The sequence below is a fragment of the Cellvibrio polysaccharolyticus genome (assembly GCF_015182315.1).
Taxonomy (GTDB): Bacteria; Pseudomonadota; Gammaproteobacteria; order Pseudomonadales; family Cellvibrionaceae; genus Cellvibrio; species Cellvibrio polysaccharolyticus.
In genome coordinates, this window is sequence record NZ_PRDL01000001.1 from 977803 (window position 1) to 1035473 (window position 57671).

Sequence of the window (57671 nt, forward strand, 5' to 3'; positions counted from 1 at the left end):
TTGACGTATGGGCGGTGATTCGTGAAGAGGCTGTGCAATCGGCTGCCGAAGAACCGGTGCTGGCCAGTTTTTATCACGCGGCTATTTTAAACCACAGCAGTTTTGCTGCCGCGATCAGTTTTCATCTTGCCAATAAACTGGATACGCCGGCGATGCCAGCGCTGGTGATTCGCGATGTTTTTGCGATGGCGCTGGCCGCTGATGACAGTATTGAAACGGCCATGCGCCGCGATATTCAAGCTCACCGCGAACGCGACCCGGCGTGCGACCGTTATTTGCTGCCGTTGTTATTTTTCAAGGGCTACCATGCGTTGCAATCCTGGCGGGTTGCGCACTGGTTGTGGCAGCAGCAGCGCTATCCGCTGGCGCTCTTTTTGCAAAATCTTATCTCCCAGGTGTTTGATGTGGATATTCACCCGGCGGCGCATATCGGTAGCGGTATTATGCTCGACCATGCCACCGGGATTGTTATCGGTGAAACGGCGGTTATTGAAGATAATGTGTCGATGTTGCACAGCGTTACGCTGGGCGGCAACGGTTTATCCAAGGGTGATCGCCATCCCAAAGTTCGTCGCGGCGTATTGATTGGCGTGGGCGCAAAAATTCTTGGCAATATAGAAATTGGCGAAGGCGCCAAAATCGGTGCGGGCAGCGTGGTGTTGCACTCGGTCGATGCGCACACCACCGTCGCCGGTGTTCCTGCCCGGTTGGTCGGGCGGCCACGTGTTGATGAGCCGGCTCTGGATATGGACCATCAACTGGGTGATGATGCCTGAACCGACCAATATTTATTAATAAACAAAACATCCGGGTAGAAATTGCATGAGCGATACGGAATTCGACATTATTTTTCGCGGCGACATTGTTATCGGCCAGCAATTGGCTGATGTAAAAGCCCGCTTGCAACAATTATTCAAAGCTGACGCGGCACGCATTGAACAACTTTTTTCTGGCAGGCCGGTGCCTGTCAAACGCAAAGTCAGTGCCGCAGAAGCGGAAAAGTACCGCGCAGTTTTATTAAAAGCGGGAGCTCGTGTTGATGTTCGCCCCACCGCAGCGCAACCCTCGCCCGGCAGCAGTTTAACGCTCGCGCCAGTGGGCGTTTTGCTGTTGCGGCCGTCTGAACGTCAGGCGGTTGAAGCGATTGCTATTGATACCGGTGCGATCAGTTTACGCCCGCAAGAAGGCGATTTACTGGATGATGCCGAGAAAAAAACACAGCCTGAATTATTGCTGGATATTCCGGATTTTGGTCTGGCGCCGGTAGGGGAGAGTTTGTTGCGACATAGCGAGCGTCCGCCGGTTGCAGAAACCGTGGTCGCTATTGCAGATTGGGACGTGATTGTGCCAGAGCCAACGGCGTTAACTTCACAAATTACTGAAAATTGACCTGACAGATGGTCAGGGTGCGAACACCCTGACATCCGCAATCAGATTACTTGCTGCTCTGATAACGTTCTGCAGCTTCCTGAATTTCTTTACGCGCTGCTTCCAGACCTTCCCAGCCTTGTACTTTTACCCACTTGCCTTTTTCCAGATCTTTGTAGTGTTCAAAGAAGTGTTCGATCTGGGACAGGATAATTTCCGGCAGATCAGAAGTGGATTGCACTTTGCTGTAAATGGAAGTCAGCTTGTCGTGCGGTACGGCGAGAATTTTCGCATCGTCACCGGATTCGTCAGTCATTTTCAGCACGCCAATCGGGCGGCAGCGCACTACAGCACCGGCCTGAATCGGTTGCGGGAAAACCACCAGCACGTCAGCCGCATCGCCATCACCACACAGGGTGTTGGGGATGTAGCCGTAGTTGCACGGGTAGTGCATGGATGTGGCTACCAGACGGTCAACAAACAAAGCACTGCTGTCTTTGTCGATTTCGTATTTGATGGAGCTGTTGGCAGGAATTTCGATAACAACGTTAAAGTCATCAGGCAAGCTTTTGCCTGCAGGTACCAGTTCAAGGCTCATATTGTTCTACCGGATTCAAGGGGTGATTTAATTAAAGGTCGCGAATTCTACCACACTGCCAGAGCGGCTCAATCCTCGGTAGGTAGGAAGTTTGGCCGCGCGTCAGGTTATTTGGCCGGGCCTTTGTGGTGAGCGCCGATCAGCGGCCAAACCATAAGATAACAAGCGCTGCAACCAGCACCGCCAGCGCGGCAATGGCAGCCCATTTAATCGCAATAGCAGGGCGACCGGGCAGCGGCGTCTCGACCCGATTGCCGGGCGAGGTGGGGCGGGTTTTCCAGCGTTTGGGGTTGGTGTCGGCTTGCTTGCGCTCTACCGGTTTGGCCAGCGATTGAATGGTGGCTCGCAAACGCGCCCGACTGATAGCGTCCGGGTCAGGCGCCACCAGGCGAAAGGTATAAATATCCACCCGCAACCGGTCACCGGCACTGGCCAGGTAGGAATCTACCGGTTGTTCATTAATGAAGGTGCCGTTGGCAGAGGACAAATCGGTCACTTTCACTTTGTCACCCGCCACTTCAAGCCGGGTGTGCTGACGGGACAGGTAGGTGGCGGCCAGTACGATATCGCATTGATTATCCCGCCCGACAATCACCGGTCGGTCATTGGGCAGGGTGAATGAGGTGTTGGCAAGCAGGCTGTTGTCGCTCACCAGTTGCCACTGCAAATTCTCATCTTCGCCGGAAATATCCGCACCGGGCTCCAGTACTTGTATTTGAATCGTCCCCAGCCGGATTCGGTCGCCGGGCACAATTTCCTTGTGAGTAACCCGCTGCTCATTCACAAAGCAACCGCTTTTGCTGTTGTTGTCTTTGAGATAAAAGCGATTATTTTCCTGAATCAGCCGGGCATGTACCGGCTCTACCGAGGGGTGAGTCAGTACCAGGTGGTTGCCGGGTTGGCTGCCAATGGTAAACAGCTTCTCAACAACCCAGACAGGTTCGCGATGGTTATCACTGAATTGAAGTTTCAGCATGGGGATTTTCCGCAGAAGGCGTGAGATGGCAGGCTGCCGCTTTGCTCCTCACCGATTCGTTACAGCATAGCGGGCCAGCCATGGGCGGCAAGGCACGTTATAATCGTCACTATAGCCTTGAGGAAACTCTGAAAAACCCTCAGCCGTGGCGGTGTTTTTTCAGACTTTCATGGTTCGTCATAACAGGGTTTGCAATAAAGCGTTTCGTAGTGGGTCAGAAACAGCCGCGAGCTTAACATGTATGCCCATGTGGATTTTGATACCTGTTCGATAAAATTGATTTCTATCAAGGAGTAATCTGTGCCTTTTGACGATTTTTCGGCTCCGCCGGTGGCGAAAACCAAAGTGATCATTCACTACTGCAACCTCTGCCGCTGGATGTTGCGAGCGGCCTGGCTGGCGCAGGAGCTGCTGGGCAGTTTTCCCGACGAGCTGGACGAGGTAGCCCTGCATCCTGGCAGCGGTGGTGTTTTTGCTATCTGGGTGAATGATATGCTGGTGTGGGAGCGGCAGCGCGATGGCGGGTTTCCCGAGGCCAAAGTGCTCAAACAGCGCGTGCGGGATATCGTCAGCCCGGATCGTGACCTGGGACACAGCGATACCAAAGCGAACCCGCCACCGCTATAAGCGGTCGGGTTTTATTTGCATTCACAGGTGAGTCATCCATAATGGCGAACCTTCACTTGACCGATCATTACGCCTGTCTGATTGTTTATTGAACATCTTGCCGGATTGGACTCCCCGGCGAAAATTATCGCTGGCAGCCTGAGTGATCGCGTTCATCCCGATTGTTTTTCCCGCTTAATGGAGCCAGGGTAAACACATGCTGCAACGATTGTCTGCTTTATACCGCTCGTTAATCATCGCCCATCCTGTCGCAACGCTGATTGCTATTTTGCTGATCACCATCGTCGCGGTTATCGGTCTGCCCAACTTCAAACTGGATGCCTCTGCCGATTCGTTAACCCTCGAAAACGATACCGACATTGATTACTTCCGGGAGATCAACCAGCGCTATCAATATGGCGATGTGTTGGTGGTTACTTACACACCTAACGGCGACCTGTTTTCAGACCATTCCATTGAAGTTATGCAACGCCTGCGTGATGAACTGATCCAGGTGCAGGGCGTGGAAAATGTTGTCTCCATGATTGATGTGCCGCTGCTTTACAGCCCGCGTCGCAGCCTTGCCGAGCAAAAAGAATCTACCCGTACACTGCTCACCGAAGGTGTTGATCGTGACATGGTGCGGCAGGAATTTCTCACCAGCCCCATTTACCGCAGCCTGATTCTCGGGCCGGATGGTCGTACCACGGCGCTGCTGCTCAATCTGAAAGTCGACAACCATTACATTGACCTGGTCAGACACCGCGATGCGCTGCGTTTGAAGAGTAAAAAAGAAGGGCTGGACAGTGCCGAAGCCGCAGAGCTTGAAAAAGTCAGCCAGGAATTTTTGGATTACCGCACACAGCTGACCGCCAAAGACCACGCGCGGGTTGAGCAAGTGCGCAACATTGTTGCCGGTTACCAGAGCGAAGCACGTTTGTTTGTCGGCGGCGTCAGTATGATTACCGCCGATATGATTGCTTACATCAAAAGTGATCTGGTGATTTTTGGTTCCGCCATTTTGTTATTCATTGTGCTGATTCTCGCTGTTATTTTCCGACAGCTGCGCTTTGTCTTGCTGCCGTTATTCATCTGCGTCGCTACGGTATTAATGATGCTGGGCTGGCTGGCCTGGATTGACTGGCGCCTCACCGTTATCTCGTCCAATTTTGTCGCCTTGTTATTGATCATGACGCTGGCGATCACCATCCATCTGGTGGTGCGCTACCGGGAGTTTCATGCCGAAAACCCCGGCTGGGACAAACAACAACTGGTGTGGGAAACCGTAAAGTTTATGGCGCTGCCATGCTTTTACACAGTGATTACCTCAATCGTGGCTTTTGTTTCGCTGGTGGTCAGCGATATTCGTCCGGTGATGGATTTCGGTTGGATGATGAGTATCGGCCTGAGCCTCGCGATGTTGCTGGCTTTCCTTATTTTGCCGGCGACGCTGATGCTTTTGCCCAAAGGCGAGGCGAAAGATAAGAAAGACAACAGTGCAGCCTTTACTCTGCGCTTTTCCCGCATTGCTGAAAATCACGGTAGTAAAGTCGTTGCCGTCAGTGTGGTTGCGGCCATTGTCAGTATTTACGGGATGAGCAAACTGGAAGTCGAAAATCGCTTTATTGATTACTTCCACAAACACACTGAAATTTATCAGGGCATGTCGGTTATCGACCAACAGCTGGGCGGCACGGTTTCGTTGGAAATTTTGCTGGATGTCAATCCGGTCGTCACCAGCGCGCAAACCGCCAGCACCGATAACACCACAACCGAAGACGATGATCCGTTTGCGGACGACGGTGCCGCTGCAGAAGATGCTTTTGCAGAAGGCGCCTTTGACGAAGATGATCCCTTTGGTGATGATCCTTTCTCGGATGATGCCTTCGCCAGCGAAGGTAGCAGTGCCCCGGAAAGCTACTGGTTTTCGCTCGCCGGTCTGGATGAAATTCGCAAACTGCATCTTTACCTGGAATCCTTGCCGGAAGTGGGCAAGGTGAACTCGCTGGCAACCTTTTATGAGATTGCAGAAGACATCAACGGCGGCCGTCTCAATAATTTTGAGTTGGGTGTTGTGCGTAACATGCTGTCTGAAGAGATTAGTAATTTTCTGGTAAAACCCTATCTTAGCGATGAGCACAATCAGGCCAGAATTACCCTGCGGGTAATGGAAACCAGCCCGGAATTGAAACGGGTTGAGCTGGTAGAAAAAATTCGCAACTACGCGGTTAATGAAGTGGGCTTCCAGCCGGAACAAGTGCATTTCACCGGCATGCTGGTGCTCTATAACAACATGCTGCAAAGTCTGTTTCAATCACAAATCGCCACCATGGGTGCGGTATTTGTGGGCATTATGTTGATGTTTATCGTGCTGTTCCGCTCGGTCAGTTTGTCGTTGATTGCGATTTTGCCGAACATGTTGGCCGCGAGTGTGGTACTGGGCGGTATGGGCCTGGCGGGTGTACCGCTGGATATGATGACCATCACCATTGCGGCTATTACGGTCGGTATCGGTGTGGATCACGCGATTCACTACATCTACCGTTTCCGCAAAGAGTTTGCCGCAACGGGTAATTATGTGGAGGCGATGCACAACTCCCATGCGTCGATTGGTCGTGCGCTCTATTACACCGCCATTACCATTGTGGTTGGCTTCTCGATTCTGGCGCTGTCACAATTTATCCCGTCAATTTACTTCGGGGTATTTACCGCTATCGCGATGATCGCGGCGTTGCTGGGTTCGCTCACGCTCTTGCCCAAGCTGATTCTGATCGTCAAGCCGCTGGGTAAAGAGCAGTGATGGTTTCTCTGCGTCGGTGATCTTTTCAAACCCCGTGTATTTCAGGATGCACGGGGTTTTTTATCATCAGGACTTGCCGGTTTTTTATAAATAGTCCCGAGGTTTGTTATAGGTAGGCCCGAGGTTTTCTATAAATAGTCCCGAGGTTTTTCATACATAAAACAGGAGTAAAAAGCATGCGACATCTTGTTTCCATTTCAACCCAAGTGCAACGCCACGGATTAATCGGCAAAGGGATTCTCACCGCGCTGGTCATCGGTTTTTCTTCCGGGCTTGCGGCGGCACAACCGTCAGACGCTCTGGCCGCCGCGGTGAAAGCCGAACACCGTTCCGAAACGAACAAGGCGCGGGATGTGTATCGTCACCCGGTCGAAATCCTGCAATTTTTTGACGTACAGCCGAGTATGACTGTGGTAGAAGTGTGGCCCGGTGCGGGTGGCTGGTATACAGAAATTCTTGCGCCGCTGTTGCGTAAGGACGGCAAGTTGATCGCTGCGCATTTCCCGGCAGATTCCGAGGTCGGTTTTTTTCAAAAAGCCCGCGCCACCTTTGATTCAAAAATTGCTGCTGCGCCGGCACTGTATGATCAGGTGTCGGTAATCGCCTTTGCACCACCGGCACAGTTAAAAATTGCAGACGCAGGCAGCGTTGATCGAATTTTGACCTTCCGCAACGTGCATAACTGGTATATGAATGGCGGCGAAGAAAATGTCCTGGCGGTATTTCGCGAGTTTCATAAAACGCTGAAAAGTGGCGGCATTCTCGGGGTGGTAGATCATCGCCTTCCGGCTGCTGACAGTGAAGACAAGCAGGCATCCAGTGGCTATATGCACGAAAGCTTTATTGTACGGCTGGCAGAGCAAGCCGGTTTTCGTTTGGAGGCGCGTTCTGAGGTGAATGCCAATGCGCGAGATACCGCTGACTATACGTCCGGTGTCTGGACCTTGCCACCGACTTTGCGGCAGGGTGATCAGGATCGCGAAAAGTATCTGGCAATTGGCGAAAGTGACCGTATGACCCTGAAATTCGTCAAACCCTGAGTTTTTCGAGGCTGGAAAGAAAAAAATCCCGACAAGCGTCGGGATTTTTTAAAAGAAATCAGTCTGAATCGGGCGTGTTTCAGATGACTCTGGTGCCTAGGGTACCACAATCTCGATTGTCGAATCATAAAATCGCTATTTACAATCATTTCCACCCATGCAATTAAATCCGCTGTGGCACATCAGCAACACACCGCCAGTGCCTGCAATACTACCAGCTCATTAATTCACGCAGCACGGGTGCAAGATCATTCGCCATAGCGGCGTGCTGTGCTTTGGTGGGGTGGGCATCGCAGTCGTCACCCGGGTACCAGGTCGCCGGTATTACCTGCACAGGCACGTCACTGCGTTGTGCAATTTGCTGCAGATAACCTTGCAAGGCTGTTTTTTTCTCACCATTTAAAATAGCGCCCTCGGTGACTGCAATGGTCGCGTTGGGGTGCAGGCTATGAAGCCGCTCAATCAGTGTCAGGTAGGTTTCAATATAATGCTCGGCTTCAGGAATACCTTCACTGAAATCATTGGTTCCTATCGCGCTGAGAATCAGATCCGGTGTGTAACGGTTGTGATCCCAGCGGATCGGGTTTTCGGCGCTGGCGATAGCCAGCTCGGCGTAATCCGGCAAGTTCAATTCGTCGGTGCGGCCATTCCAGCTTCTTACCAGACCGCGGCCGCCGTAACATACCAGATTCACCTGCGCGTTCAGCGCTTCACCGATTAACATGCCGTAAGACAAGCGGGCATTCCACCAGCTACTGTCTTTTTTACAGGACGCCTGCCGCTCGATAGCCTCGCCACAAGTTACCGAATCGCCCAGTACCAGCATTTTGCGCTCCGGCAATGATGGTGCTGCTAACAATTCGCCGTCTTTCAATGTCAGGCCGCTCACCGACAAAAGTCCGTGCCAGGTTTCGCCACGGTGCGTCACGCGAATAGTCTGTGCCTCGCCCGTATTGCCCGTGCGAATAACAACACCGCTTTGGTCTGCCGGTACGCGGACTATTTGCGAAGGTTGCCCTGACACGTCTACATCAATAAAGCTGTCTTCGGAGCTGCTCTGAATGTGCAAGGTTAATTCGGAGGCGGTGGTTGCCAGGTTCAGGCTCACACCCGGGTAAGCAAAATGAATGCTGTTATCGTCATGGGTGGCGCTTCTGCCAACAACGGCGATACGTGCATCGGTTGCGGGAATAAAGATCACGGATTTTTCCTCAATGGCTGTAGCGCCGTCCGCTTTTTTTTCCGAAGAGCAGCCAGCCAGAGCTAAAAGGGCGCTCACAAAGAACGCAACAAAAGGAATGTTGATAGGGGTTAATCGGGTCATGTTAGTTCGCGACAAAAAGAGAGGGGAAAACTGCACCGGCAATAAAAATGATGTGCCGGTGCTTTATCGTGGGTGGGCGAGAGCGGTTTATTCTTCCATCCAGACCTGAATTTGCGGCAGCATGGCATCTGCCCAAATTACGTAACCCGGCTCTGCGGGGTGCAGCGAGTCCGGCATCAGCTCCTTGGGAATCGAGCCATCTTCTGCCAAAAACAATGAGCCATAATCACGATAGTAAATATGGGTGTGATCACCCAATGTCAGAATTTTTTGATTGGTTTCAATAATCATCTGACGCATCGGGTCATCGGCATTTTCCTTGTGCGGTAAAATGCCGTTTAACAGAATTTTTGCATCCGGAAATTCAATGCGCAGTAAATCCACGACCGCTTTAACGCCCTGAAATACATCTTCCGGCTGGTCGTTGTTATGGAAAAAATTATTAACACCAATCAGCAGTACGATCACTTTCGGGTGCAGGTTGCTGAGATCAGTATTTTGCAAACGCCACAGCACGTTGCCGGTGTGATCGCCACCAATGCCGAAGTTGGCCGGGTTATACGCACCAAAGGAATTTTCCCACAGTGGTGACGGCCAGCCCTGAGTGATGGAGTCGCCTACAAAGAGCAAGCCCACATTACCTTCTTTGGCAATTTTTACGTCATCCTGAAAACGTTCGTGCCACTCTGCAACCGACATCCACTCGTATTCCTGATCGCGCGGTTTGGGGGTGGTGGCCTTGGGGCCGTTGTTTGCAGCGGCTTCGGTTGCAGGGGTTGTTGTGGCTGACGTATCCGATGCGTCTTTGCTGCAACCGGCCAGCATTAAGGCTGCCAGTAAACCGCAAACAACGGGTAAGGATTTCAGAGAAAGTATTGACCGATATGTCATGTTTTTTGCTCCGGATAAATTGCGTTTTTGTTGTTCCGATTTTCAAATCGGTATTGTTTAAATTCTTAATGTCAGGCGATCATTGGCCGGGTGCAAACTGTTAACCCCGGCGATATTCAGCAACAGATCCAACAGTTCATCCCAGGGTTCGGCGTTGCGCATGCCTTTGATGGCTTTATCAATGGCATTGGCTTTGCGCAGCAGCATTTGCAATTGTGCCGGTTTCAAACGCTGCAAGGCGGCGCGAATCAAGGGTAAGCGCTTGTCGCGAATGCCAGCCTGTTTGGCTGCCATCTCAATATTTTTCCCCTGCGCGGTTGCCATTGAAATTTGCACCAGGGCGCGAATGTCCCGGGTAAGTGCCCAGAGAATCGTGATAGGTTCGGTGCCTTCGGTTTTCAGGCCGTGCAAGGTTTTCACGGCGGCACGGGCATCGCCATATAAGGCTTTGTCGGTGAGGCCAAAAATATCATAACGGGCGCTGTCGGCAACGGCACTGGCCATTAATTCATGGCTGATGGTTTTATCCGTGGTCAGCAGGGTCAGCTTTTCAATTTCCTGTGCGGCAGCCAGCAGGTTGCCTTCCACCCGTGACGCCAGCAAGTCAATCGCGCTGCTGTCTGCGTGCAACCCGACTTGTTGTAAGCGGGTACCAATCCAGCGAGGCAGCTGTGCTGGCGTAATCGGCCAAATTTGTACGTGAATGCCGCGATCTTCAATGGCTTTTAACCATTTGCTTTTTTGCGCTGCGGCATCAAGTTTTGGCGTGACGATTAATAATAAATTATCGTCAGACGGCATCGCCGCGTATTCGCTGATCACTTTACTGCCTTTGTCACCGGGTTTACCGGAGGCAATGCGCAATTCAATAATTTTTTTATCGGCGAATAAAGACAGGCTGTTGGCGGACGACAATACCTGGTTCCAATCAAAGTTGGCATCGCCGTGGTAGAGCTCGCGTTCATTGAATTGCCGGTCGCGTGCGGCGCGGCGTATTTGATCGCAGGCTTCCTGAACCAGTAAAGGCTCGTCGCCACTAATCAGGTAAATGGGAGCCAGGCCTTTGCTGAGGGCGGCGCCCAATTGTTCAGGGCGCAGTTTTGGCATCGGTTTCCGATTGGGCGTTTGGCGTTTGCTTCAGGCTATCGCTGTAGAGTGCGTTGACTCTGCGAATCAATTGCCCTGCCAGGTCCTGGCGCATCTCACGCACCAGCAAGGTTTCTTCGCGGGCGCTACTGGCGGCGTCGTTGGGGTTGTAATTGTAGATACGCGTAATGCTTGCGGTGGCGGGCTGCGCTAACAACTCACCTTGCTTGTCACGCACTTCATAACCGACGGTCATGTAAAGTTCAAAGGCGCTGGTCAGCGCATCGGCGCCTACGGCTGCAGTGCGGCGATCAATGTTTTCTTCCAGAACACGCAAGCTTAGCGGTGCGTCACTGGAGTTTTCGGTGATGACCACTTTGTTGGTCAGTAACACCTGACGAACGTCAGTGGTTAATGGGCTGTGCTCATCGGAAGAGGTTAAATAAATACGTTCCAACGCTTGCGGAATACTGGACGAGCCGCGCAATTGCCAGCCGCACGCGGTGGTAAGAAGGGCGAGAAAAAGACAGAGCGTGAGTCGCATCATAAAGCATCCACAAGTGAAGGCTGACCGGCAGCGGTCAGTGACGCCCGGGTTGCCCCGGGCCGACGATTAATTGGCAACAATATTGACCAACTTGTTCGGGATAACAATCACCTTACGCACGGTGATGCCGTCGAGAAACTTCTGCACGTTATCCTGAGCCAGTGCCATCGCTTCCAGGGTTTCTTTGGGGGCATCGACCGGTGCATCCAGTTTGCTGCGCACTTTGCCGTTAACCTGCACCACCACTTCAATGCTGGAGCGAACCAGTGCATTGTCATCGACCTTGGGCCAGGGGGCATCCAGCGGAATGGTGTCCTGATGACCCAGTGCTTGCCACAGTGCGTGGGACGCATGCGGAATGATCGGCGCTAACAACAAAATCGCCGCTTCCAGCGCTTCGCGCTCAACCGCCAGCCCCTGCGGGTTGGCACGGTCAGAGAGTTTGCTGATTTCGTTCAGCAATTCCATAACCGCGGCAATCGCGGTGTTAAAGGTTTGGCGGCGGCCGTAATCGTCGCTGACCTTGGCGATGGTTTCGTGGGTTTTGCGGCGCAGGTCTTTTTGCGCATCCGGCAGGGTGGCGGCATCGAGTTTGCCCGGTGTGCCTGCGGCGACGTGACCATCGACCGATTTCCACAAACGACGGATAAAGCGGTTGGCACCTTCAACGCCGGAATCGCTCCACTCCATGCTTTGTTCCGGCGGCGCCGCGAACATGGAGAACAGGCGAACCGTGTCGGCGCCGTAGAGGTTGATCAATTCTTCCGGGTCAACGGTGTTCCCTTTGGATTTGCTCATCTTGGTACCGTCTTTCAGTACCATGCCCTGGCAGAGCAAGCGCTCGAAGGGCTCGTCGCAACTGACCAGACCTTCGTCACGCATCAGCTTGTGGAAGAAGCGGGAGTAGAGCAGGTGCAAGATGGCGTGTTCGATACCGCCAACATACTGATCAACCGGCAGCCAGTAATCAGCCGCGGCCTTGTCGAGCATGCCGCCTTCAAAGTTCGGGCAGGTGTAGCGGGCGTAATACCAGCTGGATTCCATAAAGGTATCGAAGGTATCGGTTTCGCGCTCCACCGGTTGGCCGTCCAGTTCGGCTTTACGCCATTCCGGATCGGCTTTGATCGGCGAATGAACACCGTTCATTACCACGTCTTCCGGCAGCAACACCGGCAGCTTGTGCGCAGGCACCGGAATTTCACCGCCGTCCGGCAGGTTGAACATGGGGATTGGCGCGCCCCAGTAACGCTGACGGGAAACACCCCAGTCGCGCAGGCGGTAGTTAACTTTGACCTGGCCTTTTTTCGCCGCTTGCAGGGTTTCGGCAATGGCATCGAAGGCGGCATTGAAATCAAGGCCGTCGTATTCGCCGGAATTGACCAGCACGCCTTTTTCAGTGAAAGCCACGTTGTCCAGATCAATGGCTTCGCCGTTTTGCGGCGCAACCACTTGCTGGATGGGCAGGTTATATTTTTTGGCAAATTCGTAATCGCGCTGGTCGTGTGCTGGCACCGCCATTACCGCGCCTGAACCGTAGTCCATCAGCACATAGTTGGCCACCCACACAGAAACCGGTTCGCCGGTAATCGGATGCAGGGCTTTGATGCCGGTATCCATACCGCGTTTTTCCATGGTCGCCATATCGGCTTCGGCTACTGATTGCACTTTACAGTCGGCAATAAATGCAGCCAGTTCGCTGTTGTCTTCAGCCAGCAAACGGGAAATCGGGTGCTCGGCGGCGAGGCTGACATAGGTCACGCCCATCAGGGTATCCGGACGGGTGGTGTAAATTTCAAAACCTTCGTAATCGCCTGCCGGGCTTTCCAGGTCAAAGCGCATTTCCAGACCACGGCTTTTGCCGATCCAGTTGCGCTGCATGGTTTTAACCTGCTCCGGCCAGTGCGGCAGTTTGTCGAGGTCATCCAGCAATTCTTCCGCGTAATCGGTGATTTTGATAAACCACTGCGGAATTTCCTTGCGCTCTACCAGCGCGTCGGAGCGCCAGCCGCGACCGTCAATAACCTGCTCGTTGGCCAATACCGTTTGGTCAACCGGATCCCAGTTTACGGTGGCCATTTTTTTGTACACCAGGCCTTTTTCGTACAGGCGAGTAAAGAACCATTGCTCCCATTTGTAGTAATCGGGCTTACAGGTGGTTACTTCGCGCGACCAGTCAAAACCGAAACCGAGGCGCTTCAGTTGTTCGCGCATATGGTCGGAGTTGGCATAAGTCCAGGTTGCTGGCGCGGTCTGGTTTTTAAGTGCGGCATTTTCTGCCGGCAAGCCAAAGGCGTCCCATCCCATCGGGTGCAGCACGTTTTTGCCGAGCATGCGGTTGTAGCGGGCAATAACGTCGGTAATGGTGTAGTTGCGAACGTGCCCCATGTGTAGCTTGCCGCTGGGATAAGGAAACATCGCCAGGCAGTAAAACTTTTCTTTGGATGGGTCTTCGTGAACTTCAAAACTGCGGTTGGCATCCCAATATTGCTGGGCATCCGCTTCTACACGCGAGGGGAGGTATTGCTCTTCCATTGGAATAAATGGCCTTGTGGCTAATGAATTGTGGAAAAGCCATCGATTATAGGGGTTTGGTTTACAGAAGCGAAGGGGTCTGTGCGGTGGCTGGCGGGAATGGTGACGTCAGCCCGTCTCTGTGCCCATGGCATGGCGCAGAGACGGGTATTTTTCATCACTTACTGGCAATCACTTATTGGCATTGATTATTCACCGCACAGGCTTTCACGCTGTTCGAGAAGTAATAGTTCACCAGACGGTCTTCCTGAACGGACCAGCTCATCAAACCGCGTAAATCCGGGTAGGTTTTTGCCGGTTTATAACCGCTGCCACAATTACCGGTGCGCAGGCATCGCACGGCTGCTTTAACCACGGTGGGGTCGGTATAACCACTGCCTGCGGCACTGGGCGCGTTGGATGCTGGCAAACCGATCACCACCTTATTGGCTGGCAAACCCTGGTATTGCACGCCGGTGCTGGCAATCGGGAAGCCTTCAATCAGCGCTTCTGTCCAGGCGACCAGCCCGTCCTGAGTGGCGGCGTTATAGAAGTTGCCATTGCGGCCGGGCATGCTGCCGCTGTTGTAATACTGCATTTGCACCCAGGAAATTTCATTGCGCAGCGCATTCATCAATGGCAAGTACACGCCCCAGTTGTATTGACCCAGCCAATTACCGGGCAACTGGGCGCCGATGGTATGGGCGGTCTCCGGTGCCATGGTGACGAGGAAAGAGGTGCCGTAATGGGCTTTAAGGCGTTTGATGGCGCGCACCAGATGATCCGCCGAGTATTGCGGATTGGTTTCATTGATTTGTGCATTCGGCGCGGTGTACAGCCCTTTTTCGGTATCAATATCAATGCCGTCCAGCCCCAGTGAGTTTTTAATCGCCATAAAGGAATTTACAAAATTATCCTCATGCGCCTGGGTGGCCAGCACCAGCGGCGTAGTGGCACCGCCAATGGACAGCAGGACTTTCTTGCCCTGCGCCTTGGCGGCTGCAACCTGGGCTGCGGTAGGGTTGTTCTGGGTGAAGTCGGCGTTGGTCAGCGTCAGTGAGCCATCATTATTAATACGGGGGAAGGAGATGTTCAGCACGGTGTAGTTGGGAACATCCGCCGGTGCGAGAATCGGCCAGTGCCAGTTTTCCCAATATCCCACCAGTTCGAAATTGCCGCTGGCGGCACTGGAGCTGCTTGAACTGACCGGCGGCGTACTGGAAACCGAAGACGCACTGCTCGAACCCGGAGTGCCGCCGCAAGAACCGCCCGCACTCCAGGCTTCCGTCCAATGAGCGCCGGTACCGGGCGCGTAAGCCCATGCTGCAGGTGATGAGCACCAGCCGGGAACCGTGCAGGTGTAATTGCCGCCCGCGTTGGAGACTACAGTGCCGGCGTTATAGCTGCTGCCGGCAGCATAGGCAGGACAGTTGCCGCTGCTAACAAGGCTGGATTGCACTGAAGAGGCTGCACTGGTTGAGCTTGCGCTGCTGGCTGCGCTGGAGGTTACCCCGCCATCACAGGCGCCGTTGTTGGTCCAATGTTGCCAGTTGCCGGAAAAGCTCGCCGGGTCATTACCTTGCGTCCAGTAATTGGCCGTGTAGCCATAGCCAAGGTGTTTGACCTGGTTGCCTGTGGTGTAGGTTTGGTTGCCACTCCAGGTTGGCAGGTTATTACAATTAACCGCATAGGCCGTATGACTGATGCCAATGCCAAGAAGTAACGTTGAAATCCACTTTATTATTACTATTTTCATGATTGCCAATACCTTTATGGTTATTTGAAGGTGAGGCTGTCATGCAATCCATCATGGTGTTTTTTTAGCAGACATGATTAACCGGCTAATCTGCTTTTATTGGTTAAATCCGGTACGTGGGATTCCCGCCGGTGATGTCAATCCCGCAAAAAATCATAGTAAGGGTGATCCAATCTTTCAATGGTGAGTGATGGGGGCCGGGGCAGAAATGTCGATGTTACCGAATTCATTGCCGCAAAATTATTTTTCTGATGGTCGGACTTTGTAGTGCCGTCGTTAAATGTGTTTTTTGTGGCCTGGTAATCAGCATTTTTTTGCCAAACCCCGATTTTGGAGCCATGCTTGAAACAAGGTACTTTCACGAGCGCAGTCATGCGGAGGTTGTTTGTATGATGTCTACAGAACGTTATCAAAATCCTTATCACGAAGAGACTCAAAACTCATCAATCCATGTCACCCTGCAGCAGGGAATTGAGCACGATGTGGGGCAATTGGTATCACTTGAATTAACGGCTGAATCCATGTTTCAGGAAGAGGCTGCCTTGCTGGGCGCTTACGTGCGTGAAGACCTTGCCGAAGCGCGCACTTTCTGGGGAGAGCTGAAAGAAGACTTTCACACCTGGGAGATAAGCGCCGGTGAAATGCTGCTGTCGGTAGCCGACCCCAGCCGCACCGAATGGCATCGCAGTGGTTTATGGAAGAGTCACGAAGACGAAGAGTTTACCGATAAAGAATTCCATAACCGCGAATTGCCGGATAGAGATCTTCATTGATTGCATCGCGGGATGATGTTCACTACGAAATTTAGCCGCACGAGAATCAATATATTGAAATGATCTTGTCTTTAAATGGCGCCGATGCTGGCAAGGCATCGGCGTTTTATTTGCGGTCAAATTAAACTATCCAAAAAACTGGCGCGTTGCGTTTCATCTGCACCGTTGCAGTGAGCATTGATGTGCTTGCGAGTGCTTATCGAAACCACTATCTGCAAATATTAACTAACGGTTGCTGCTGTCCGCTATTTTCTCCTGCATAGAGCTGTTCGTAATTTTTTAAATCCTGCCACTGTATTTCCCCGGTTTTTTCTCGGCCTCTGTACTCTTTGCATTCTTCCGATTTAAAAATTGCCTCCTCTATCCTTGGTATCGGGCGTTTATCCCCGGGATAGTGAATGCTATGCTTGCCCGCAATCGCAAGGAAGTCCGGTTTTTGCAAGGAACGGCCGTTGATAATAACCACTCTTGTCGGGAGCGTGCCGGTGGCTGCCTGCCAATAAAATGTGAGAGCGCTTTTCATGAAATATCCCCGTTTATCTGTTGTTCGGCAGGGCCTGTTTTTTTTCTTTATGACTTTTGCTGTATCAGGAGCTGTTGCTGAGATGACATCATTACCCCAGGATCCGTTAACACTCTGGTCCGAACAAAAGCCGGTAACACCGGATCGTGAAAAAACGGAAAACGGCCGGGTATTCGGCGTAGACAATCCCTCCATCACCCCCTTCTGGCCAGAAAACCGCAGCGCGGACGCTCCGCTGCCAGCAGTGGTGATTTTTCCTGGTGGCGGTTATGTGCGCCTTGCCATCGAACATGAAGGTTACGATATCGCCCGCTGGTTCAACAGTCTGGGGGTGGCGGCCTTTGTGGTGAAATACCGTATGCAGGAATACGGTTTTCCTGCGCCGTTGCTGGATGGTTTGCGGGCGGTGCGCGTGGTTCGTGCCAATGCAGAGGCCTGGGGGCTGGATGCCAGCAAAATTGGTGTCATCGGCTTTTCTGCCGGTGGTCATCTCGCGGCCAGTGTGACGACCCGTTACGACTTCCGGGAAAGTGGCGCAACTGATCCGCTGGAAGCGGTGTCGGCTCGCCCGGACTTTTCCATTCTGGGCTATCCCGTTATTACCTTGCAGGGTGAGGATGCCCACGCCGGTTCGCGCCAGGCGTTGCTGGGAGATCAGCCTTCCGCGCAGTTGTTGCAGGAAAACTCCCTGGAAAATCAGGTAAAAGCCGGTATTCCGCCGGTCTTTATTGTGCATGGCATTGGCGATAAAGCGGTGCCTGTGGGCAATAGCCTGGTGTTCTTTAATCAGGTTCAAAAGCACAATCCCGATTCGGAGCTTCATGTATACCAGACCAACGTTCATGGTTTTGGTATGCGCAAGGATCAGGGCACCGTAACGGCCTGGCCCGAGGTGTTGAAAAACTGGCTGCAACACAATGGCGTTATTGCGGCACAGTAAATGTTGGGTGTTATTGCCGGGTGTTCGCCCGGCTGCCTCGCTCGCTTCAGGGCTTCGGCTCGCCATCTTTAACGCTACCGGCGGCATGGGTAAAAATTGAACAATGCCTTGCGGTAAGCTGGCATCTGGCATACAATCGCCGCCCCTGAAAACAGGTATACGACTCTAGTCCCAAACGCAGAGCATGTCGCTCGGCTACTTCGTGTCGTCCAAGTGTTCATTGGAGCAAGTATGAGTACTTATGCAATTTTCGAAAGCGGTGGCAAACAGCATCGTGTAGTGGTTGGTGAAACCCTCAAACTGGAAAAAATCGAATTCGCTACAGGCGGCACGGTTGAGTTCAACAAGGTATACCTGGTTGCTAACGGTGCAGACATCAAAATTGGTGCTCCGGTTGTGGAAGGTGCTCTGGTAACTGCAGAAGTGGTTGCTCATGGTCGCGGCGAGAAAGTGAAAATCATCAAATTCCGTCGTCGTAAGCACCACATGAAGCGTCAAGGTCATCGTCAGTGGTTCACCGAAGTGAAAATCACTGGTATCACAGGTTAATAGGAGTTTAGAAAATGGCTCACAAGAAAGCTGGTGGTAGTACTCGTAACGGTCGCGATTCGAACGCGAAACGTCTGGGCGTTAAAGCTTTTGGCGGCGAACTGATTCCTGCAGGTAGCATCATTGTTCGTCAACGTGGTACCAAATTCCACGCTGGCGTTAACGTAGGTCTTGGTAAGGATCACACCCTGTTTGCAAAAGCAGACGGTCATGTGAAATTTGAAACCAAAGGCGCTTTCAACCGTAAGTACGTCAGCATTGTTGCTGTGTAATTACGACTGATTGCCCGATGTCAGCCGCGTTGGCTGACATCACTGTGTTTCCAAAAGCCCTGTCGCCGAAGTTGTCGCCAGGGCTTTTTGCTATTTTAAATGGCAGTTTTTTGTACCCTATGAACCGGTCTGGCCGGTATCATGGTTTTTATCCCGTTATGATTACCTTCGGAGTTCACCGTGAAATTTGTTGATGAAGCGCCAATCCAGGTTGAAGCAGGAAAAGGCGGAAATGGCATGATGAGCTTTCGCCGCGAAAAGTTTGTTGCCAAAGGCGGCCCCGATGGTGGTGATGGCGGCGATGGCGGCAGTGTTTATCTGGTTGCCGACGAAAACCTGAACACCCTGATCGACTACCGTTTCCAGCCACGCTACAAGGCAGAAGATGGTCAAAAGGGTGCCAGTAAAGACTGTACCGGTAAAAAAGGTGATGATCTGGTGTTGCCGGTGCCGGTGGGTACCACTGTGCTGGATACCGATACCGAAGAAATTTTTGGCGATTTGACCGAACACGGTCAGCGCCTGAAAGTGGCGCAGGGCGGCTTTCATGGTTTGGGTAATACCCGCTTTAAAACCAGTACCAACCGTGCCCCGCGTAAAACGACCTGGGGCACCGAAGGTGAATTGCGTAACCTCAAGCTGGAAATGAAAGTGCTTGCCGATGTGGGCATGCTCGGTTTGCCTAATGCCGGTAAATCCAGTTTCATTCGTGCAGTCAGCTCAGCCAAGCCGAAAGTGGCAGATTACCCGTTCACCACCCTGATCCCAAATTTGGGTGTGGTCAAGGTGCAGCAATACCGCAGCTTTGTGATTGCCGACATTCCCGGTGTTATCGAGGGCGCATCTGAAGGTGCCGGCCTGGGGATTCGTTTCCTAAAGCATTTAACGCGTTGTCGCTTGCTGATGCATATGGTGGATGTTGCGCCTATTGATGGCTCGGACCCGGTAGAAAACGTGCGCACGATTGTCGCAGAGTTGGGTAAATTCAGCCCGACACTGGCCACCCGCGAGCGTTGGTTGCTGCTGAACAAGGTTGATTTGCTGTCGCCGGAAGAAGCTGAAGAGCGTTGTGCCGCGATCATCAAAGAACTGGATTGGAAAGGCCCGGTATTCCGTATATCGGCATTGCACCGTGATGGCACTGCGCCATTGGCCGGTAAGATTATGGATCACCTTGAAGGTATCTGGGCTGAAGAAGGCGAGAGCCGCGATGCGCGTGATCGCGAATCGCAGCTGCAGTTGCAGATGGCACAGGAAGCGCGTGACCGCATCGAAGCCTTGCGTGAAGCACAGCGCGAAGCACGTCGTGCGGCAGGTATGGACGATGATGACTTCAACGAAGACGATTATGATGTTGAAGTGGAGTATGTGCGTTAATATATTTTCTGTAATAGATTAAAAAAACGAGCAGGCAGTGGCACAATCACTGCCTGTTTTTATATGGATTAACTGTTTTAATAACAGTTTGCATCTTTCCTGCTGGGCAGCCCCGAAAGGTTGCCAGCGTCGTTTTGAGCCTGAATATTCTATTCATGAGTAAACGTGCAATTATTCCCCAGGCGAAGCGCTGGGTTATCAAAATTGGTAGTGCCTTGCTGACTAACGATGGTCAGGGGCTGGATGCGGTTGCCATTGCTGGCTGGGTGGCGCAAATGGCGGCCTTGCGTGAGCAGGGTATCGAGGTGGTGCTGGTATCTTCCGGTGCCGTTGCTGCCGGTATGCGTCGCCTTGGCTGGAATTCCCGCCCTACAGAAATTCATCAATTGCAGGCAGCGGCGGCCGTCGGGCAAATGAGTCTGGTACAAACCTACGAAGCAGAATTTCAGCGTTATGGTTTGCTAACCGCGCAGGTGTTGCTGGATCACGATGACAACTCGTCCCGTCAGCGTTATTTGAATGCGCGTTCCACCTTGAAAACCCTGGTTAATTTCGGGGTGATTCCCGTGATCAACGAAAACGACACGGTGGTTACCGATGAAATCCGCTTTGGCGATAACGACACGCTGGGCGCTTTGGTGGCCAATGTTATCGAGGCGGATTTGCTGGTGATTCTTACCGATCAGCTGGGCATGTATGACAGCGATCCGCGTAATAACCCCGATGCAAAATTACTGACAGAAATTGCTGCCGATGACGAGCGCCTTGAGCGCATGGCCGGTGGCGGTGGTTTGTTGGGGCGCGGCGGCATGATCACCAAAGTGCGTGCAGCGCGTATGGCGGCGCGCTCCGGTGCCGACACAGTCATCGTTGGCGGGCGCATTGAAAACGTGCTGGGCAAGCTGGTAGCGGGCGAGGAGATAGGTACTTTCCTGTGGGCGCACCAGCAGCCGCAAACCGCGCGCAAGCTGTGGCTTTCCGGCCACCTGCAAACTCGCGGTACGCTGGTTATTGATGAGGGCGCGGTGCGTGTTTTGCGTGAGCAGGGTAAAAGCTTGTTGCCGGTGGGTGTGAAAGAAGTGCGCGGCAATTTTATGCGCGGCGACATGGTGGTTTGTGTCTCGCCCGATGGTCGCGAAGTGGCTCGTGGTCTGGTGAATTACCCGGCCAACGAAGCCCGCAAAATCATCGGTCACCCCAGCAGTCAGATTGAATCACTGCTCGGCTACCAAGACAACGAAGAGCTGATCCACCGGGATAATCTGGTGTTGGCTTGAAATTAAGTTGATACGGCAACACAGCTCGTTTGAGATGACCTGGGCGGGAGCTTATTCGGCTCAGGTCATCAGCAGTTCCTCTAAAGAAATGTCCACGGAGCGGGCGTAAAAATAGCCCGGGTTACAGGGCTGTTACAGACATTCGCTGCTCTGAATAGCCCCCCGGTTGGCTTCCGTTGGTAAACGCAGGGTTTTCTGTCATGTCGATGCTTCAATTATTTGCATCACCTTCAAAATCACCATCTGATCAACATCGTTACCGCGCTTGTTACATAGCAGGCTTCATCGCCATTGCAGTCGGTTTATTGGTTTGGTTTCCCGCACTTTTTACCCCCTTCTGGGGTGATGATTATTTTTTTCTGCAAAATGCCAAGGAAGCGCGATTTGCGGATACCTCCTGGTTCGCTCCGTTTTTCAGTGATTCCAATACCGCATTTTGGCGGCCGCTCAGTATGGATTTACCCTGGCGTTTTATTGAAGATGTATTAAAGGGAGATCCAATCCTTGCACACCTGCTGAGTGCGGTGTGTTGGCTAATGTCAGTGTTGGCGGTTGCCTGTTTGGGGTACCGTTTTGCGCTGGCTATGCAATGGCGGCCCGCTACGTTAATTGCACTTATCACAGGTTTTTTATACGGATTTCACGGCGTCCATATCCTGGTGCTGCATTGGGTTTCTGCCATCAACAGTGCCATTCTGGTGACCTTTGTCTCCTGTGCACTGACAGCCTGGATTACCACACTTGAGGCGGAGGGCATCAAACAAAAGGTTTTTTCAGCGCTTACGCTTGTCTTCTTATGGATGGCTCTTTTTTCCAAAGAGATTGCCATAGTAACGCCGGTATTAATGTTGCTGCTGAGCTTTTTTATTTTCGGCTTCAAGCGTCCTGGCGCAACGGTAATCGTTACCTTTATTTTGTGCCTCGCTTCCTGTTTATGCTGGTTTTACTTCTTTCAGCAATTCACACCGATCCGCTACAGCGCTTATGAAATTCTTCTTGGTTCCCACATTGCAAAAAATGTTCTGACTTTATTGGCCTGGTTGCTCAACGTTCCTCGTGAGGCGCTTCGGTTGTTATCGCTTGGAGAGACTATTCATACTTTGCTATGGATTGGCGCTTGTTTGGTTCCTATGCTGCTTTTTATTGCGCTGGTTTTTAAAAAAATAATAACATTTTTGACCTTGTTTCAATTGTTGATAATCGGGACATTTTGCGCGGTTGCCTATGCTCCTTACTTTCTACTGCGCGAACAAAGTTATGAGTACTATGCGGCAATTGCACTTATTCTTCCGGCAATTATATTGGCAAGAGGTGTTATAGAGTCCCGGTATATGTATCTGGCGTTGGTGTGCTTTATCGCTTCCAGTAGTATCTCTATTATCGGTAATAGAATGCTTGATTATCCTTCCCTCCTTGGCCGTGCAATGTGGGCAGAGCGCCAGTTCGAATATTTATCCAGTCATACGCCTTCCCCGGTATTACCCGATCCCATGCTGGTTAGGTGGGAAAATTATCACCAATTTGCCGCGATTGAGGTGTCAGGCTTGGCCTGGCGTCTTGGTATTCCCCGGGAGCAGGTAGTTTTAACCAGCAGCTGCTCGGCGTTTGCTGCTTACATATTGGTGCAAAATAATGAAGGCGACTTTCGTTGGAAAAATTGCCCCTGAGGTCGGGTTGGAATGCTGGTATTGCGGAGGGCGCGGTGAGCAAGGGAGTTTGCAATTCTGGCTATCAATATGTTGATCAGCACCTTGCTGATGAATGTTTATTCGTTATTTGCCCGCCTCTTTCTTTTTTTAGAACGATAAAAATCAGGATTCTCTTGTGCGTTACTGTGAGTGGTTTGCTGCAGAAACCGGCGCTGAGCTTGTTGTTGAAATCCGTGACTTGCTTGCCAATTTATCCTGTGCTGTTGGTCGGGCAGGGTGGGTAAACGGTAATCCTGACGGCTGGCGCTATGAGTATTCTTATGAAGCGTTTCATGCGGATCTGACGCTTCTGTTGGAAGAACTTTCCAGCTTTGTAAGGTAAAGAAAGCAAAGGGCTTCGCTCAGCAGAAGATGACTTTTGAGTGTGCCTTCCGGGATATTCCAAATTTCGCAGAGAAAGGTAACGTGCTTTTTTACCGGGGGTTTGAGGTTATTGCTGAAGGCTTTTATGTCGAAAATCGACTGGATAACATTGGCAATATTTAACCAGTCGGTCTAATGCATGGTTCCTAATGCTTTCACTGTAAAAATGGGCGGTTTATGCTGCCTGTTGCGGTGGATTGCTAAAATTCCCCATCCCGCGCCATCCGCTCGCGCTCCTTACGATCCTCTTCTTCTGATTTTGCATCTTCGATAATGCGCATCATGGTGGCGATATCGGCATCGATGTTGCTCTCGGCAAATTCGCCGGTGAGCTTCACGTTCGGGTGCAGGTTGCCATGTTCAAATAAATGCCAAATCTCTTCGGCGTAATGGGTGATTAACAAATCCGGGGCATATTTGCCAAAATACTCACTCATATTATTAACATCGCGAGTGAGCATCATTTTGGCGTTGTTGTTACCGGCAGCGTTAACCGCTTGCGGCAGGTCGATAACCACGGGGCCGCTGTGGTCAATCAGTACGTTAAATTCCGACAGGTCGCCGTGAACCAGGCCGGCGCAGAGCATGCGCACAATCTCCATCATCATACGCGCGTGATAATCACGCGCGGTGTCCGGATCAAAGGCCACATCATCCAGCCGCGGGGCGGGGTCGCCCTCTTTATCGACGATCAATTCCATCACCAGCACGCCTTCCAGAAACCAGTAGGGCGTGGGGACTCGCACCCCGGCTTCGGCGAGGCGATAAAGTGCGTCTACCTCGGCGCTCAGCCAGGCTTGTTCAGCCTCTTTTTGGCCGTAGCGGGTGCCTTTGGCCATGGCGCGCGCACGGCGCGAGTTGCGCACGGTGCGGCCTTCCTGGTATTGCACGGCTTGTTTAAAGCTGCGCTTATCGGCTTCTTTATAGACTTTCGCACAGCGAATTTCATCGTTGGCGCGTACCACGAACACTTGCGCTTCTTTACCGCTCATCAACTGGTAATAAACCTCGTCGATCAGGCCATCGTTGACCAGCGGCTGTAAACGTTTTGGTATCTTCATTAAAACTCGGGGTCAGGTAGAATTTGTCGGCATAATACCACTCCTCCCCCGGAACAGGAAAATCCAGGCATTCATGCTCATCCATAGAAATTTTGAAGGATAGGAATCAACCCGTCTGCGGGATTGCCCCGGTGATGATTTGCCTGCCGCTGAGTCGGGCGTATTTTCCATGGCGCGAAGGGGGGCGATTGGTGGTATCAGGCGACTTTTGGCTGATCGGGTTTGCTATGCTGTTGTATGTTGGTTTTCGGTATTTGCAGGAGTGTTTATGCGTCCCCGTACGATGCGTCGTTTGATTAATCTCTGGCCCCCATTATTGTTCTCCGGTATCCATGCCACCTCCATCAGTGATGATTTTCGTGAGGTGGATGTCGCCTTGCAACTCCGCTGGTACAACCGCAATTACGTAGGCACGCAATTTGGTGGCAGTTTGTTCGCGATGACCGATCCATGGTACATGATGATGTTACTGCACAATCTGGGTAAGGATTATTTTGTCTGGGACAAGCACGCTACCATTGACTACATTGCCCCCGGGCGCGGCAAAGTAACCGCGCGGTTTCGTTTATACGACGACGTGCTGCATGAAATTCGTCAGCGCACCGCCTTTGGCGAAAAATACCTACCGGAATTTGTTGTGGAAATTGTCGATGAAGAACACAAACTGGTCGCGCGCGTAAATCGCACTTTGTATGTGCGCCGTAAGCCGGCTGTGAGAGTTGCTGTTACAACCGATTGAAAATCTTATGGATGAAATGTAGTAGGTTGTAGTTAATTATTTCTCTAGGGCAATTTTTGTTGGGCTAGTGATGGGCGGTTACTAGGAAATTTACAAAGAAATTTTTATGTAACATAAACGCCCACCTCTTTTTAGTCTTGGAGCATAAACCCAATATAATTCTTTGTCCCTTGAGTCTAAGCCTAGTTTGTATTCAATTGATAAATCGGGGTTTTCCAAAAGAATAGAAATATATTTTGTTGGTCTTGATCCACTGTTTTTTAAAGAAGTCCTATTTTCAAAGGCAACAGATAGTTTTTGATGTATATCAGTTTTTTTTCCGTCAACCCAAATTTTTGTTGATGGGTCTTTTGTTATGTGTTTTGTTTTGTTTAGGATGGTGTGCACAATGAGATTGTCAGAAATATATAAAAACAAAGAAAGTGTTGCTATGCCAGCTCCCAAGGTTAGTCTTTTCTTGCTTATGCTGCCTTTATGAAAGCTGTAAATTAAAAATCCGATGTATAGTAAGGCTGCTAAAAGTGAAATAATAAATAAGCCTTGTATTCGGCCAGATATAGCAAGAAATATTTCCAAAACGTTCATTGCGAGTAGTCCAATATCAAGATGCTACAAAAGGGTTTTACAAAAATCAATATCGAATAATGGTCATTTAAGCTGACTGCTAAGGATGTGGCTGAAAAAGATATGCGCTCATAGGCTGAGTGCATATCTTTCTTTTCATAAAATATGGCTTAACTACAGTTATTTTGATATTGCTGTTCGCATGGCGGTGGAGGGGGTGGTGTCTGCTCAGTAACATTTGCTACGTATGTACCGGTTACGTGAGCTGATGCACTTATGGGTGGTCCTGCTCCTACCCCGACTGACGTTGTTACACCAGTATAGTTGGCACCTGCAACTGTGCTCACCGATGCTACTACACCGGCTCCGCCACCTACTGACGTTGTACCACTTGCACCCGATAGATCATCAACAGATTCCGCATTTGTCGTTGTCACTCCTGCTTCTACTGCAATACCCGGTGTTCCTCCACCAATTCCGCCTGTAACTGTTACTGCAGCCCCTCCTTTACTATCCACGGCTACTCCAACAGACGCGGTCACGGAGCCGCCCCATGAGGCGGTTCCCCCTATGTGCACTTGTCTAGTGCCGTCGCGAGGGAAAGGATTTGGAGCTGTTGCTGTAAAGCTGGGGGGGCGCAGGCCTCCAACCTCCATAGGCGTTAAATGCACTTGAACTAAAAGTGGACGCAAACATTCCTGTTGGGTCAACCTTGTTAATAGGATAATTTCTCACATAGATATATAAGTTAATCTGATCCTCGTAGCCCACTGGATCGGTTTGCCCCAGGTATCATAGCGAGGCTGAAAAAGTTTGGTGGAAGAGCTGTTGGTGACCAGAGTTATGCTGCCCTGATGATTGGCTCGCAAATGGCACCGACTGGCTGCATTAACTGCTGCGCCTTGAAACCAGACCGCTGGGTCATCAATTTCCGCGCCGTGAATGTAGCGGTCTTTTACTGTGGTGCTGGTTCCGGTAAATTCTGCTGCCAGTTCTTCTTTATCATAAAGGAAGTAGGTTGTGGATGATGGACTTGCATTTTATAAAGTCGACCTGTGGGCATGCCTCTGTTCAGTCTTGAACGTGCTGGTTGTGGCTTCACTTAATGATTTCTGACACAACCAATCTGGATGGATAGAATGTGGATTCTCCATTCACATTCTTAATCTCGTGATCAACATAAATACCTTTAATTCTGATCATGGTGTTTGCGTTCACGTTCAATTCATTAATAGTTTTTTTCGTAATCTCCAGGTCCAAACAGTCTTCTGGTGCGTTTTTTCACAAATAGCGATTGTTTGAGGTGTGATCATAAGGGCTCCAGAAACAATAATTTCTTTGTCATGATATTGCTCTTTATTGTTCAGCACCTGCGTCACGCTTCTTTGCTCAAAAAGGGGGCACCCCGGCAGAGAATATATTATTAAAATTAAAACGGTCCATTTTTTTAGGTTTTTCATCTTCCACGCTCCCGGAATTTATTGATACGTAATTGAGTGCTTCGTTTTCTTCGGAGGTTGGATTTCTGTCAATTTTGGCCGCCCAATGGTTGGGTTGGATGGGGCACCCAATTTCTATTGGGTTTACTACTTTTTTATCCCGCATCGCCATGAGATGGCAACCAGGTGTTTTTTCATTTTTCTGGAGTTTCTTACTTTTAGAAAAATAAGAAACTTACCTTCGGGATAGGTGATTCTATATCCGGATGACATGATGTTTTCCAGAAAATCCTTATCCTCTCTATTGTTGCGGGATGGGAATTCTTCAATAGACGTTATGTTGTCCGGGGTTAGCCTGATCTCCCTTCCTTCTTTTGTGAAGATTAACTCGCTGTCGGATAGGAAAAATTTTTTATGGTTGGGTTTTATTTTGAAGTCCCAGAAAATGTGGGAAATAAAGAATAAGCTCCATATGCAGGCTGCAATAAAAAGACCATCCATGGAGTAATAAGAGTCTGAGTTAAATATCCATGATAGAAAAATAAGCACGCCTAAAAATGTTACGGTTAAAACAAGCCCTCTGTTGAGGGATATAAATGAATAACTATATTTTTCTCCGGGAGATTCCATGATGGCTCACTTATTGAAAATTATTTTTATTTTAAGGGTTTAAAGCGGTTCTCTACAGGTTAAGTGGTGAGAGCGTGGCTCTCTTTTTTATCCGTAATGATAGTTGAGGCTGCTCTTTCGGAGTAAATGCTACTGTTTATTTTTTGGTGTTGGGGTTTTGTAAAGAAAAAGGGCAGCGGTTGCTGCCCTTTTTCTATCGTAACGGTCGACGCTTACTTCTCTACGAAAGCACGCTCAATTACGTAGTCACCGGCGGTGCCTATGCGCGGGGAAATTTGGAAGCCGCGGGCATTCAGCAGGTTGGTGGTGTCTTCCAGCATGGCCGGGCTGCCACAAAGCATGGCGCGGTCAGTTTCCGGGTTCAGCGGTGGCAGGCCTATATCTTCAAACAGTTTGCCACTTTCAATCAGGTCGGTCAGGCGGCCCTGGTTGCGGAATTCTTCGCGCGTTACTGTGGGGTAGTAAATCAGTTTTTCGCGGATGTCGTCGCCCAGATATTCGTGCTCTGGCAGTTCTTTGGTGATCAGGTCAGCGTAAGCCAGTTCGCTTACAGTGCGCACGCCGTGGATCAGAATGACTTTGTCATAATTAACATAGGTTTCCGGATCGCGGATCAAGCTCATGAAAGGCGCCAGACCGGTACCGGTGCTGAGGAAGTACAAGTGCTTGCCTGGTTTCAGGTCAGTCAGCAGCAATGAACCGGTTGGCTTTTTGCCGACCAGAATTTCGTCGCCTACTTTCAGGTGCTGCAAGCGTGAGGTCAACGGGCCGTTAGGTACCTTGATGCTGAAGAATTCCAGGTGCTCTTCATAAGAAGCGCTGGCGATACTGTAAGCGCGCAGCAGCGGACGACCGTCTACTTCGAGGCCGATCATTACAAACTCACCACTGACAAAGCGCAGGGAGTCATTACGAGTAGTGGTGAAACTGAATAGTGAATCGTTCCAGTGGTGAACGCTGAGAACTTTTTGGGGTTCAACGGCTGCCATGATGTAAGGCTTTTCCTTTCGGTAAAAATAAATGAATGTACGAAACTGTATTTCGTACCTGGATGTTTGTGCGACTCTGTGGTCAGGTAACCTGGCCGATTATGCCCGGCAAAAAAGCCGGGCAATGTTGCGCAATATTAATTCAGTGCTTGTTCAAGTTCCTTGACCGATTCGAACAGATCCGCCACCAGACCATAATCGGCCCATTGGAAAATCAGTGCGTCCGGATCATGGTTGATGGCAACAATGACGCGACTGTCTTTTATACCTGCAATATGTTGGGTCGCGCCGGATACACCCACTGCAATATACAGCTCGGGTGCTACCACGGTTCCTGTTTGGCCGACCTGAAATTCGTTAGGGGCAAAACCGGCATCAACAGCGGCACGGGTTGCGCCCATGGCGGCATTCAGTTTGTTGGCCAGCGGGGCGATAACTTCCTGGAATTTTTCAGCGCTGCCCAGTGAGCGGCCACCGCTGACCACTACGCGAGCGGTGCTCAATTCCGGGCGATCGCTTTTTTGAATTTCGGTGCTGATCCAGCGAGCCAGGCCAGCTGACGCTTGTGCCGCCAGAGTTTCAATGGGCGATACCGTGTCACGATCCGGCGTGGCTTCAAACGCAGTCGGGCGCACCGTCAGCAGTTTGATCGCTGAGTCGTTACGCACTTTGGCGTTGAGGTTGCCGGCATAAATAGGGCGTAAATAGGTGGATGCGTCGATGATGCCGGTAACGTCGGACACCATATCGAGATCCAGCAATGCGGCAACCCGTGGCAACAGGTTTTTACCAAAGCTGGTCGCTGCGGTAACAACAGCGCGGTACTCGCTGGCGATGCCGGCAATCAGCGGTGCCAGATCTTCTGCAACCGGATTGGCGTAAAGTGCATCGTCAATAACACGAACGCGGGTTACGCCATTCAGGCGCGCGCCCTGTTCGGCCAGCGCACTGACGTTATGACCGATAATCAGCAGATCAACCGACTCACTGAACTGGTCAGCCGCGGTGATTGCCGAGCGGGTCGCGGCGCGCAGGGTTTGATGATCGTGTTCAGCAATAATCAAGGTAGACATCAGATAACCCTCGCTTCGTTACGCAATTTATCCACCAGCTCCTGGATGCTGGCAACCTTGATGCCGGGCGCACGGGCAGGCGGTTCTTCTACGGCCAGCAGGTGCAATTTGGTGGCGGTGTTCACGCCGAAGTCCGCCAGTGCCACGGTTTCCAATGGCTTTTTCTTGGCTTGCATCAGATTGGGGAGCTTGAGGTAACGTGGTTCATTCAAGCGCAGATCGGCAGTGACTACCGCTGGCAGGTTCAATTCAACGGTTTCCTGACCACCATCAATTTCGCGAGTGACCTGAACGCTGTTGCCGTTGAAAACCAGTTTCGAGGCAAACGTGCCCTGGCCGACATTCCACAGCGTAGCCAGCATCTGGCCAATTTCGGCTGCGTCTTCATCAATCGCTTGTTTGCCAACCATCACCAGTTGCGGTTGTTCGCGCTCAACGACTGCACGCAACACCTTGGCGGTCGCCAGCGATGAAAGTACGTCGGAGGTTTCAATCAGGATGGCACGGTCAGCACCCATGGCCAGCGCGTGGCGCAGGATGTCCTGATGTTGTGCGGTGCCGATAGCCACAGCAACCACTTCTGTTGCCGTGCCGGCTTCCTTCAGGCGAACCGCTTCTTCTACCGCGTGCTCATCAAAAGGGTTAATGCTCATTTTTACACTGGATGTGTCGACATCCGAGCCGTCCGCTTTGGGACGAACACGGATATTGTGGTCAACCACCCGTTTGATACCCACAACAACCTTCATTTCCTATCCTCGATAGCGCTACCCGCAGGCAGTAAATGTCAGGAGGCAATTTTGCCCGGCCAAATGTGGAGCATTATATGAAAATGATTATTATCTGTTAAGTTGATTATCTTTATATGCTTAGTCAATAATGGTTATATGCGATATTCAATCCGCCAACTGGAAGTCTTCGTTGCCATAGGCCGTCAGGAGAGTGTTTCCCGGGCCGCCGAAGCGCTTTCTCTCACCCAGTCCGCCACCAGCATGGCGCTCGCCGAGCTTGAGCGTCAATTCAATACCCGCCTGTTTGATCGCCATGGCAAACGCTTGCAGTTAAGTGAGCGCGGCCGCGAAATTTTGCCCCACGCCATGGAGTTACTCGACCGCGCTTCGCAACTGGAAGAAATGCTGGACGGGGACGTGGCTGCCGGCTCGCTGCGCCTGGGCGCGACACTCACCATCGGTAATTACCTGGCGACTTTGCTGATTGGCGAATATATGCGTCGCTATCCGGGCAGCCGGGTACAGCTGGGCGTGCATAATACCGCGTTGGTGGTGGATCAGGTGGCGCATTTCAAATTGGATTTCGGCATGATCGAAGGCGATTTCCGCCACTCGGATCTGGAAATTACGCCCTGGGTAGATGACGAACTGGTGGTTTTTGCCGCGCCCGATCACCCGTTGGTAGGCAGAACCGGGTTAACCGTTGACGACCTGGCCGAACAAGCGTGGATTCTGCGCGAGCAAGGTTCGGGTACCCGTCAGGTGTTTGATGCCGCTTTTCGCCATGTACTGCCTTATCTTGATGTAAAGCTGGAGCTGGAACACACCGAAGCGATCAAGCGCGCGGTAGAAGCCGGCATGGGCATTGGCTGTATTTCCCGCCTGGCGTTGCGCGATGCATTTTCCCGCGGCAGCCTGGTACCGCTGGATGTAAAAGGCCTGGATTTAAAACGTCAGTTCAACTTTGTTTTTCACCGTCAGAAATTTCGCTCTGCCAGTATTGATGCCTTTCTTGCTATTTGTCGTGAGGCGACCCGGGATATTACCCGCAGTGATCAGATTGTTTTCCATCGTCCGGATGGCCGTCGGATCGATTTCAGCCAACCCTCCTCGTAATTTTTCCATTAAGCCCCGTGGCTTTGCCGGGTAATAGCAACCTTTTGCCGTGTATACCCGGCTTTTTCTGCTTTATTCGTGGCAAATATCTTCCCGATGATTCCGTTCAGGATGCGTGTCTGTACAATAGGCGCCTTTTCCGTGAAGGCCAGAGCGGTGCCCGGTTGGCAACCGCCGTTTGATAGAACAAAGGTGAAAACACCATGCAACGTGACAGCATGCATTATGACGTGGTTATCGTTGGCGCAGGCCCTTCAGGGCTGGCCGCTGCGATCCGCTTGAAGCAATTGGCCGAGGCCGAACAGCGCGAAATCAACGTCTGTGTATTGGAGAAAGCATCCGCCGTAGGCACCCATATTCTCTCGGGCGCCATTGTTGATCCGATTGCATTGAATGAACTGCTGCCCGACTGGAAAAACCAGGGGCTGCCGTTTCACTCCGAAGTGAAAGAGGATCGGTTCTTCTGGCTGACTGAAAACGGCAAAGTGAGCATTCCTCATGTGTTGCTGCCGCCGCTGATGAAAAACTCCGAAGCCTATGTTGTGAGCCTTGGCCAGGTTTGCGAATGGCTGGGGGCGCAAGCCGAAGCGCTAGGCGTGGAAATTTACCCGGGCTTTGCTGCCGCTGAAATTCTTTATGATGAGCAAGGTCGTGTAAAAGGCGTTGCCACTGGCGACATGGGTGTTGGTAAAAATGGCGAGCCCAAGCCGGAATACACCCAGGGAATGGAGCTGCACGCAAACTACACCTTGTTCGCTGAAGGTGTGCGTGGTTCGCTGACCCGTCAGCTGGAAGAGCGTTTTGAATTGCGCAAAGATGCGCAAGACCCGCATTACGGCCTTGGCTTCAAGGAATTGTGGCGCATTAAGCCGGCTAAATATCGCAAAGGCCATATTTCCCATACGCTGGGTTGGCCGTTGGATAATCAGACCGGTGGCGGTGGTTTTATTTATCACCAGGGTGAAAATGAAGTGGCAATCGGCTTTGTGGTTCACCTCAACTACAAAAATCCGCACCTGTCATTGTTTGATGAATTCCAGCGCTTTAAAACCCATCCGTTGGTGCGTGATTTACTGGAAGGCGGCGAGCGGCTTTCTTACGGCGCGCGCGCAATTTCCGAAGGCGGCATTCAATCGCTGCCGAAATTGACTTTCCCTGGCGGGGCCTTGATTGGTTGTGCTGCCGGTATGGTGAATGTGCCGCGCATTAAAGGTTCTCACAATGCAGTGAAATCCGGCATGTTAGCTGCCGAGGCGGCTTTTGCTGCGCTAGGTGAAGAGCGTGCCAATGATGAACTGGTCCGTTATAGCGAACAATTGAAAAAATCCTGGGTTTGGCAGGATCTGGACAAGGTGCGCAACGTCAAACCGGCACTGTCCCGCTATGGCACTTTGGCCGGTATGGCCTACGCCGGTTTTGAACTGTGGCTTGGCAGTTTTGGTGTTCGTTTGCCCTGGACATTGCCGCACGGCAAAGCCGATCACGACAGCCTGGTACCAGCATCTGAAGCGAAAGCTATTACCTATGCAAAGCCGGATGGTGTGTTGACCTTTGATCGTTTGTCTTCCATTGCGCTGTCGAATATCAGCCATGAGGATGATCAGCCAAACCATTTAACACTCAAAGATGCGTCCATTCCGGTGGCTTATAACTTGCCGATTTTTGCCGCACCGGAGCAACGTTATTGCCCGGCAGGCGTGTATGAAATTATTCAGGATCACGGTCAGCCGAAGCTGCTGATTAACTCCCAGAACTGCATCCACTGCAAAACCTGCGATATCAAAGATCCGAAGCAGAATATTGTTTGGGTAACACCGGAAGGCGGCAGCGGGCCTTGTTATATCGGGATGTAAATTGAGATATAGCTGCGGCTGACTTTCTCCAGCTTAACAAGAGTCTGAAGAGGCGAGTCGTTCATCCGCTTTGCATCAAAACCTGTATTTCAAAAACGCATAAATACATCCTGTAGCTCCGACGAGTCATCCCTGACTCGACGGTTTTGAAATACAGGTTTTGATACAAAGCTACTATCGTGCCTATAAGAAAGTTTGATGGCCGTGTTCTTCAATAAATTCGCGTTTTAATGGGGAGAGTTTTGTCGCGGTGTTGGGCTTAGCTGGAAAACGTTTCTATGTATAACGCCTCAACCTTCTCTCTCGCCCATGGCGTTTTGCGTAAAAATTTCAAACTGGATTTCACACTCGGATCAGCTTGAAAGCAGCGTATGCTGATCAGTTGGCCCAGCTTTTCCCAACCATAATGTGCATGCAGCTGCGTAATAACCTGTTCGAGGGTAACACCGTGCAGCGGGTTGTTTGGTTGTGATGACATAGAGGCGAGTCCGTTAGTAAAAGTCTTGCCAGTGTAACGGCAACCCGCCCCTTTTCAAAAGCAATGCAGTATTGCTTTAGTGTTTTTTGCTACTCATATCCGGCAGGAAAACAGCGAATATGCCAAGCAAGGGTAACCAGGCGCAGAGTTTGAAAATATAGGTAATGCTGGTTACGTCAGCCACGGCACCCAGCACCGCCGCCGCGATACCGCTAAAGCCAAACATCATGCCGTAAAAAATACCCGAGATCATGCCGATTTTTCCGGGCATCAATTCCTGTGCGAAAACGATAATCGCCGAGAACGCCGATGATAAAACCAGACCGATGATGACACTCAATACGCCTGCCCAAAACAAATTGCAGTAGGGCAATAACAAGGTCATGGGCGCTACGCCAAGAATGGAAACCCAGATCACCTGTTTGCGCCCGATTTTGTCGCCAACAGGGCCTCCAACAAAGGTGCCGATAGCCACAGCAGCTAGAAACAGAAATAAAAACAGCTGCGAACTGGCGATGGAAATATCGAAGTTTTCTATCAGGTAAAAGGTGTAGTAGTTGCTTAGGCAAGCCATGTAAACATATTTGGAAAATACCAGCAGCGCCAGCACCAGCAAGGCATTGGTGGTTTGTTGCTTCGACAGGCCATTGTCGAGATTTACCGGCCCGCGCGCTTTGATTGCCGCATGGGATTCAACCACCCAGCGGCTGACTTTGTGCAACACAATAATGCCGACGATGGCAAGAATACAAAACCAGCCGATAGCGCCCTGGCCGCGTGGAATAATAATCGCTGCTGCCAATAATGGCCCCAGTGCCGATCCCGCGTTGCCGCCCACCTGAAAACACGACTGCGCCAGACCATAGCGACCACCGGATGCCATGCGCGCTACGCGGGAGGCTTCCGGGTGAAAGGTGGATGACCCGACTCCAATAATCGCCGATGCCACCAATAGCAGGGTAAAGCTGTTGACGACGGCCAGCATGATCAACCCGACCAGGGTGAATACCATCCCCAGCGGCAGCAAGCCCGGTTTGGGGTGTTTGTCGGTATAAAGGCCAACCGCCGGTTGCAGCAGTGACGCCGTGATCTGAAAAATCAGTGTAATCAAACCTATTTGGGTAAAGGTGAGCAGATACTGCTCTTTCAGCATCGGATAAATAGCAGGCAATACCGCCTGAATCAGGTCATTCAGAAGGTGAGAAAAACTGACCGCGGCGACCACAGGAAAAACCAGCCGGGACGGATCATAAGTAGAGGAAACCGGCGATGCGAGGGGAGCATCCGGCGATTCATTAGCAGTTTTCATAACAGTCTTCACAGCGAGCGGATAGGAAAAAGGCGAGTATAGGCGCGAGTAAAAAAGTTCAAATGACAATAATTGATGAATAAGTGACAATCCGTAAATTACCGCCAATCGGGAGGTTATCTCGTGGCCATTCGTGAAAATGAAAGTGAGGCCTGGCAGCATTTGCCGCGCCCGGTGGTTGCATGGGCGGGCGCTTATGCCATGGGCGATTCGGTGCCCATGCATCAGCATCCAAGAGCGCAGCTGCTGTATGCCGTAGAGGGCGTAATGCGGATTCATACCAGCGATCGCGTTTGGATTATTCCTCCGCAGCGGGCGTTGTGGGTGCCGCCGGGTGTTTTGCACAGCCACATATCCATGAGCGATGTGCAGATGCGCACGCTTTATATCAACCCGGATATTGCTGAAGCCCTGGGGCTGGATTGCTATGTGTTCGCGGTGTCGCCCTTGTTGCGGGAATTGATTCTGGCCCTGAGCCGGGAGCCGATGGAATACCCGGTGCCCGGTCGGGGCGAGCATCTGGTGGCGTTGATTCTTTCGGAAATTGCCTCGGCGTCGCGAGTGCACATGGACATTCCCTGGCCATCTGACCGCCGTTTGCAGCAAGTGTGTCAGCGGGTGCTGGATAACCCGGGCGCTGCCAATACGATAGAGCAACTGGCAGATGCCGCCGGTGCCAGTAGCCGGACGATGATCCGGCTGTTTCAAAAACAAACCGGATTGCGCTATCGCCAGTGGTTACAACAGGTTCAACTGGCCGAAGCGCTGGCAAGGTTGGATCGCGGTGAGTCCATTGCCACTATTGCCCGGGCATTGGGCTATGCTCGCCCGGGCGCTTTCTCGGCGATGTTTCGCAAACACTTCGGCAGCTCGCCGCAACACTACTGGAAACAACAGTAAGCGTTGCCGCTTACAGATAACGGCTCCAGCGAATATCCATGCTGCCACTGGCACCGGCTTCGCCAGCGCCGGGTACGCTGCTACTGCCGGTCGGGTCGTAACCGGGCGGAAGGTCGCGCAAATCGACAGTCGTTTTTGCCCCAATGCTATGTTTGAGAATCTCCCGTTGTGCCAGTGCTGTAATGTAGCCGTGCACAGTGGTATTGCCACTGCTGACGAACAGATTGCCTGCCTTTACTGCGCCGCGAATATCGGTGCTGGCACCTGTTTTGATGTCCCCGCCCTGATAGGTGTCGCAAGTGTTATCTGTGCAGCTACCGGCCATGACCGCATAGTTGGCAATACCATTGACAGCGTTGTACAGGTATTCGCCATTTTTACAAAGCTGGGTTGGTACTACATTAGGGAAATATTTGTTAACGCAAATACCAGTCGGCGCATAGGTTTTGTCGTTTTGCTGTCCGTTGTAGCCGGCAAAGTTGGGCGCGTACATATCCATCTTGCCTGCGGTATCAACATTACCGGTGGCCAGTAGGGTGTTGTAATAAGTGCCGGTTGAGATAGTCAGGTCGCCCTCAAAGAAGGCAATGCCCGGCGCAAGGCTGGTGCCATCCAGCGTCCATTTACCCGTTTTGGTTTTTGCATCCCATTTGTAGGAAATCAATATGCTTTGCAGAACGTCATGGCCTGCGCCAATTTTTATCACGCAGTCGCTGGCTTGTGAGGGCTTGGGGACAAGGCACGCCCAATCATTAAATACTGTGTTACCAATTTTTCCGTGGAATAAATAATAATTTCCGTTGGGGATACCCTGAATATTCTTGAGCGTAACACGCAGCGTTGTTTTATCCGGGTCGACATAAAACACATAGTTTGCTGCTGGTTTTAATGCATTTACATCAAACACTTCCTTGCGGATATTAACCGGCAAGGCGGGGGAAAGGTCCAGTGTGTAGCCAGGTATTTTCTGACGTTTATTTTCCGGAGCCAGATGCCCACCGTTGTCTGGAAACTTGAAGTTACCACCGTAAGTTGCTTTTTCCTTCAAGGTAAAACCCCAGGTAATTGAGATATTGCCTTCTGCATACATATTGGTAATGGTGGCCGAGTTTTCGACGATAATATCGCCCCGGCTATTTACAGTAGTAATGGTTGGTGTACCGGAAAGACGCACACCGCTGACTTGCGGATCACAAAGTCGTTCGGCATCGACGGCGCATTTTTGCAAATCACCTTTGCCCGCCAATGCAGTGACCGTGCCCCACTTGCTGCCAGAAATATGAATTGAGCCATTGGCGATAACATCTTCATTGACCTTGCCGTTCGGGTAGGTCACGTTGAATGCACAAATATTATTGGTAGCAGACAGCAATCCGGCTGATGCACCACTACTAAGATGGATATCGCAGTTCGCATGCAATTCCTTGAAAAAGGAGCTGCCGCCATTGAATTTGATAGAGCCGGTGGAGCGAATAATATCCACACCGGTAATGGATGTGCTGCCAATATCAACATTACCAATCACGTTAATTTCATAAGCGGTGGTGTCACCTTTATCTTTAAAAACATCAATCCCGCCGGTCATTTTCAAACCGCCATGGAAATTGATGGTGCTGTTGTTGGGTACACTCTCGCCCGTCGTCGGTTCGGTGCCGGTGTACATGACTTCGAGTGTGGATGAAGAATGGGCGCGGGTATCTTCGGCGGCAATTGCGGTAATTTGCACTACGATATGCGGCATCTCACCTTCCAATGCGCGTGATGTTAGCAACTCAGTTCTTAGAATTTTTGCAGTAACGTCATCCATCCCAAGGTTGATATCCACCGGCGTGCCTGCGGCAAGTGCTGCCGTCAGTGCGGTATAAAAGGTTTCCCATTCGGTTGCATCCTGACGCAGCATTTGAAAATACTGTCGGGTGACTTCGGCCGCTGACCAGGCTCTGACTTGCGCCTGGGTTTGGGCATGTACGCTGATGCTTTGTTCCTGAGTAACCCGGATGTGATAAACGGAGCCAATAATCGCTGCCGTCAGTGACAAGCCGATCATTAATAGAATCAGCATCGAGGCGATGCCACTCTGTTTTTTAAACGTGGGCATGGAAGTTCGTAATCGTTTTGTCTGTGTCATGGCGTTACACCGGGGGTAACTGAAAAATTCAGCAAGCAGGTTGTACTATTCAACGTTTGCCCTGAAGCTTCAGCGGCATTCAACGTAATACTGATACTGCCAGCCCCGGCAACACCGAAACCCCGGCAGGGTGTGGTGATGTCGTGCGTGGTCAGCGTAATGGTGACGGCGAGCAGTGTCTGAATATCCTGGGTGTCGAAAATCAAGCGACGGAATTCCCAGTCAGAGGCGGAGGCATCGGATATGGAGGCACAATCTTTCTCTACCAGTTCATACAGCCCTTTTTCTGCATCGCCCGATGGCGCATACAAACCGGCGCATCGGCTCTGGGCTGCAGGTTGTACCTGCCAGATGAGCACATTGCCGGTACCGTCATTGCCGATGGGTGTTCCTGCAACGCGATTGTCGGTGCGGGTTGCTGCAGATAATAGTTGCAAATGTTCACTGCGGTTGGCATTGACCACACCATAACCGGCAGATTGAAGATGAATACCGGCAATCAGCAGCCCGGAAGCACGCTCGCCGGTTATGCGGGCATCGCGTGATGATTGTGTGGTGGTTTTAACGCTGTTGCTGAACAGGCTCATCATGCCGAGAATGGCAATCATGGAGATCAGCAAACCGATCATCAAACTCAGTAGCGACATACCTGTCTGACGATTTTTTGTTAACTGCATGAAATAGTGGCCTCAGGGAGACGGTGCGGGTGTGCCGTGCGACAGGATGATTTCGCCATCACCGCCATACAAATCGGTGCTGGATGCTGTAAGAGAAAGTCCGGTTTGAACCTGGGGCAAGGTTTTTGCCGACACGTTGATCCCGGGAATGGAAACGGTCAGTTCCTGGTTAACGGGCGTTTCGTTCAGCGTAATAGTCTGCTCGGCAATGCGCATTGTCTGTTTGGCGCTGTCGCGAGTCTGGAGATATTCGCGCATGTGCATGACAGTAAGATTTTGCGTGGTGGTGTAACGCTGCGCCGCCAGCGATTTGGACGTAGCGTAAGCAACACCCAACCCGAGAACGGAAACCAGCAACATACTGATCATCGATTCAATCAGAGAGCTGCCCTGTTGATGTTTAATAGAGGATGCCAACATCTTCTTCAGAACCTTTACTGACTTTGTAGGTTACCTGGTGGGTATTAATAACCATGTCGCCGCTATCCAGCAGCTGACCGGTATTGGTAAAGCGAATACTGCTGGAGGCCGGATCGGTAAATTCGATAGTGATGCCTTTGGGGATGGGCAGGCTCCATTTCTCTGCAGCGTCGGCATCGTTACAAAGGGCCGGGCAGGCAATCATAAGTTCGTTGGGGGTATCAATCATCAACTCGGCAGCAGGATCATTCGCCGTCACCATTTTTGCATTGCGCAAGGCCAGGGCTTTTGCCTGCCCCCATGCCTGTTGCAGAGAGCTCTTGCCGGTGTGTACCTGAGTGCTGCCAACCCAGGCACCGGTAAATGGCATGGCGACCAGCGCTAAAATGCCGCCGATCAAAATAACAATCATCAGCTCAATCAGGGTAACGCCACGCTGATGTGTGCAAGGTTTTACCATGAAGTCAGGCTGCCACAGTCGCCGGTAATGGTGCGGGTATTGTCGTTTTTCAATGTCAGGTCGCAGGTGTTCATACTGCCTTTGCCTGTGGCCTTCAGGGTATAAATCTGCGTACCGCTGGCGGGTTTAGTGTAGCTGTAGTCAAAAAAATCCCCCTGAGTTGCCTGCCAGGTAGTGAACTGGGTGACGTTTTCCTCGGTGGAGTATTTCAGCTTCCGTTGAAAATCATTTTCTACCGCCGCGCTAAGCGAAATGAGATCGGCTCCGGCAGTTTTAGCGCGACTTTTTTTGATGAAATTCTGATAACCGGGCAGGGCAATAGCCGCGAGAATGGCAACCACCACCACCACGATCATCAATTCAACGAGGGTAAAACCGACTTGCGAATAGCGGGACTGCGAGGGGCGGCGCATATAAGGTTCTCATGCGTAGATGTGGCATAAGGCGCCATACTCGAATTTGCGCAGAAGAAAGTCAACAAGAATTGTGCGGCGCATCACATCTTATTGTTTTGAATCAGATTTCTTTTTTGGGTGGTGGACTCGGCAGTGTGGTTTGACGATTTTGGCCGCGGCTGGTTACTTTGTGAGTGGTTGGCGGTCAAAAATTGGTTGCAGAAATAACGGCGCCGGCGGTGGGTTGCCGGCGCTTGGAGGCGTGGGGAAAGGCTCTATTTCAGAGCGAAGGGTTTACCTCGCCCGGTGAGGCGTTAATACGCTTGCCCAGCGTCTTTTCCCGCAGGCGTTCCATGTACAGATAAACCACCGGTGTGGTGTAGAGGGTGAGCAACTGGCTGACCGCCAGGCCGCCGATAATGGTGATACCCAGCGGCAGCCGCAGCTCCGAACCTTCATTAAAACCGAGTATCAGCGGTACGGCGCCGAGCAAGCCGGACAGGTTGGTCATCAGAATGGGGCGCAGCCGCATCATCGCCGCCCGATGAATTGCTTCGCTGGCGGTTACGTCTTCGTTACGTCGGGTCTCGATGGCGAAGTCGATCATCAGGATGGCGTTTTTCATGACGATGCCGATCAGCAGAAATAAACCCAGCAAGGCGATCAGGCTGAATGGCGTGTCACTCAGGCGCAGCGCCAGCAGCGCACCGATACCCGCCGATGGCAGCGTAGACAGAATCGTCAACGGGTGCAGCGTACTTTCATAAAGCACGCCCAACACCAGATACACGGTAATCAAAACACCGAGAATCAGCAGCGCCGAGTTATTTCCCAGCCCGGGTGTGCTCGGCCCCCAGCCTGCAGCTTTACTGCCCGGCGCGCCAACATAGACACTCGACGGCACCATCACTTCGGCCAGTTTCCGATCAATAGCCGCCCGCGCCTGGTCGGCGGTAACGTCTTCGGCGAGGTCATAGCCAATACTTTCCGAGGCGAACTGGCCGGTATGGCGAACCCGGTCATTGGCCATGCCATAACCAAAGGTGGTGAATGCTGACAAAGGCACCCGTTTGCCATCTTCCGCAATAACCTGCAATTCTTCCAGTACCGCCGGCGTGCTGGTGTATTCCGGCTCCAGCTCCATCACCACCCGGTACTGGTTGAACTCGTCGTACATGGTGGAGACCTGGCGTTGCGAGAAGGAGTTGTTGAGCACCGACGCCACCATGCGCATATCCACGCCCAGCCGCTGTGCGGTTTCCCGGTCGATATCCAGCACAATTTGCAGCGCGCCGTCTTCGCGCACACCGTCAACACTGGCCAGTTCCGGCATTTCTTCCATGGCGCGGGTCATTACCGCTGCCCATTTTTTCAGCTCGCGCAGATCATCCGACAGCATCAATAATTCCTGGGCGCTGCGGCTGAAGGGCGATGACAAACGGATATCCTGGTCGGGGCTGATCATTAAAATAGCGCCCGGCAAACGCGGTGTCTGACGGCGAATGCGGTCTACCACATCCTTGGCAGATTCGCCCCGTTCGGCCATGGGTTTGAGGCTGACGCGAATCCAGGCGTTACTGATGCCGTTACCGCCGCCAGCGGCGCCGAACACATCTTCAATGGCAGGATCTTTCAGCAAAATTTGCCGGAACTCTTCAATCTTGGGCTGCATGATCTGGAAGGAAAAACCATCGTCACCGCGAATAAATCCGGCCAACTGCCCGGTATCCTGCTCGGGCAACATGGTTTTGGGGATGCTGACGTAGAGATAAATATTCACACCGATCACCGCCACCAGCAGCATTAATACCAGCAAGCCGTGGCGCAGCACCCAGCGTAAACTGGTGTCGTATTTTTCCCGCAGTTCATCCACCAGGGTAATGCGCTTTGGTTTGTCGCTCGGTACCTGACGGGGCAACAAATGGGCGCACAAGCTGGGCGTAAGGCTGAGCGATACCGCCAGCGAGATCAGCATGGCCGCTGCCAGGGTAATGGAGAATTCGCGGAAGAGTTTTTCAACAATACCGCCCATAAACAGGATGGACACAAAAATCACCACCAGCGTCAGGTTCATCGCCAGCAGGGTAAAACCGACTTCGCGGGTACCGAGTACCGCCGCCTCGTAGGGCGACAGGCCGCGCTCGATGTGCCGTTTGATGTTTTCCAGCACCACAATCGCATCGTCCACCACCAGACCGGCGGCGACAATCAACGCCATCAACGACAGGTTGTTCAGCGAGAAACCATACAAATACATCACCGCAAAAGCGCCGATCAGCGATACCGGAATCGCCAGGCTGGGAATCAGCGCACTGCGGAAATCGCCGAGAAATCCCCATACCACCAGCACCACCAATACCACGGTAACCGCCAGGGTAATTTGCGCTTCCTTAAGGGTGGCGCGAATACCGGGCGAGCGGTCCATCACCACTTTCAGTTCGGTATCGGCTGGCATCAGCGCCCGTAAGGCGGGTAGTTGCTCGTTAATGGCGTCGATGACCTGAATGATGTTGGCGCCTGTCTGGCGGCTGACCGCCAGCGTCACCGCGGTGCGGTCATTGTGAAAGCCGTTGGCATAGCGGTTTTCCACCGAATCGGTCACCTCGGCTACGTCCTTCAGGCGCACTGGCGCGCCATCCTGGTAGCGAATCACCAGCGATTGGAAATCGACCGCTTTGCGCAGGTTGTCGCTGGTGCGAATTTGCCAGCGGCGCTCATCTTCTTCCAGCACGCCGAGCGGCATCACCACATTGGAGCCGCTGATGGCGTTGCGCACGTCATCCAATGCGATACCGTACTGGGCCAGCGCCCCCGGGTTGAGTTGCACGCGAACGGCTGGCAATGACGCACCGTCAATGCCTACCTGACCCACGCCAACCACTTGTGAAAGTTTCTGCGCAAGGATGGTAGACGCGGTGTCGTAGAGCGCACTCGGCGAGAGATTGGGTGAACTCAGCGCCAGCACCATAATCGGCGCTTGCGACGGGCTCAGCTTGCGGTAGGAGGGGTTGCCCGGCATACCGGCGGGTAATTGACCGCGGGCGGCATTGATCGCCGCCTGCACATCGCGTGCAGCCGAGTCGAGGTCGCGATCATAGGCAAATTCCAGCCAGATTTGTGCCGAACCCTGGTTGCTGTTGGAGTTAAGGGCGGTTACGCCGGGGATGCTGCCAAGCGCGCGTTCGAGCGGTGTGGTCACCGTGGCCGCCATACTTTCCGGGCTGGCGCCTGGCAAGCTGGCGCTTACCTGGATGGCCGGCAAGTCAACCTGCGGCAGCGGGGCGACCGGCAGCATACGCCAGGCCAGCAAACCGGCGAGAACTATCCCGACCGCCAGCAGGCAACTGGCGACCGGCCGACTGATAAAAGGTTGCGCCATATTCATAGGGTCGAACCTGTCGCTTGTTCTGCCGTTGTTTGCTGTTGTCCGGCTTGCTCTTTTTGACCGAAATGGCGATCAAAGAACAGATAAACCACCGGTGTGGTAAAGAGGGTCAGCACCTGGCTGACCAGCAGCCCGCCCACCATTACCAGACCGAGTGGCTGGCGCAACTCGGCGCCGGAGCCGCTGGCAAGCATCAAGGGAATTGCCCCGAACAAGGCCGCCAGGGTGGTCATCAGAATCGGGCGAAAACGCATCAGCGCGGCGCGGTGAATAGCCGCGCGCGGTGTCAGTCCTTCGTGACGTTGCGCCTCGAGGGCAAAGTCCACCATCATAATGCCGTTCTTTTTCACCAGCCCGATCAGTAACACCACCCCGATTACCGCAATCAAATCCAGCGGTCGCCCGGTTATCAGCAGCGCCGCCAGCGCGCCCACAGTTGCTGATGGCAGCGTGGACAGAATAGTCACCGGATGAATAAAGCTTTCATAAAGCACGCCCAGCACGATGTACATGGTGACAATCGCCGCCAGAATCAGCCATAAGGTATTGCTGAGTGATGAGCGGAATGCTTCGGCAGCGCCCTGAAAGCGCAGCTCGATATAAGCGGGCAGTTGCATGCCATCACGGGTGGTTTCAATGGCTTTGATCGCCTCGCCGAGTGAAGCACCGGCCGCCAGGTTGAACGAGATGGTAATGGATGGGAATTGCCCCTGATGGTTAATCAGCAGCGCGGCGGGGCGCTGGGTAATGGTCGCGACGGTACTGATCGGCACCGGAGTGCCGCTGGAGGTGGGAACGTAGGTATGGTCGAACGCGCCCAGCCCCTGTGCCTGCGCCGGATCGACTTCCATCACCACCCGGTACTGGTTGGACTGACTGAACAGCGTAGCGATTTGCCGTTGGCCATAGGCGGTTTGCAACGCCGCCGAAATATCGCTAACCCGCACGCCCAGCCTGGCAGCCGCATCGCGGTCAATATCCACATAGGCTTGCAGCGCACGGGTTTGCAAATCACTGGCAACATCGGCCAGCGCCGGCTGTTCGCGCAACTGGTCAAGCATGCGCGGAACCCACAGGTCGAGGTCGGCCATGCTGGGCGTGGTCAGGGTAAATTGGTACTGGGTGCGGCTGATACGGTCTTCAATGCTCAGTTCCTGTACCGGTTGAAACCAGGCGGTAATACCGGTAACCGGCTGAATTTGTTCGCGCAGCCGGTTAATCACCACCGGGGCAGAGTTACTGCGCTGGTGGTGCGGTTTGAGGTTGATCAGCAAGCGGCCACTGTTGAGTGTGGTGTTGCTGCCATCCACGCCGATAAACGATGACAGACTCACCACATCCGGGTCTTTCAATATTTCTTCAACCAGCGCCTGTTGCCGCTCGGCCATGGACTCAAAGGAAATGTCTTGCGGTGCTTCGGTCACGGCCTGAATGACGCCGCTGTCCTGAATCGGGAAAAACCCTTTCGGCACGGCCAGATACAACCCGGCGGTGAGCAGCACCGTGGCCACCATCACCAGCAGTGCGGCGGTCTGGTGTTGCAGTACTTTATCCAGGCCGCGTCCGTAGCTGGCAATCAATTTGTCCATAAACCCAGGGTTACTGTCGTCGTGCACCGGGGCATCTTTCAGCATGCGGGCGCACATCATCGGCGTCAGGGTTAGCGACACCAGCAGCGAAATACCAATCGCCACCGCCAGCGTAATAGCGAATTCCTGGAACAGACGGCCAACCACATCCCCCATAAACAACAGGGGAATCAGCACTGCAATCAACGAGACGGTGAGGGAGATCAGCGTAAAGCCGATTTCTTTCGCGCCCTTGAGCGCTGCCTGCATTGGCGATTCGCCCTGCTCGCGGTGGCGGGCGATGTTTTCCAGCATCACGATGGCATCATCCACCACGAAACCGGTGGCGATGGTCAGTGCCATCAGCGATAAATTGTTGATGGAAAAACCCATCATCAGCATCACACCAAAGGTGCCGACCAGCGATAAAGGTACAGCGATACTGGGAATAATCGTGGCAGGCAAGGTGCGTAAAAAGGCGAACGTCACCAGTACCACCAGGCCGATGGCAAACACCAGCTCTTTTTGTACATCGCGAATGGAGGCGCGAATACTGTGGGTGCGGTCGGTGAGTACTTTTACATCAACCGCAGCGGGCAGGGTGGCCGTCAATTGCGGCAACAGCGCCTGAACGCTGTCGGCCACATCAATGACGTTGGCGCCCGGCTGGCGTTGAATGTTCAGCAGTACGGCCGGTTGAGTGTCGGCCCAGGCGGCAAGAAAGCGGTCTTCGGCACCATCTTCTACCGTGGCGATATTACCGAGGCGCACCGGTGCACCCTCATTCCAGGCGACCAGCAGGTTGCGGTATTCCTCAATCGAGCGAATCTGGTCGTTGGCATCCAGCATAGTGGAGCGGTAGGGGCCATCGAAGCTGCCTTTGGGCTGGTTGGCATTGGCGGTGACGATGGCATTGCGTACTTCATCCAGGCTCATGCCCAGCGAAGCTACTGCGGTCGGGTTTACTTTTACACGAATTGCCGGGCGCTGGCCGCCCGCCAGAGTGACCATACCAACGCCGGGCAGCTGGGCAATTTTTTGCGCCATGCGGGTGTCGATCAAATCATAAACGGTGGGTAAGGGCAGGCTGTCGGACGAGATCGCCAGGGTCAGAATCGGTGCATCCGCCGGGTTGACCTTGCGGTAGATGGGCGGTGTAGGCAAATCGCCGGGCAACAGGCTGGAGGCGGTATTCATCGCCGCCTGCACTTCCTGCTCGGCTACCCCCAGGTCTATTTCCAGCGAAAACTGCAGGGTAATAATGGACGCGCCGGTGGAGCTGGTAGAGGACATTTGTTTAAGGCCGGGAATCTGCCCCAAACGGCGCTCCAGCGGCGCGGTAATGGTACGGGCAACCACGTCCGGGCTGGCACCGGGGTTAAAGGTAAATACCTGGATAATCGGGTAATCAACTTGTGGCAGGGCTGCCACCGGCAGCATTCGCCAGGCCAGCAAACCTGACATCAACAGCGCCAGCATCAGTAGCGAGGTGGCTACCGGGCGCAAAATAAAGGGGCGTGAAACGCTCATAACTCTCGAGTCTCCTGGTTCGCGCATGTTTCCATCGCGAAGGGCTTAATTTTCGAGGTGATTGCACCGCGAAGTTTTAAGTCTCTACATTCCATGGCCGCGCGCAGCGCCCGGCCATAAGGTTGCCGAGGGTTTACATAATGTCGGCGCGACGGCCTTCGGTAAGACGATCCAGCCCTTCAATCACCACATTTTCTCCCTCGCTCAAGCCGTCCAGTACCGCTGTGCGCGTACCTTCCTGCGGGCCGGTGGTAATGGTGCGGATCACGGCTTTTTGTTCGGCATCAACAATGTATACATAGGTGCCCCGCGAGCCGTGCTGGATGGCGTCGGTCGGGATGGTGATGACGTTTTCCAGGGTGCTGAGATGCAGGCGAATGTTGACGAATTGATTGGGGAAGAGTGAATCATCTTCGTTGGCGAACTCTGCCTTCAAACGCAAGGTGCCGGTGCTGCTATCAATCTGGTTATCGAGGGTAGTCAAAATGCCGGTGGCCAATTGCTCCTGCTCGCTACGATCCCAGGCGTCTACGGTCAGCGGTTGCTGTTGGTCGCGCGAGGCAATAAAGGCACGGCGCACTGCCGACAACTGGTTTTCCGGGATGGTAAACAGCGCGGCGATGGGCGAAGTTTGGGTGATGGTCACCAGACCGTTGCTGTCGTTGGCGGTCACCAGGTTGCCAACATCGACGCGACGCAGGCCAAGGCGGCCGGAAATCGGCGCCGACACTTTGGTGTAAGACAGTTGCAAACGGGCGTCATCCACCTGGGCCTGATGGGTTTTCAGGGTGCCTTTCCATTGTTCCACCAGGGCAATCTGGGTATCCAGTTGTTGTTTGGCCACCGAGTTTTGGGTGAACAGGCGCTGGTAAAGCGCCAGATTGTCTTCGGCATTTTTCAGTTGTGCGCGGGTTTGTTGCAGGGTGCCTTCCGCCTGATCCAGTTTTACCTTGTAAGGTGCTGCGTCAATTTCCAGCAATACCTCCCCGGCGTTGACATGCTGGCCTTCGTTGACCAACAAACGTACCAGCGGCCCATCAACCCGGCTGCGCACCGTAACGGTGTTCAGTGGCGCAACATTGCCAATGGCTTTGATATGCACTTTCAGGTCTTCAATACTGGCGGGAACCACCCTTACCGGAACCGGGCCAGACCAGGGGTTTGGCGGCGGTGGCAGCGTTTCTGCCGGGGTGCGCCAGAGAAAAAACCAGGCAAGGCCAACAATGGCAATAACCACCAGGGCCAGCAGTAGTTTACGAAGTGGAGACGTACGAAGAGACGAAGTAGACATGAAAGCAATCCAAAATGAACAAAAATCCACAGTGGCCGGTTGCAAATGAAACAGCCGGCAATGCACCTGGGTGCAGCATCCCGGCTAATCATCGCGGAAAAGAGGGATGCTTCGTTAAAATATTGTGTGAGGCCTGGCGTTGGTGAGCCAGCCAGCGACGGCATATCAAATATCATGCCGGATTACACCGCTATCCTGACAGTTTCGGTTTCGCTGCTGATACCGGCCCGGGTTGCGGGCGCGTGCGGCGTCAGTTTACCCCTGCGGGCGCGCTATTTTTATGACCGCCGGTATCGCAGATGTGCAGTGAATACACCTGGGGCTGGTCGAGACTAGGGGGAAAAAATGACCCCCGCAATCGTCTTTACACTTCCCAACGATTGCGGCAGATTTGCGGCGAAAACAATCAGTTGTGACCGAAAGTTGCGCCCTTATGTCATTCATTAACGCATAAACAGGGCACCTATTCCCACCAGTAGCGCCAGCACCAGGCTGATGCCGGCGGCCGGGATGACCTGCCGGGTGGTGTAGTTGAGCATCAATACCAGAATCCAGCCACTGGCGGTCAGCGTACCGCACCATAACATCAGGCCGTTACCAAACTGCTCCAGGGCAATAAAGATGGTGAGTGATACCGCCAGAGCAATCCAGCCGCCCACCGTTAAATAACGGCTTAATTGCGGGCCGGCTTCGCCACGGCCATGGATATCGGCGTAGTGGCGTTTAATGGTCAAGCTGATCGCCGCGAAACCACAAAACACCAGCAACACGGCAGAGAGGTTGGCGAACAGCGAACTCATACAGCCTCCTGAGCACTTTCGGCGTTGGTAGCGGCGGCGGGCGGCGCTACCGGTGCGGCTTTAACCGGGCGTTCACGCACCGGCTTTTTCACTACTTTTTTCTTACCCATCCAGATGGCGACATAGGCCCAGAGCGCAGCGAAAATAATCATCACCACATCAAATGCAGCCACAGGCAGCGGGCCTTTGCCGAGCAGCAGGGTCTGGCCCAAATGGCTGTTGGTGGTAAATACATTCACTACCGGCACTGCGAGAAACATCGCGGCGCCTGTCCATAACTGAATGCGCCACATCAGACGCCCGGTATGAATTTGCGCCAGCAACATCGAGATGCCCCAGGCGGCGAAGAAACAATGAATTTCCATTTGGGCGCGGTTTTCCAGTTCCACCGGCAACAAACGGTTGGCGAGGAAGAACGCCGAAAAGGCCATGGCAAGCCCGGCGATGGCGCCCATATTCAGCCCTTCTACCAGCCGTAACCCGAAGCCGATACGACCGCCATTGGCGAGGGTTTTGGCGTATTGCTGGCGGCTTTTAACCGCCCACAGCAAGGCACCACTGGCGATCATTACGCAGCCTGCAATACCGGAGAGGAAAAACAAGGCACGCAGCAAGGGGTTGGCAAAACGGCCGAGGTGAAAACCATAGAGAACGCCGCGTGTGTCTTTGGCCGCAGTGGTTTCGTCGCCGGTGGTGCTTAACAATTCGCCACTGACTGCGTTAAACGTGGCAGTCGGTTGATTGACAGAAATGTCGCGGTCAGCGTAGCGGGTCATCAACAGAGTGCTGTTGGCATCGCCAGGGTGCTCAACGGTAATACGGCCAACCCGGCCACTGCCCCAATGTTTTTCGGCGGTGTTAATCATCGCCTGAATATCTGACGGCGGCACCCGGTCACCGGAGGCTTCCGGCGCAGCGGCACTACGCGGGAAAACTTCGGCAAAAAACGCGTTGGTATCCCCTTCGTAAGCCACGTCGGTGCCCCACGGCATGTACATAAACATCAGCGTAATAAGGCCGGTGTAGGTAATTAACAGGTGGAACGGCAAGGCCAGCACCGCCGAGGCGTTGTGGCCGTCCAGCCAGGAGCGCTGGCCTTTTTTCGGGCGGAAGGTAAAAAAGTCTTTGAAGATACGTTTGTGGGTGATGACGCCAGTAATAATGGCGACCAGCATAAACATCGCACAAAAGCCGGCAATCCAGCGGGCGGTAATCACCGGGATGTAGTGCAAATCAAAATGCACGCGGTAGAAAAAATCACCGCCACGGGTAGCGCGGGGTTTGTTTTCCAGCGGGGTGCCGGTGGCCGGGTCAAGGGTTTCGCTCTGGAATCCGCCACGGCGACCACGCCCGCCGGTTTCACCTGGTGGCGGTGGGGTCATCCAGGTGAGTGAGGTTACCGGCTCGCGTGCGGTGGGTAAGGAAATAAAGGCGCGAGTGGTTTGCTCACCTTTTTCCTGCAGGCGCGCCATGGCTTTTTCGGCGGCGAGGGCGGAGGAAACCTGCTCGGCAGCTGCCTTATGGGTTTCCGGTTGCATCCACAGGGTGATTTCATCGCGGTAATAGCTCGCGGTGCCTGCGGCAAAAATCAGTAACAACAACCAGCACACCAGTAAACCGGTCCAGGTATGCAGCCATGCCATTGATTGGCGAAATGAATCTTTCATGGGTCAATATCTTCAAACAGAATTCGGAAAAGTTATGCCTTGGCCAGCAACAGCAGCCATGGAATGGAGGCAACCGCAGACAACCCGGCCAACCATAACCAGGCACGCAAGGCGGTTTTAACGCTGAACACCAGCATGATGACGATGGAATAAATAAGGAACGACAGCAGCGTGGCTGTTAACACCGCATCGCCTTTGCTCATCGGCAGCCATAGCGATAGCGCAATAACAATCAGGCTGGTCAGCGCGTAACCACCGGCGAGCGCCGCCAGGGTGCGGGAAAAAACACCGGCGCGGTAACGCCATTCGTGGCGGATCAGCCAATCCTGCAAGCGGAGTTTAAAGGTGCTGCTCATGGCTGGTTGGCCCCCTCGCTAGCGGTGGCGTAACCGGCCGTAAACAGGCTTTGTGAGTGCCTTGCGGGTAAGGTGCAGGCGAACCTTTTTGCTACAAACATGATGCTGTGGGTATCCGAAAACGTCTCATTACCTCCTATGACGAACGAGATTAAAAAAAGGAGCACCTTAAATGACAAAAACTGTAAAAAAATAGGGGCGGGCTTGTTTCCAACCGTGCCGCTTGATTATGATCCGGTCGCTTTTCCTGCGTCCCGGTCAGGTTTCAGGGTTGCCCGACGGCAACTTTTTATTAACGAGCCGGGCGCTCACTCGATCCCTTATTTTTTAACGATGGATGTGGCCCTGGGGCTACAGGTATTTTCTATGGCAGTTTCAGCCTCTGCATCGCAATATCCGCTTCCTGGTATCGCCCAGCAAATGTCTACCCGCATTGCCTTTCTGGTTAGCGGGCTGGGTATGTCGGCCTGGGCGCCGCTGGTGCCTTTTGCCAAAGAGCGCCTTGCGGTAAATGAAGCAACCCTCGGTTTGCTGGTGCTGTGTCTGGGGGTGGGTTCCTTGCTGGCGATGCCGATCACCGGCATGCTCACCGGCCGCTTCGGTTGTCGCCGGGTAATTGTCACCTCGGGTCTATTGTTTACTTCCTGTCTTGCGCTGCTGGCAACCGCGCCCACCGTGCCCACCATGGCGCTGGCGTTACTCTTATTCGGTGCCGGGTTGGGGGTGAGCGATGTGGCGATGAACGTGCAGGCGGTGATTGTAGAAAAGGCGTCCGGCCGTTCGATGATGTCCGGTTTCCATGGTTTTTACAGTCTCGGGGGGATTCTCGGCGCGGTTGGTGTTACCGCTATGTTGTGGCTGGGTTTTTCACCGCTGGCCTCAGTGATGGCGATTATGGGCGTTATCGTGCTGCTGCTGATCAGCTGCGCCGCCACCTTGCTGCCTTATGGCAGTACTACGCGTGATCCTTTGTTTGTGCGCCCGCGCGGTCGTATTCTTTTTATTGGCTCGCTGTGTTTTATGGTGTTCCTCGCCGAAGGCTCGGTGCTGGATTGGAGCGCGGTGTTTATGACCTCGGTGCGCGAAATTGACCCGGTCAGAGCCGGTCTGGGTTATGCCGCTTTCTCTATCGCCATGACCATCGGCCGTTTAACCGGTGACGGCATCGTACAGCTGCTCGGCGGGCGGCGCATTATTTTGTGGGGTGGCTTGTGTGCTGCCAGCGGTTTTGTGCTGGTGGTGGCACTGCCCAATGAAATCGCTGCTTACGCCGGTTTTGTCCTGATTGGCCTGGGCGCTTCCAATATCGTACCGGTGCTGTTCACGGCAGCGGGTAACCAGAAAGTGATGCCAGTCAGTTTGGCTATCGCCTCGGTGGCCAGTATGGGTTACGCCGGTATTCTTGCCGGCCCGGCGGTTATCGGGCTGGTGGCACAGGTAAGCAGCTTGTCGGTTTCCTTCCTGCTGGTGGCGATCGGGCTGGTAGTGCTGGCCTCTTGTGCCAGAAAGGTCACGTCGCCGGAGTAAATTTGTTTTTCCCGATAAAGTTGTTGCCCCGGCGGACGATAGCCTGACTATGAGACGGGCAAATGGGGTGCCCGAGTTAACTATGCACAGGTGTGTCCAATGACGGTTCCAGGTCTACCTTCTTCCAACCTGCCATTGCCAGCTGCCACGCCCGGCGTGAAAGCTGCTGCAGTTGGCAGCGTAAATCCCGCGCTTGCCGATGACGCCAGCGCGCGGCTAACGTCGGGTGAGTTGCAGTCTTCAGTCTCGCAACCGAATGCCCTTCAACCCATCGCTCCTCAAGCGGTCAATGCGCCTGGCGTATCGGTAAACATTAGCGCCACGCCGCCGGTTAATGATGTCTACGAACGCCCGGCAGTGAGCAGCATCTGGATGCGCCAGCCGTCAGACGGTAAAAAGGTGGTGTCTTCGCTGATATCGCAACAGCTGGCGACCCAGTTGGAAACCTCCAGCAGAAGTAAAACGCCTTTTGCGGTGGGGATGTTCTTCAGCCATGCGGCTGCGCTCAGCGCTGAAACCGGCAGCTTCGCCAACGATGCACGCCAGACCAATATGCCAGCCGGTGCGGATATTAAAAGCTGGTCTCCTGATTTCTCCAGAATGCCGGGTAAGAAAACCGACGGCGCAGTGTTAACACTGCAAACCCGTTCGGGCGCGACCGTTTCCATGCACATCACTCGTCACCATGGGCCGGACGGTAGCAACCTGGGGTTCGGTTTTAATGTTGAAGGCGAGCTGACCGAAGCCGAGCAAAAAGCGCTCGACAAGCTGGCTAACAAACTCGGTAGTGTGGCTGACGACTTCTTCCGTAAAGGCGACGCTGTGCTGCAAGGGCTCGACGATGTTGATACCGAACAGCTGGTTTCTTTTGATCTGAAGCTGACCCAGCTGCAAGGCGACGACTATGTTGAGCTGGAATATACCTGGAAGCAGGATGTGGAGAAAGGCACCCAGCGCCTGACCGGTAAAGATATTGATGGCTACGCTTTTGATGTAACGGTCAATACTGGTGAATGGCCTGCCACGCTTGGCCAGGCACCGGCCTCCAGCATAGAACCTTTTCTGGATATTATTCGCCGCTCCATGGATCCGCTGGCTGCCGACAATACCAGTACCCGCTTTCTGGTAGATGGCCTGCGCAGTTTGCTATCCACCACCATTGAGTTGGTAGAAGACGCCGCCCTTGCCGACAGCCGGGTGGTGAATGATTTTATGACTGGCTTGCCGGATTTCAATGCAAAATTTTCTTCTGCCATTAGCCATAACGCCACCAACTACAGTGAAAAAGGTTTTCTGGATGTCACCATGGGGCAAACCACCCGTCTGGAACAGGAAGGCGACAAGTCGGTGGTGCAGCAGGAAAATTTCTACAACGTTTCCCGCGGCTATTGGAAGGCAGCGCCAGGCATGATGAACCCTGATGTCGAGAAGGGTAACTACACTTACGTGAACGAAACCATTAACGAGAGTGTGGTGCGCAGCCTGGCGATGACCGGTGGTGCAGTTGACAGCATGATCAAGCAGCACAGCTATGAGTATGATCGTCTGGAACAAACTTACAGTGATCACAAAAAAGTGGACGAGCAACGCTATCAGGATAGCGATAGCCAGTTGATTGACCTGCTGGCGCAACTGGGCGAAAAGCCCGATGCGCAGCGTATTGAACAGCTTGCCCGCGACAGCCACGCACAACTTTTCCGCATGGGCTGGTAATGCATTCGAAGGGCGACCATTGCGGTCGCCCTGATTATGATAATAACTGATGTTCTACCGGCGGATTAATTGCCGACTTGTGCCGTTCCATAAATTGATGCTGGAAAATACACATTCTGATGGTGTTGCGGTATTCACCATTAATAAAAAACTCGTGAATCAACTCACCCTCCACCTCAAAGCCCAGTTTGCTGTAAATATGAATGGCTTTGCTGTTTTCCTTATCGACAATTAAATACAGCTTGTAGAGATTAAGCACCGAAAAACCGTAGTCCATCGCCAACCGGGCGGCGGCGCTGGCGTGGCCTTTTCCCTGATGGGCCGGGTCAATAATAATTTGAAATTCGGCACGGCGGTGAATGTGGTTGATCTCTACCAGTTCTACCAACCCGACTTTATCGCTGTTGTGTTCAATAATAAAACGCCGCTCGCTCTGGTCATGAATATGTTTGTCGTACAGGTCGCATAGCTCTACAAATGCCTCGTAAGGCTCTTCAAACCAATAACGCATCACGCTGGCGTTATTATCCATTTGATGCACAAACGTCAGGTCTTCTCTCTCCAGTGGGCGGAGTTTGACGTTGATCGGGCTGGGCATGGTAGCTCCTTTCTGAAATGGCTTTTAACAGACTGTTGCGCATAGTGTGTTTTAAACATCAATGTTGCCTAACGAACTTTTGTGCCGTTTTTACAATAAAAAACCGATGTTACAAAAAATAGCGAATTTTCAACAGTTGGCGGATATTGAAACAATCGAAAAATAATTTCAGCGGGTTTGCTGCAATCGCTACATAAAAAAATAAAAGCTTGTTGAAAATAGCACATTATTCCGGGTTGGCATGTTTTCTGTAATGGCGAATCGCAGTGCAGTCAGGTGGCGATGCTTTTTCGTCTTCAGAAAAAATAGCTAACAGGAATTATCAATGAAAAAAGCGTCAAGCGTGTGGCGGTGCGGTTTTTTTCACCGTTCAGGTCTCTTAAGTGCTGCTGTGCTGGCAGCATCGTCGGCAACGGTTTCTGCGCAACCGGTTTCCCATTCTGCGCAAGCCCTGGAAGTGATGGTGGTCACCGCGCAAAAGCGCGATGAATCTGTGCAGACAATTCCGCTCACGGTAAACGTCGTGGATGGCAGTGAATTTCTCGACACCGGTGCCGGTTTAACCGGCGGAGAAATTACCCGCTTTATTCCCAATGCTTCCGCCGCAACACTGGATAACCATGGTTTTCCGCGCTGGTTTTTGCGCGGTATCGGCACCGGGCAACCATCGCTCGATAACGTCAGCCCGATTGGTTTTTATGTGGATGACGTTTACCTCGGAGCCATTATTTTAAGCGGCGGGCCGGTATACGACCTTGAACGCGTTGAAGTCTTGCCAGGCCCGCAAGGCACCCTGTGGGGAAAAAACAGCCCGGGTGGTGCTATCCATGTGGTTAACCGCAAACCGGTATATGAAAACACCGGGTATGTAAAAGGTGCGCTCGCCAATTACGACCAGCGGGTACTGCAAGGCGCCATCAATAACGAATTGATTGACGATCAGCTGGCTTCCCGTTTGTCTTTCACCACCGAAACCCGTGATTTATTTGCAAAAAATATCACCAAAGGTATTTACGGCGAGTTGGAAGATCACTCGGCCCGTTGGCAATTGCTGGCCAACCCGGTTGATCACCTGGACGTATTGTTCAATGTGCATCACCGCACCTACAAACACAATGACACCACCTCGTATATTGTTTTCGGGCCCGAAGGCAGTGTCGACAGCCGTGGCAACCCTTACGTTCGTTATCCGGACAGGCATTACGCGTTTAATGCGCCGAGCGATCAAACCTACAAACAAACCGGCAGCTCGCTCACCGTTAATTACGATCTTAATGATTATGTAGTAACGTCAATTACCGCCTGGGAGCAGGCAGAAAACCGTGGCGTCAGTGACGGCGATACGTCACCGCAAGAAATTTCACGCAGTTACAACAACAGTGAAGTGGAGCAGTGGTCGCAGGAAATCCGTCTGGCATCACCGCGTCAGGATCAATTCAACTGGATCACCGGTATTCACTGGTTTAAAACCGACCTCAATCATTATGCTGCCAGTGGTTCGCTGGACGTGCCGGATCTTTACCCGGGAACGGCCAACGCTTTTTCTGTCAGCGACTGGACAGGTGATACCACCAGTTACGCGGCCTTTTTCAGTTTTACCTACAGCCTGACAGACCGCTTTAATTTAACCGCCGGGGTGCGTTGGTCAGATGAAGAAAAATCTATCGACAGCCTGCGCGAGCGCGCCCGCGCACCGGTCAGTTTTAATAATCTTCGCCAATGGTGGCATCGTGAATCGGTTAATAATGCCCTGACGCCTTTTGTTACCTATGAGAACGAACGGCGCTGGCGCGAAACCACCTGGGACATTACGCCGGAATATGCGTGGACCGATAACTTCCGCACTTACCTGCGCGTTGCCAAAGGTTTTCGTGGCGGCGGCTATATCGCATCGCCCGCCAACCAGGCCGGTGCCGGCACCTTTGACCCGGAGTTCATTACCTCTTACGAAGTGGGTGTCAAATCCGAATGGCTGGATAACCGGATTATCTTTAACGGCGCCGCTTTCTATTACGACTACGACGATATTCAAATTAATATTTTCAAATGGGACGCAGCGCTGAATCAAAGTGTTTCCCGTATGCAAAATGCCGCCAGCGCCTCGGTAAAAGGTGTTGAGTTTCAACTGCAAGCGCTATTGCTGGATGGCTTGCGGTTGCGAACCTCGGTGGGCTTGCTGGATACCGAATATAAAGATTACCGCGATGACCTGGGTAACGATTATTCCGGAGCGTCTTTTGCGCGAGCACCAAAAGCCAGTGCGGTTATCGGTCTGGATTACACGCTGGGCTTTTCTTCCGGCGACCTGGTGCTGGGCACCGACATCAATGCCCGCAGTAACTTTCACTTCAGCTCTACGCAAGCCAACGACCCTCGTCAGCATCATGCCGGCTATACGCTGGTAAATATTCGTTCCAGTTGGAAGTTCCACCGCCTGCCGCTGCAAATAACTGCCTACGTCGATAACGTGGCGGACAAAATTTACTCGCAAGCAACATCGCCGCAAGGGCCTGACGTTATTGGTTATGCCCTGGGTGCGCCGCGCACTTATGGCGTGTCGGCGCAATACAGCTGGTAAGTGAGCAGGAAGATTGTTGAGCAAGTCTGAAAATGTCGGTAATTCGGTGAATGCCACTTTCTGTTGCCGTTACAGGGCGCGGCAGAACGTGGTGCTGTTTATACAAATCGTCGGTCTGTAACGGAGCAGTCTTGATATGAAAATTGATAAAAATAGTCGATGGAATTTTTGCGCATGGCTGGCGGGTTTGTTATTGCCCTGGTTGCCCGTTATTTCTGCACCGGTGTTTGCTAACAGCCAGGCAGCATTTTTTGCTCCAGAGCCGGATGCTTATGTTGGCGATGGCCGCGTCTCGGCGTTTTATCATTGGCGCGAAGCCATCCCGCGCCAGCCGGGTCAGTTGTTGCGCAGTGAAACTTTGGACAAAAGCGTAGGGCTGTCTGCGGCCTCGGAACAACACCGTATCCTGT

51 protein-coding genes (2 of these 51 only partly in view) are annotated in these 57671 nt (G+C 52.7%); 21 read left to right on the forward strand and 30 right to left on the reverse strand.

Features of this window, described 5'->3' with window-relative positions; genetic code table 11:
- Together cysE and C4F51_RS04170 are read left to right on the forward strand one after the other, a co-directional pair.
- A protein-coding gene (gene cysE, locus C4F51_RS04165; RefSeq protein WP_235992274.1) for a serine O-acetyltransferase crosses the window boundary here: on the forward strand, nucleotides 1-776 show its 3' portion. It extends 13 nt beyond the left edge of the window; only the last 776 of its 789 coding nucleotides appear in the window; the start codon falls outside the window, past its left edge; the stop codon is at nucleotides 774-776.
- A gap of 46 nt (nucleotides 777-822) precedes the next feature.
- Nucleotides 823-1389 carry a hypothetical protein gene (locus C4F51_RS04170; RefSeq protein WP_193907433.1) on the forward strand — a complete coding sequence of 189 codons (567 nt, stop codon included), beginning with the start codon at nucleotides 823-825 and terminating at the stop codon, nucleotides 1387-1389.
- A 46-nt stretch (nucleotides 1390-1435) separates the two neighbouring features.
- Here C4F51_RS04170 and ppa read toward each other — a convergent pair whose 3' ends face one another.
- Complete coding sequence (gene ppa / locus C4F51_RS04175) at nucleotides 1436-1966, reverse strand: inorganic diphosphatase (RefSeq protein ID WP_193907435.1); 531 nt, start codon at nucleotides 1964-1966, stop codon at nucleotides 1436-1438.
- Nucleotides 1967-2105: 139 nt separating this feature from the next.
- Nucleotides 2106-2942: an FHA domain-containing protein gene (locus tag C4F51_RS04180; RefSeq protein ID WP_193907437.1), complete on the reverse strand. Its 837-nt coding sequence runs from the start codon at nucleotides 2940-2942 to the stop codon at nucleotides 2106-2108.
- A gap of 300 nt (nucleotides 2943-3242) precedes the next feature.
- Here C4F51_RS04180 and C4F51_RS04185 point away from each other — a divergent pair, with 300 nt between their 5' ends.
- From C4F51_RS04185 to C4F51_RS04195, 3 genes are all read left to right on the forward strand, one after another.
- Nucleotides 3243-3569, forward strand: coding sequence for a SelT/SelW/SelH family protein (locus tag C4F51_RS04185; protein ID WP_328701308.1), 327 nt, complete (start codon nucleotides 3243-3245; stop codon nucleotides 3567-3569).
- Between the two features lie 196 nt (nucleotides 3570-3765).
- A complete protein-coding gene (locus tag C4F51_RS04190) occupies nucleotides 3766-6348 on the forward strand; it encodes an efflux RND transporter permease subunit (RefSeq protein ID WP_193907439.1) in 2583 nt (860 codons plus the stop codon).
- Nucleotides 6349-6524: 176 nt separating this feature from the next.
- Nucleotides 6525-7388 carry a class I SAM-dependent methyltransferase gene (locus tag C4F51_RS04195; RefSeq protein WP_202987611.1) on the forward strand — a complete coding sequence of 288 codons (864 nt, stop codon included), beginning with the start codon at nucleotides 6525-6527 and terminating at the stop codon, nucleotides 7386-7388.
- A 211-nt stretch (nucleotides 7389-7599) separates the two neighbouring features.
- Here the strand turns inward: C4F51_RS04195 and C4F51_RS04200 are convergent, their stop codons facing one another.
- From C4F51_RS04200 to C4F51_RS04225, 6 genes are all read right to left on the reverse strand, one after another.
- Nucleotides 7600-8589 (reverse strand): GDSL-type esterase/lipase family protein, encoded by a 990-nt coding sequence (locus C4F51_RS04200; RefSeq protein WP_193907441.1) that lies wholly within the window; start codon nucleotides 8587-8589, stop codon nucleotides 7600-7602.
- Between the two features lie 210 nt (nucleotides 8590-8799).
- Nucleotides 8800-9603, reverse strand: coding sequence for a GDSL-type esterase/lipase family protein (locus C4F51_RS04205; protein WP_193907443.1), 804 nt, complete (start codon nucleotides 9601-9603; stop codon nucleotides 8800-8802).
- A gap of 57 nt (nucleotides 9604-9660) precedes the next feature.
- The gene (gene holA / locus C4F51_RS04210; RefSeq protein ID WP_193907445.1) at nucleotides 9661-10710 is read right to left on the reverse strand and encodes a DNA polymerase III subunit delta; all 1050 of its coding nucleotides are present in this window, start codon (nucleotides 10708-10710) and stop codon (nucleotides 9661-9663) included.
- Nucleotides 10691-11236: an LPS-assembly lipoprotein LptE gene (locus C4F51_RS04215; RefSeq protein ID WP_193907447.1), complete on the reverse strand. Its 546-nt coding sequence runs from the start codon at nucleotides 11234-11236 to the stop codon at nucleotides 10691-10693. Before C4F51_RS04215 ends, holA begins: the two co-directional genes overlap by 20 nt.
- Nucleotides 11237-11302: 66 nt before the next feature.
- On the reverse strand, nucleotides 11303-13768 hold the full coding sequence (leuS, locus tag C4F51_RS04220) for a leucine--tRNA ligase (protein WP_193907449.1): 2466 nt from the start codon (nucleotides 13766-13768) through the stop codon (nucleotides 11303-11305).
- A gap of 175 nt (nucleotides 13769-13943) precedes the next feature.
- A complete protein-coding gene (locus tag C4F51_RS04225) occupies nucleotides 13944-15503 on the reverse strand; it encodes a glycosyl hydrolase family 18 protein (RefSeq protein ID WP_193907451.1) in 1560 nt (519 codons plus the stop codon).
- A gap of 389 nt (nucleotides 15504-15892) precedes the next feature.
- Between C4F51_RS04225 and C4F51_RS04230 the strand changes: the two genes are divergently transcribed.
- Nucleotides 15893-16276 carry a zinc ribbon-containing protein gene (locus C4F51_RS04230; RefSeq protein ID WP_193907453.1) on the forward strand — a complete coding sequence of 128 codons (384 nt, stop codon included), beginning with the start codon at nucleotides 15893-15895 and terminating at the stop codon, nucleotides 16274-16276.
- Between the two features lie 208 nt (nucleotides 16277-16484).
- On the opposite strand, the gene C4F51_RS04235 is transcribed toward C4F51_RS04230, so the two are convergent.
- The gene (locus tag C4F51_RS04235) at nucleotides 16485-16799 is read right to left on the reverse strand and encodes a hypothetical protein (protein ID WP_193907455.1); all 315 of its coding nucleotides are present in this window, start codon (nucleotides 16797-16799) and stop codon (nucleotides 16485-16487) included.
- Nucleotides 16800-16881: 82 nt separating this feature from the next.
- Between C4F51_RS04235 and C4F51_RS04240 the strand changes: the two genes are divergently transcribed.
- The 7 genes from C4F51_RS04240 (at nucleotide 16882) to C4F51_RS04270 (ending at nucleotide 23245) form a co-directional block, all read left to right on the forward strand.
- Nucleotides 16882-17739: an alpha/beta hydrolase gene (locus tag C4F51_RS04240; protein ID WP_235992276.1), complete on the forward strand. Its 858-nt coding sequence runs from the start codon at nucleotides 16882-16884 to the stop codon at nucleotides 17737-17739.
- Nucleotides 17740-17970: 231 nt separating this feature from the next.
- The gene (rplU, locus tag C4F51_RS04245; protein ID WP_193907458.1) at nucleotides 17971-18288 is read left to right on the forward strand and encodes a 50S ribosomal protein L21; all 318 of its coding nucleotides are present in this window, start codon (nucleotides 17971-17973) and stop codon (nucleotides 18286-18288) included.
- Between the two features lie 14 nt (nucleotides 18289-18302).
- On the forward strand, nucleotides 18303-18560 hold the full coding sequence (gene rpmA / locus C4F51_RS04250) for a 50S ribosomal protein L27 (RefSeq protein ID WP_193907460.1): 258 nt from the start codon (nucleotides 18303-18305) through the stop codon (nucleotides 18558-18560).
- A gap of 180 nt (nucleotides 18561-18740) precedes the next feature.
- Nucleotides 18741-19937: an Obg family GTPase CgtA gene (gene cgtA / locus C4F51_RS04255; protein WP_193907462.1), complete on the forward strand. Its 1197-nt coding sequence runs from the start codon at nucleotides 18741-18743 to the stop codon at nucleotides 19935-19937.
- 155 nt (nucleotides 19938-20092) lie between these two features.
- A complete protein-coding gene (proB, locus tag C4F51_RS04260; protein WP_193907464.1) occupies nucleotides 20093-21214 on the forward strand; it encodes a glutamate 5-kinase in 1122 nt (373 codons plus the stop codon).
- A 200-nt stretch (nucleotides 21215-21414) separates the two neighbouring features.
- Nucleotides 21415-22881, forward strand: coding sequence for a hypothetical protein (locus C4F51_RS04265; protein ID WP_193907466.1), 1467 nt, complete (start codon nucleotides 21415-21417; stop codon nucleotides 22879-22881).
- Nucleotides 22882-23038: 157 nt separating this feature from the next.
- Complete coding sequence (locus C4F51_RS04270; protein ID WP_193907468.1) at nucleotides 23039-23245, forward strand: hypothetical protein; 207 nt, start codon at nucleotides 23039-23041, stop codon at nucleotides 23243-23245.
- A gap of 241 nt (nucleotides 23246-23486) precedes the next feature.
- Here the strand turns inward: C4F51_RS04270 and C4F51_RS04275 are convergent, their stop codons facing one another.
- Nucleotides 23487-24347 carry a PA4780 family RIO1-like protein kinase gene (locus tag C4F51_RS04275; protein ID WP_193907470.1) on the reverse strand — a complete coding sequence of 287 codons (861 nt, stop codon included), beginning with the start codon at nucleotides 24345-24347 and terminating at the stop codon, nucleotides 23487-23489.
- Nucleotides 24348-24615: 268 nt separating this feature from the next.
- Here C4F51_RS04275 and C4F51_RS04280 point away from each other — a divergent pair, with 268 nt between their 5' ends.
- Nucleotides 24616-25086 (forward strand): DUF4442 domain-containing protein, encoded by a 471-nt coding sequence (locus C4F51_RS04280; RefSeq protein ID WP_193907472.1) that lies wholly within the window; start codon nucleotides 24616-24618, stop codon nucleotides 25084-25086.
- 90 nt (nucleotides 25087-25176) lie between these two features.
- On the opposite strand, the gene C4F51_RS04285 is transcribed toward C4F51_RS04280, so the two are convergent.
- From C4F51_RS04285 to C4F51_RS04310, 6 genes are all read right to left on the reverse strand, one after another.
- Nucleotides 25177-25671, reverse strand: coding sequence for a hypothetical protein (locus C4F51_RS04285; RefSeq protein WP_193907474.1), 495 nt, complete (start codon nucleotides 25669-25671; stop codon nucleotides 25177-25179).
- A gap of 1199 nt (nucleotides 25672-26870) precedes the next feature.
- Nucleotides 26871-27110 carry a hypothetical protein gene (locus tag C4F51_RS04290; protein WP_193907476.1) on the reverse strand — a complete coding sequence of 80 codons (240 nt, stop codon included), beginning with the start codon at nucleotides 27108-27110 and terminating at the stop codon, nucleotides 26871-26873.
- A gap of 126 nt (nucleotides 27111-27236) precedes the next feature.
- On the reverse strand, nucleotides 27237-27719 hold the full coding sequence (locus tag C4F51_RS04295) for a hypothetical protein (protein WP_193907478.1): 483 nt from the start codon (nucleotides 27717-27719) through the stop codon (nucleotides 27237-27239).
- Between the two features lie 212 nt (nucleotides 27720-27931).
- Nucleotides 27932-28708, reverse strand: coding sequence for a ferredoxin--NADP reductase (locus tag C4F51_RS04300; RefSeq protein WP_193907480.1), 777 nt, complete (start codon nucleotides 28706-28708; stop codon nucleotides 27932-27934).
- 137 nt (nucleotides 28709-28845) lie between these two features.
- Nucleotides 28846-29781 carry an electron transfer flavoprotein subunit alpha/FixB family protein gene (locus C4F51_RS04305; RefSeq protein ID WP_193907482.1) on the reverse strand — a complete coding sequence of 312 codons (936 nt, stop codon included), beginning with the start codon at nucleotides 29779-29781 and terminating at the stop codon, nucleotides 28846-28848.
- On the reverse strand, nucleotides 29781-30530 hold the full coding sequence (locus C4F51_RS04310) for an electron transfer flavoprotein subunit beta/FixA family protein (RefSeq protein WP_193907483.1): 750 nt from the start codon (nucleotides 30528-30530) through the stop codon (nucleotides 29781-29783). The genes C4F51_RS04305 and C4F51_RS04310 overlap by 1 nt, the downstream gene beginning before the upstream one ends.
- 138 nt (nucleotides 30531-30668) lie before the next feature.
- Here C4F51_RS04310 and C4F51_RS04315 point away from each other — a divergent pair, with 138 nt between their 5' ends.
- Both C4F51_RS04315 and C4F51_RS04320 read left to right on the forward strand, forming a co-directional pair.
- On the forward strand, nucleotides 30669-31628 hold the full coding sequence (locus C4F51_RS04315; RefSeq protein WP_193907486.1) for a LysR family transcriptional regulator: 960 nt from the start codon (nucleotides 30669-30671) through the stop codon (nucleotides 31626-31628).
- A gap of 203 nt (nucleotides 31629-31831) precedes the next feature.
- Nucleotides 31832-33481 (forward strand): electron transfer flavoprotein-ubiquinone oxidoreductase, encoded by a 1650-nt coding sequence (locus tag C4F51_RS04320; protein ID WP_193907488.1) that lies wholly within the window; start codon nucleotides 31832-31834, stop codon nucleotides 33479-33481.
- 259 nt (nucleotides 33482-33740) lie between these two features.
- On the opposite strand, the gene C4F51_RS04325 is transcribed toward C4F51_RS04320, so the two are convergent.
- Together C4F51_RS04325 and C4F51_RS04330 are read right to left on the reverse strand one after the other, a co-directional pair.
- Nucleotides 33741-33959: a VF530 family protein gene (locus C4F51_RS04325; RefSeq protein WP_193907491.1), complete on the reverse strand. Its 219-nt coding sequence runs from the start codon at nucleotides 33957-33959 to the stop codon at nucleotides 33741-33743.
- A 76-nt stretch (nucleotides 33960-34035) separates the two neighbouring features.
- Nucleotides 34036-35268, reverse strand: coding sequence for an MFS transporter (locus C4F51_RS04330; protein ID WP_193907493.1), 1233 nt, complete (start codon nucleotides 35266-35268; stop codon nucleotides 34036-34038).
- Between the two features lie 123 nt (nucleotides 35269-35391).
- On the opposite strand from C4F51_RS04330, the gene C4F51_RS04335 reads away from it, so the two are divergent.
- Nucleotides 35392-36168, forward strand: a complete 777-nt coding sequence (locus tag C4F51_RS04335) for an AraC family transcriptional regulator (protein ID WP_328701309.1) — start codon at nucleotides 35392-35394, stop codon at nucleotides 36166-36168.
- A 10-nt stretch (nucleotides 36169-36178) separates the two neighbouring features.
- Here the strand turns inward: C4F51_RS04335 and C4F51_RS04340 are convergent, their stop codons facing one another.
- From C4F51_RS04340 to C4F51_RS04390, 11 genes are all read right to left on the reverse strand, one after another.
- Entirely contained in the window at nucleotides 36179-38296 is a 2118-nt protein-coding gene (locus tag C4F51_RS04340; RefSeq protein ID WP_193907495.1) for a hypothetical protein, read from the reverse strand.
- Nucleotides 38293-38973, reverse strand: a complete 681-nt coding sequence (locus tag C4F51_RS04345; protein ID WP_193907497.1) for a PilW family protein — start codon at nucleotides 38971-38973, stop codon at nucleotides 38293-38295. Before C4F51_RS04345 ends, C4F51_RS04340 begins: the two co-directional genes overlap by 4 nt.
- Nucleotides 38974-38985: 12 nt before the next feature.
- Complete coding sequence (locus C4F51_RS04350) at nucleotides 38986-39393, reverse strand: type IV pilus modification PilV family protein (protein ID WP_193907499.1); 408 nt, start codon at nucleotides 39391-39393, stop codon at nucleotides 38986-38988.
- The gene (locus C4F51_RS18245; RefSeq protein WP_193907501.1) at nucleotides 39374-39853 is read right to left on the reverse strand and encodes a pilus assembly FimT family protein; all 480 of its coding nucleotides are present in this window, start codon (nucleotides 39851-39853) and stop codon (nucleotides 39374-39376) included. Before C4F51_RS18245 ends, C4F51_RS04350 begins: the two co-directional genes overlap by 20 nt.
- On the reverse strand, nucleotides 39847-40266 hold the full coding sequence (locus C4F51_RS18090) for a type IV pilin protein (RefSeq protein WP_193907503.1): 420 nt from the start codon (nucleotides 40264-40266) through the stop codon (nucleotides 39847-39849). Before C4F51_RS18090 ends, C4F51_RS18245 begins: the two co-directional genes overlap by 7 nt.
- Before the next feature lie 262 nt (nucleotides 40267-40528).
- A complete protein-coding gene (locus C4F51_RS04365; protein ID WP_193907505.1) occupies nucleotides 40529-43633 on the reverse strand; it encodes an efflux RND transporter permease subunit in 3105 nt (1034 codons plus the stop codon).
- Nucleotides 43630-46731, reverse strand: a complete 3102-nt coding sequence (locus C4F51_RS04370; protein ID WP_193907507.1) for a multidrug efflux RND transporter permease subunit — start codon at nucleotides 46729-46731, stop codon at nucleotides 43630-43632. Before C4F51_RS04370 ends, C4F51_RS04365 begins: the two co-directional genes overlap by 4 nt.
- A 133-nt stretch (nucleotides 46732-46864) precedes the next feature.
- Nucleotides 46865-48022: an MdtA/MuxA family multidrug efflux RND transporter periplasmic adaptor subunit gene (locus C4F51_RS04375; RefSeq protein WP_193907509.1), complete on the reverse strand. Its 1158-nt coding sequence runs from the start codon at nucleotides 48020-48022 to the stop codon at nucleotides 46865-46867.
- Nucleotides 48023-48465: 443 nt separating this feature from the next.
- Entirely contained in the window at nucleotides 48466-48822 is a 357-nt protein-coding gene (locus C4F51_RS04380) for a DUF3325 domain-containing protein (RefSeq protein ID WP_193907511.1), read from the reverse strand.
- Nucleotides 48819-50489, reverse strand: a complete 1671-nt coding sequence (locus C4F51_RS04385) for a PepSY-associated TM helix domain-containing protein (RefSeq protein WP_193907513.1) — start codon at nucleotides 50487-50489, stop codon at nucleotides 48819-48821. The genes C4F51_RS04380 and C4F51_RS04385 overlap by 4 nt, the downstream gene beginning before the upstream one ends.
- Before the next feature lie 32 nt (nucleotides 50490-50521).
- A complete protein-coding gene (locus C4F51_RS04390) occupies nucleotides 50522-50845 on the reverse strand; it encodes an iron transporter (RefSeq protein ID WP_193907515.1) in 324 nt (107 codons plus the stop codon).
- A gap of 366 nt (nucleotides 50846-51211) precedes the next feature.
- On the opposite strand from C4F51_RS04390, the gene C4F51_RS04395 reads away from it, so the two are divergent.
- Both C4F51_RS04395 and C4F51_RS04400 read left to right on the forward strand, forming a co-directional pair.
- Nucleotides 51212-52372 carry an MFS transporter gene (locus tag C4F51_RS04395; RefSeq protein WP_193907517.1) on the forward strand — a complete coding sequence of 387 codons (1161 nt, stop codon included), beginning with the start codon at nucleotides 51212-51214 and terminating at the stop codon, nucleotides 52370-52372.
- Nucleotides 52373-52471: 99 nt separating this feature from the next.
- The gene (locus C4F51_RS04400; protein ID WP_193907519.1) at nucleotides 52472-54085 is read left to right on the forward strand and encodes a hypothetical protein; all 1614 of its coding nucleotides are present in this window, start codon (nucleotides 52472-52474) and stop codon (nucleotides 54083-54085) included.
- 34 nt (nucleotides 54086-54119) lie between these two features.
- On the opposite strand, the gene speG is transcribed toward C4F51_RS04400, so the two are convergent.
- Nucleotides 54120-54683 carry a spermidine N1-acetyltransferase gene (gene speG, locus C4F51_RS04405; RefSeq protein WP_193907522.1) on the reverse strand — a complete coding sequence of 188 codons (564 nt, stop codon included), beginning with the start codon at nucleotides 54681-54683 and terminating at the stop codon, nucleotides 54120-54122.
- Between the two features lie 325 nt (nucleotides 54684-55008).
- On the opposite strand from speG, the gene C4F51_RS04410 reads away from it, so the two are divergent.
- Nucleotides 55009-57261 (forward strand): TonB-dependent receptor, encoded by a 2253-nt coding sequence (locus C4F51_RS04410; RefSeq protein ID WP_193907524.1) that lies wholly within the window; start codon nucleotides 55009-55011, stop codon nucleotides 57259-57261.
- 136 nt (nucleotides 57262-57397) lie between these two features.
- Nucleotides 57398-57671, forward strand: the beginning of a protein-coding gene (locus C4F51_RS04415; protein WP_193907526.1) for a lipase family protein. It continues 1025 nt past the right edge of the window; the window shows 274 of its 1299 coding nt (coding positions 1-274); the start codon lies at nucleotides 57398-57400; the stop codon falls past the right edge of the window.

Coding starts and splice junctions, on each gene's coding strand:
- C4F51_RS04170 (WP_193907433.1), top strand. CDS start 823: ATGAGCGATACGGAATTCGACATTATTTTTCGCGGCGACATTGTTATC.
- ppa (WP_193907435.1), bottom strand. CDS start 1,966: ATGAGCCTTGAACTGGTACCTGCAGGCAAAAGCTTGCCTGATGACTTT.
- C4F51_RS04180 (WP_193907437.1), bottom strand. CDS start 2,942: ATGCTGAAACTTCAATTCAGTGATAACCATCGCGAACCTGTCTGGGTT.
- C4F51_RS04190 (WP_193907439.1), top strand. CDS start 3,766: ATGCTGCAACGATTGTCTGCTTTATACCGCTCGTTAATCATCGCCCAT.
- C4F51_RS04195 (WP_202987611.1), top strand. CDS start 6,525: ATGCGACATCTTGTTTCCATTTCAACCCAAGTGCAACGCCACGGATTA.
- C4F51_RS04205 (WP_193907443.1), bottom strand. CDS start 9,603: ATGACATATCGGTCAATACTTTCTCTGAAATCCTTACCCGTTGTTTGC.
- holA (WP_193907445.1), bottom strand. CDS start 10,710: ATGCCAAAACTGCGCCCTGAACAATTGGGCGCCGCCCTCAGCAAAGGC.
- C4F51_RS04215 (WP_193907447.1), bottom strand. CDS start 11,236: ATGATGCGACTCACGCTCTGTCTTTTTCTCGCCCTTCTTACCACCGCG.
- leuS (WP_193907449.1), bottom strand. CDS start 13,768: ATGGAAGAGCAATACCTCCCCTCGCGTGTAGAAGCGGATGCCCAGCAA.
- C4F51_RS04225 (WP_193907451.1), bottom strand. CDS start 15,503: ATGAAAATAGTAATAATAAAGTGGATTTCAACGTTACTTCTTGGCATT.
- C4F51_RS04230 (WP_193907453.1), top strand. CDS start 15,893: ATGATGTCTACAGAACGTTATCAAAATCCTTATCACGAAGAGACTCAA.
- C4F51_RS04235 (WP_193907455.1), bottom strand. CDS start 16,799: ATGAAAAGCGCTCTCACATTTTATTGGCAGGCAGCCACCGGCACGCTC.
- C4F51_RS04240 (WP_235992276.1), top strand. CDS start 16,882: ATGACATCATTACCCCAGGATCCGTTAACACTCTGGTCCGAACAAAAG.
- rplU (WP_193907458.1), top strand. CDS start 17,971: ATGAGTACTTATGCAATTTTCGAAAGCGGTGGCAAACAGCATCGTGTA.
- rpmA (WP_193907460.1), top strand. CDS start 18,303: ATGGCTCACAAGAAAGCTGGTGGTAGTACTCGTAACGGTCGCGATTCG.
- proB (WP_193907464.1), top strand. CDS start 20,093: ATGAGTAAACGTGCAATTATTCCCCAGGCGAAGCGCTGGGTTATCAAA.
- C4F51_RS04265 (WP_193907466.1), top strand. CDS start 21,415: ATGTCGATGCTTCAATTATTTGCATCACCTTCAAAATCACCATCTGAT.
- C4F51_RS04275 (WP_193907470.1), bottom strand. CDS start 24,347: ATGAAGATACCAAAACGTTTACAGCCGCTGGTCAACGATGGCCTGATC.
- C4F51_RS04280 (WP_193907472.1), top strand. CDS start 24,616: ATGCGTCCCCGTACGATGCGTCGTTTGATTAATCTCTGGCCCCCATTA.
- C4F51_RS04285 (WP_193907474.1), bottom strand. CDS start 25,671: ATGAACGTTTTGGAAATATTTCTTGCTATATCTGGCCGAATACAAGGC.
- C4F51_RS04290 (WP_193907476.1), bottom strand. CDS start 27,110: ATGAAAAACCTAAAAAAATGGACCGTTTTAATTTTAATAATATATTCT.
- C4F51_RS04295 (WP_193907478.1), bottom strand. CDS start 27,719: ATGGAATCTCCCGGAGAAAAATATAGTTATTCATTTATATCCCTCAAC.
- C4F51_RS04300 (WP_193907480.1), bottom strand. CDS start 28,708: ATGGCAGCCGTTGAACCCCAAAAAGTTCTCAGCGTTCACCACTGGAAC.
- C4F51_RS04305 (WP_193907482.1), bottom strand. CDS start 29,781: ATGTCTACCTTGATTATTGCTGAACACGATCATCAAACCCTGCGCGCC.
- C4F51_RS04310 (WP_193907483.1), bottom strand. CDS start 30,530: ATGAAGGTTGTTGTGGGTATCAAACGGGTGGTTGACCACAATATCCGT.
- C4F51_RS04315 (WP_193907486.1), top strand. CDS start 30,669: ATGCGATATTCAATCCGCCAACTGGAAGTCTTCGTTGCCATAGGCCGT.
- C4F51_RS04320 (WP_193907488.1), top strand. CDS start 31,832: ATGCAACGTGACAGCATGCATTATGACGTGGTTATCGTTGGCGCAGGC.
- C4F51_RS04325 (WP_193907491.1), bottom strand. CDS start 33,959: ATGTCATCACAACCAAACAACCCGCTGCACGGTGTTACCCTCGAACAG.
- C4F51_RS04330 (WP_193907493.1), bottom strand. CDS start 35,268: ATGAAAACTGCTAATGAATCGCCGGATGCTCCCCTCGCATCGCCGGTT.
- C4F51_RS04340 (WP_193907495.1), bottom strand. CDS start 38,296: ATGACACAGACAAAACGATTACGAACTTCCATGCCCACGTTTAAAAAA.
- C4F51_RS04345 (WP_193907497.1), bottom strand. CDS start 38,973: ATGCAGTTAACAAAAAATCGTCAGACAGGTATGTCGCTACTGAGTTTG.
- C4F51_RS04350 (WP_193907499.1), bottom strand. CDS start 39,393: ATGTTGGCATCCTCTATTAAACATCAACAGGGCAGCTCTCTGATTGAA.
- C4F51_RS18245 (WP_193907501.1), bottom strand. CDS start 39,853: ATGGTAAAACCTTGCACACATCAGCGTGGCGTTACCCTGATTGAGCTG.
- C4F51_RS18090 (WP_193907503.1), bottom strand. CDS start 40,266: ATGCGCCGCCCCTCGCAGTCCCGCTATTCGCAAGTCGGTTTTACCCTC.
- C4F51_RS04365 (WP_193907505.1), bottom strand. CDS start 43,633: ATGAATATGGCGCAACCTTTTATCAGTCGGCCGGTCGCCAGTTGCCTG.
- C4F51_RS04370 (WP_193907507.1), bottom strand. CDS start 46,731: ATGAGCGTTTCACGCCCCTTTATTTTGCGCCCGGTAGCCACCTCGCTA.
- C4F51_RS04375 (WP_193907509.1), bottom strand. CDS start 48,022: ATGTCTACTTCGTCTCTTCGTACGTCTCCACTTCGTAAACTACTGCTG.
- C4F51_RS04380 (WP_193907511.1), bottom strand. CDS start 48,822: ATGAGTTCGCTGTTCGCCAACCTCTCTGCCGTGTTGCTGGTGTTTTGT.
- C4F51_RS04385 (WP_193907513.1), bottom strand. CDS start 50,489: ATGAAAGATTCATTTCGCCAATCAATGGCATGGCTGCATACCTGGACC.
- C4F51_RS04390 (WP_193907515.1), bottom strand. CDS start 50,845: ATGAGCAGCACCTTTAAACTCCGCTTGCAGGATTGGCTGATCCGCCAC.
- C4F51_RS04395 (WP_193907517.1), top strand. CDS start 51,212: ATGGCAGTTTCAGCCTCTGCATCGCAATATCCGCTTCCTGGTATCGCC.
- C4F51_RS04400 (WP_193907519.1), top strand. CDS start 52,472: ATGACGGTTCCAGGTCTACCTTCTTCCAACCTGCCATTGCCAGCTGCC.
- speG (WP_193907522.1), bottom strand. CDS start 54,683: ATGCCCAGCCCGATCAACGTCAAACTCCGCCCACTGGAGAGAGAAGAC.
- C4F51_RS04410 (WP_193907524.1), top strand. CDS start 55,009: ATGAAAAAAGCGTCAAGCGTGTGGCGGTGCGGTTTTTTTCACCGTTCA.